The sequence below is a fragment of the Aeromonas sp. R4-3 genome, assembly GCF_040908275.1.
GTDB classification, from domain to species: Bacteria; Pseudomonadota; Gammaproteobacteria; order Enterobacterales; family Aeromonadaceae; genus Aeromonas; species Aeromonas rivipollensis.
This window is the reverse complement of record NZ_JBFODK010000004.1, coordinates 1-56,413: the sequence shown is the minus strand read 5'-3', so window position 1 is coordinate 56,413 and position 56,413 is coordinate 1. Positions and strand designations below refer to the sequence as shown.

Genomic DNA, 56,413 nt, shown 5'->3' with positions numbered 1-56,413 from the left:
AGAGGGGGCCGAGCGGCCCCCGTTGCAGCAACTGCGTGCCACCCCGGCCCCCGAGGCGGCCAGCGACGCAGAGGATGAGGACAAGACCCCCGCCTCGGCCAGCTGGCTCAACTGGCTGCAGGGGCTGGGGCGCTCCAGCGGCGTGCGCAAGGCGCAGGAGCGGCTGGTATGGCTGCTCCACGCGGAAGGGCCCGAGCTCGAGTGCAAGATCCAGAAGCAGAGCACCAAGGGGGAGTGGACCGCCGGGCGCCGGGTCGATCCTGCCCTGCTCTCCACCCAGTATGCCGCCCTGCTCGACGAGGCGGACTGGGCCCTGGTGCGCACCCTGCCACGGGGCATGAGCAAGCTGCCGCGGGACGCCTGGGCCCCTCTGGCCAGCCATCCGCGCCTGTTCAACGCCAAGGGGCAGAAGCTGCAACTGGCCATCAGCGCCCCCTTGCTGCAGGTGGTCGCCACCGAGCAGGGCATGAGCGCCGTCCTGAGCCCGGCCGCCGCAGCGCGAGGGGCGCACATAGTGCCGCTTGCCCAGGATCTGTGGCAGCTCATCCTGACCCCGCAGGCCCTGCTGGACAGACTGCCTGCGCTGGAATCCATCCCGCTGCTGCCAGCGGGCGGGCTCGCCGAGCTGCAACGCACCCTGGACGCCATTCCCGAGCTGCCCTGGCACAGCCAGGTCGAGGGGCTCAGCGGCAATGCCGAGTTGACCCCCTGGCCCGGAGTGCCCTCGGTCCAGCTGGACTGGCAGGATGGTCAGCTGCTGGTCCAGCTGGTGACCCGGGAGGGGGAGCTGCCGCCGTTGCCCCTTGGCAAGGGGGAGGCCATAGTGCGCCAGGGCGTCAGGGACTATCACTACTGGCAACGGGATCTGGCTGCCGAGAAGGCCGAGGCCCAGTTGCTGCGCAACCAGCTGCCCATAGGTCTGCCGGGCAACGAATGGAAGCTGGACGGTGAGCAGGCACTGACCCTGGTCAATGCGCTGCCCGAGCTGGTGGACGCCGGAGTGGTCGTTCACTGGCATCAGGACAGCGCCCGTCTCAAGAGCCTCGACGAGGCGGCCCTGAGCCTGCGCATCGAGCGTCGCCAGGACTGGTTCCAGGTGGAGGGGGCACTGGCACTGGACGAACATCAGATCCTCGACTTGCGCCTTATCCTGCGCCAGCTGACCCCGGGCCAGCGCACCGTTCAGCTCGACGAGAAGACCAGCCTGATGCTGAGCGACAAGCTGGTGGAGCGCCTCACCATGCTGGGGGCCATGCTGGATACCGAGCAGCGCATCAACAACAAGCTGGCCTACCCCCTGGCCCGCTTGCTGTCGGCGGTGACCACGGCCGGGGATGATGCCTGGCACTCCCTGCAGCAGGAGTGGCAGCAGGAGGTGGAGTGTGCCCCCGAGCTCTTGACGGCGCTGCGGGACTATCAGAAGGACGGGGTGCGCTGGATGGCGACCCTGGCCCACCATGGCTTTGGCGCCTGTCTCGCCGATGACATGGGCCTTGGCAAGACGCTGCAGGCGCTCATGGTGCTGCGCATGCGCCAGCACCTCGGCCCCGCCCTGGTGGTAGTGCCCAAGTCCGTGGTCACCAACTGGCAGGAGGAGGTGACCCGGTTTGCCCCCGAGCTGGAGGTGGTGGTGTTCGAGAATCCCGCCGAGCGGGAGACCCTGATCCAGGAGGCCAAGGCGGGCCAGATCATCCTGGTCAACTACGGCATGCTCGGCAGCCTGGCCCAGTCCCTCAAGTCCCGCCGCTGGGCGAGCATGGTGCTGGACGAGGCGCAGCAGATCAAGAATGCCGGCACCCAGCGTGCCAAGCTGCTGTTCCAGCTCGAGGGGGATTTTCGCCTGGCCCTCTCCGGCACCCCCATCGAGAACCACCTGGGGGAGCTGTGGAGCCTGTTCACCTTCATCAACCCGGGTCTGCTCGGCAGCCTCGGCGAGTTCAAGCGCCGCTTCGGCAAGGCGGTCAAGGATCCCCAGCACATGGCGCTGCTGCGGGCGGTGATCAGCCCCTTCATCCTGCGCCGCCTCAAGCAGCAGGTGCTGACCGAGCTGCCGGACAAGACCGAGATCATCCACCATATCAGCCTCTCCCCCGAGGAGCGTCAGCTCTACGAGGCGACCAGGCGCGAGGTGGTGCAGCAGGTGCAAAGCGCCGATGGCCGCGCCCTGATGCACGTGCTGAGCGGCCTGACCCGCTTGCGGCGGCTCTGCTGCTCCCCCGAGCTGGTGATGCCGGAGTGGTCCCAGACCAGCAGCAAGCTGGACGAGGCCATGGCGCTCCTGGAGGAAGCCATCGATGGCGGCCACCGGGTACTGGTGTTCAGCCAGTTCGTCGATCTCTTGAGCCTGCTGCGAGCCCGCATCGAGCTCAAAAAATGGGACTACTGCTACCTGGATGGCGGCTGCTCCGCCAAGTCCCGCCAGGAGTCCATACTGCGTTTTCGTCATGAACCGGTTCCCCTGTTCCTCATCAGCCTCAAGGCGGGGGGCACAGGCCTCAACCTGACTCAGGCCGATACAGTGTTGCACCTGGATCCCTGGTGGAACCCGGCGGTGGAGGATCAGGCGAGCGATCGGGCGCACCGCATGGGCCAGACCCAGCCGGTGACAGTCTATCGACTGGTGTGCGAGCAGACGGTGGAGGAGAAGATAGTGGCGCTGCACGACGAGAAGCGGGCCCTGGCCGATGGCCTGCTGAGCGGCCAGTCCGAGGTGCGTGGCCTGGACGTGGAGAGCCTACGCGCCCTGCTGATGAGCTAGGAGCGGTGCTGCCTGCCTGGGTGCGAGAGGGGGATGGTTCTGGTGACCATCCCCCTTCTCTGTTTCAGGGGCTCCTTGCCCGCGTCTGGGGCCCCTCTCATGGGTATGGTTAAGAGGCGCTAGCCCTGATAGCGATAGAGGTGCAGCCGCTCTATGATGGCCTCGCCGCCAATCTTGCGATCCCGCCGCGCCTGGCGCAGCTTGGGCGGATAGTGGCCGAGGTGAGTGACGCTGGGCGGGTTGTCCGAGCAGAGCAGCAGGGGCAGGCTCGCCTTGAGCTGTTGCTTGCGGGGCTCCCTGTCCTGCCAGAGCAGGTTGATCATGGGGTGGGTCTTGACCGGTCGGCGGATCCGCAACTGCGCATCCGCGGGCAGGCGGCGAATGTCATACACCTCCTGATCCACCATCTTGCTCCACTCCTCGTTGCTGGAGAGCGCCGGCACATAGCGGCGGCTACGCTCCAGCATCTCCAGCACCTGCTCGCGGCTGAGCCGGCTGATGCTCTGCTTGTCGGCCCAGGTGAAACCGAGGGAATGCAGCTCTCCGGTGAGCAGGGTCAGCTTGCGATAGACCTGCAGGGTGATGACCCCGGGCAGTGCGCCGTGCACCAGCTCGAACTTCTCGTCTCGCCCGCCGGCGGCCTGCACCAGGGCCTTGAAGGCGAGCTTGTGGCCGTTGATCTCGTCGAGCAGCGGGTGCAGCAAGGAGGCGCTGGCGGTGGGGAAGCGCAACCAGCCAGGCAGGCGGTGAGTCGCCTTGGTGGAGCAGCCGGGGTGGGCGCTGTGATCCTGAAAGGCCGTCACGGCCGCGGCCAGTGCCGCCTCGCCCGAGAGATAACCCACCTCGATGGCCTCGATGGGATCATGCTCTTCCCCTTGCGGTACGGCGGGCAGGGGATAGACATGGGCCTCCAGCAACTCGAGCTGGCCGAGCTGCCTGGCGAGACGGGCAAGGGCGTCTTCCAACGCGTCCATCTGTTGACGCAGGGCGGCGGTGGGGGTAAAGGTGTCCATCGGCATATCCTGTGTGTTCCCTCAATCCGTTGCCCTAAAGGCGGCGATCAGGGGGCATGATTAAACCACTGTATAAATAACCATACCAGCATGACGGGAAGGCGCCAAGTGCCGCCTTTCAAGCGCGGTGCAAGGGCGGCAGCCGTGGCCGCCTTTCGGGGGTTGCCTGTCTGTATCATCTTGTTAAATAACGATCTTTAAGTGATCCAATGGTTAACAATTGGCGGTGCGGCAGGGGTGGCAGCGTCCTGTCTCGAACTCGGGCTCTGCATAGCTAACGTGGGAAACTGCATAGTTAGAAGCCGATGCGGCAGGAGAAAATGCTGCACGGCTGGGGGAGGGAATATCTGGTCAGGATTTTACATATAAATCAATCAGTTGTATTTTACCCCATGGCGAGATCAGCCATTACTTTTACTAATCTCATGTATCAAAATTCGTCAATTGAGGCACCTCCTCGCCCTGACTAAGCTTTGCGCATCAAATCCGAGCCTTGCGCAGAACTAGAGAGAGGAGCCATATCATGGCCAACATGACTTATACCGAAGCCGGTTACCAGGATTCCAGCGAATCGAATCTGGTTGCTCGCGTCAAGATGACCGTCCTGACCTGGCTGGAACGCAGCCGCAGCCGTCGCCAGCTCTCCGAGCTGCCCGCCTACCTGCTCAAGGACATTGGTCTGAACGAAGCTGACCGCTATCAAGAGACCACCAAGCCGTTCTGGCGTGGTTGATCAGCCGGGCATGGATGCCTCGTTTTTCTTGCTGATCTGAACTGCTCTGCCTGTGTTTTTCGCCCTCAAACGGGCCTGACTTTTCCCCTGTTGCCGCTTCCTGTCATTTCCCCTTGTCTGTTTTTCCTTCTGTTTGCCCCCTGTGGCATGAGTTGTCATCATCCCTCGCCAACTTTGTATCCTTACTGTTTGAATTTGTTTAAAAATTGATTTTAAGCCCGCCTGCCTTGCGTATAATCCGGCCATAGCATTCCAGACAAGAGGGTGAGATGGATGATTCCCCAGCATGACTTTTTGGCCCTGACCCGCCGCCACGAGTGGCAGCTCGAGCCCTTTGCCTTCGACCTGGCCAACGGCACCCGGGTGAGCGTGTGGGACACCGGCGTGCTCTGCCTGGAGCCCATGGGTCAGTTGCCTGGCGGGCGCAAGGACATAGTGCTCTCCTGCGGCATTCACGGTAACGAGACAGCCCCCATCGAGATCTGCAACCAGCTGCTGACCCGGCTGCTCGGCGGGGAGCTTCAGGCCCGCCACCGGGTGCTCTTCCTCTTTGGCAACCCGGCCGCCATGAACCAGGGGGCGCGCGAGGTGGAGGAGAACATGAACCGGCTCTTCTCTGGAGCCCACAGCAAGGGGGAGGGGCTGTGCAACAGGGAGCGCATTCGGGCCATGCGCCTGGAGCAGTATGTGAGCCGCTTCTTTGCCGATCCCGCCCGGCCCCGTTATCACTACGATCTGCACACTGCCATTCGCGGCTCCCGCCACGAGAAGTTTGCGGTCTACCCCTTCCCCCACGAGCGGCCACACTGCAAGGAGCAGGTGCAGTTCCTCGGGGCCTGCGGGGTGCGCACCATACTGCTCTCGAGCGGCCCGACCACCACCTTCAGCTATTACAGCTCGCACCAGCATGGCGCCCATGCCTTCACGGTGGAGCTCGGCAAGGTGCGCCCCTTTGGCGAGAACGACATGACCCGCTTCATCGAGGCGCGTCAGGCGTTGCAGGAGCTGGTGACCCAGGATGAGGTGGTGCTCGAGCCCTGGCGGGCTGATGACTTCACGATTTTTGCCATCGATCGGGTGATCAACAAGCAAACGGCCGCGTTTCGTTTCCTGTTTGCCAGCGACGTGGACAATTTCACCGAATTTCCCCAGGGGTTTGTGCTGGCGGAAGATGGGGATCGGCAGTACAGGGTAGAGAAAGCGCGGGAGGCGGTGGTCTTCCCCAATGCCAACGTGGCCATCGGCCAGCGGACCATGCTGCTGGTGGTGCCGACCCGTCTGTGGGAGTGATCTGAACCCATCTTTTCACGTCAACCCTGCGCCCCAGGCGGCGTGGCCAGGATGGACGTGATCCCGAACTCACCCTGACAGGGAGCCCGAAAGGGCTCCCTTCTTCGTTTCTGCTCGCCGAAAATCTCATCTTCTTTCTGAAATTAAAGAAGTTTCTACTGGTCTTACCTGACTGAATCACCTTGTCCTTTGCTTAACATCTTATTTACATTCTAAGTGTCACCTCATGGTGGTGACGCTGACAACGGCAAGGAGCCAGTTATGACCCATGTCGACATCCCCTTCCTTCGTTACCTCGATGAGGAGGGGCGCCCGGTCGCGACACTGCCGACCTGGCTGGACAAGGCGATGCTGCACACCTTCTACCGCAACATGGTGATGGTGCGCAGTTACGACAAGAAAGCGATAGCACTGCAGCGAACCGGCAAGCTCGGCACCTTTCCCTCCCATCTGGGGGCTGAGGCGGTGGGAATCGGGGTCGGTCTCGCCATGCGGCCAGAGGATGTCTATGTGCCCTACTACAGGGACATGCCCACCCTCTATGTGCGGGGCGTGCCCATGGAGCAGAACCTGCAATATTGGGGCGGGGATGAGCGGGGCAGTGTCTTTTACAAGGCCGATGGCGAGTTGTCGGAAGACTTGCCCATCTGCGTCCCCATCGCCACCCAGATCACCCATGCAGCTGGCATAGCGGCCGCCTTCAAGCTGCGCAACCAGCCCAGGGTTGCCGTGGTGACCATAGGCGATGGCGGCACCTCCAAAGGAGATTTTCTCGAGGGGCTCAACTGCGCCGGTGTCTGGCACCTCCCCATGGTGATGATCATCAACAACAACCAGTGGGCCATCTCGGTGCCGCGCAAGCTGCAGTCGAGCGCGCCTACTCTGGCCCAGAAGGGGATAGGGGCCGGGGTGCGCAGCCTGCAAGTCGACGGCAACGACGTGGTGGCCGTCTATGAGGCGACCCGCGCCGCCATAGAGCGGGCCCGCAGCGGCAAGGGACCGACGCTTATCGAAGCCGTCAGCTACCGGCTCGGGGATCACACCACTGCCGATGACGCGACCCGCTATCGCGAGGCCGCCGAGGTGGAAGCCGCATGGGCCAAGGAGCCGGTCAAGCGGCTACGCCAGTTCATGGCCGATCAGGGCTGGTGGGACGAGCATCAGGAGCAGGCGTTGCTGGCGGAGGCGAGCCGGGAGGTCGAGCGTGCCGTGGCCGCCTATGAAGGCATGGCACCGCAGGCGCCGGAAACCCTGCTCGATTACCAGTTTGCCGAGCTGCCGAGGGAGTACCGTGCCCAGCGTCAGCGCATCATCGCCAAGGGCATGCAGCAGCGCGGCGGGGAGACACACCATGAGTGACATGACACTGCGCGAAGCGATTCACCTGACATTGCATCACGAGATGGGTCTGGGGAGGCTGCATGAGTGAAATAACGCTGCTCGAAGCGATCAATCTGGCGCTGCATCATGAGATGGAGCGAGACCCTGACGTGGTGGTGCTCGGCGAGGATGTGGGGGTCAACGGCGGGGTGTTTCGCGCCACCGTGGGCCTGCGCGACAAGTTCGGCTTCAAGCGGGTGATAGACACCCCGCTCGCCGAGGGGCTGATCGCCGGGGTGGCGGTCGGCATGGCGACCCAGGGGCTCAAGCCAGTGGCCGAATTCCAGTTCCAGGGCTTCATCTTCCCCGGCATGGAGCAGATCATCTGCCAGGCGGCGCGGATGCGAAACCGCACCCGTGGCCGGCTCTCCTGTCCCATCGTCTATCGTTCCCCCTACGGGGCCGGCATCCATTCGCCCGAGCACCATAGCGAGAGCGTCGAAGCCCTGTTTGCCCATATCCCCGGGCTACGGGTCGTGATCCCTTCGAGCCCGAGGCGGGCATATGGCCTGCTGCTGTCGGCCATTCGGGATCCGGATCCGGTGATGTTCTTCGAGCCGGATCGCATCTATCGCTCCATGAAATCAGATGTGGTGGATGACGGCGTCGGCCTGCCGCTGGATGTCTGCTTCACCCTGAGGCCCGGACGGGATCTCACCGTGGTCGCCTGGGGGGCCTGCATCCAGGAGGTGATGAGAGCCGCCGCCCTGCTGGCGGAGCAGGACATCCAGTGCGAAGTGCTGGATCTTGCCACCATCAAACCCCTGGACATGGAGAGCATCCTGACCTCGGTGCGCAAGACCGGGCGTCTGCTGGTGGTGCACGAGGCCTGTGGCAGTTTCGGGGTGGGTGCCGAAATCGTGGCGCGGGTCACCGAGGAGGCGTTGACCTCCCTCAAGGCGCCGCCAAGAAGGCTCACCGGGGTGGATTCCGCCGTCCCCTACTATCGCAACGAGGAGTATTACCTCATCACCGAGCAGGATATCGCGGATGCGGCTCACCAGCTGATGGAGAACAAGTGGCTATGACGTTTCTCAACGGTTGGCGCCCAGGCGCCCGAGCAAGGAAGAGCCATGAAGTCGGTCAACCTTTGGTGATGTTCCCGCGGATGGAGAACTGGTCATGAAATTTTTCAAATTACCGGATCTGGGCGAAGGCTTGGCCGAGGCCGAGATAGTCGAATGGAAGGTCAGTGCCGGCGACACCGTGAGTGTCGATCAGGTGCTGCTGTCGGTGGAAACTGCCAAGGCACTGGTGGATGTGCCCTCGCCAGTGGCGGGGGTGATCGCCAGGCTGTGCGGCCAGGAGGGAGACATACTCCACATCGGCGCTCCCCTGGTGGAGTTTGAGGGGGGGGAGGACGACGGTACAGTGGTGGGCAAGGTCAGCGCCCATCAACAGCATATCGAGGATCACTTCGTGGTGGGTGCCATGGCGCCCGGTGGCGCCCTGGTGCAGGCCATGCCGGCGGTGCGTCTGCTGGCGCAAAAGCTGGGGCTGGACATCGACAGACTCAAGGGCACTGGCAGTGCCGGCATGGTGACCGAGCAGGATGTGCAGAGCGCCTTCGAAGCGTTGCAGAGCAGCGGCAACGAGTTCCTCAAGGGCTCGCGCCGGGCCATGGCCAAGGCGATGGAACACTCCCATCAGACTGTGGTGCCGGTCAGCATCACCGACGAGGTGGACCTGCGTCACTGGCGGGCAGACGAAGACGTGACGGTGCGTCTCATCAAGGCCATCGGGGTGGCGTGTCGTGCCGAGCCCTCCATGAATGCCTGGTTTGACGGGGATACCCTGTCGAGACGGCTGTTCAGGGAGGTCAATGTGGCCATCGCCGTTGACTCCAAACACGGGCTCTATGTACCGGTGATGGAGAACGTGGCCGAGCGGGAGAGGGCGGATATTCGGCACGGGCTTGATCGGATGATCGCCGATGTGAAGGCGCGCGCCGTACCGCGGGAGATGCTGCAGGGGGCGACCATCACCCTCACCAACTTTGGTGCCATCGCAGGTCGCTACGCCAGCCCCATAGTCACGCCACCCCAGGTGGCCATCATAGGGGCGGGCAGGTTGTTCGAGAAAGTGGTCTTCATCCATGGGGAGGCACGACCGGTCCGGGCACTGCCCTTGTCGATGACATTTGACCACCGCGCCTGTACCGGCGGGGAGGCTGCGCGCTTCCTCAAAGCCCTGGTTCAGGCACTGGAAGCGGCGGATGCGTAAGTGATTGCACCCTGCCCCCGGCGGGGTGCAAATTTGGTTGCGTAATCGACAAAGGCACGTATAATCTAAATCAGCTTGAAAGGGCGTTAGTTATGTCAATGAATATGATGTTTTGCATCTTTTCCTGTTGTTCATAAGTTAATCCCGTTTTTGAGCTTTATCCGCTGAAAAGCATAAGTAATTATTTTGAATACAGGTTAAAGATATGTCTAACATGATCACCGGTACCGTTAAGTTTTTCAACGAAACCAAAGGTTTTGGCTTCATCCAGCAAGAAAACGGCCCGGACGTTTTCGTTCACTTCAGCGCTATCAGCGGTAACGGTTTCCGTACCCTGGCTGAAGGTCAGCGCGTACAGTTCTCCGTGACCCAAGGTCAGAAAGGCCCGCAGGCTGAGAACGTAACTGCTCTGTAATTCTTACAGAATTTAAGAAAGCCGTGGTACCTCTGGTGCCACGGCTTTTTGTTTTATGGCATATTCATAAACCACGTTTGCCAATGACCATCATCATGATCCCATCACTCTTGCTGACAGTGGCGCTTGCCAATACCACCGTGCCGGATCCCGCGGCAAACGAGGCCGTGACAGTGTGCCAGCAATTCGTGCAGGTCCGTTTGGGCAAGGCTGAGCAGCCCGAGGAGATCAAGGCGCAGCCTGTCCCGAAGCGGGCGGGGGAGTGGTTGATCGATGGCAAGGTAAAAGGACCCGAAGGTCCTTTGTTGTTTGCTTGTCTGCTGCGGCAGGGAAAGCGCTGGGAATTGCTCAACTTCTCGCTCTGGGCGCCGCAGGAACTCAATTCGGCTTGAGCGCCACCAGCAGGTGTTGAAGATGCTCCAGCATGGTCATGCCGAAGGGGGTCAGATAGCCGCCATCGACGGCACTGATCATGCCTTGTTGATGCAGACGCTGCGCCGCGAGGCACAACTCTTCAGACATGTCGCTGCGTAACTTGATCCCCAGACTCATGTTCGCCGGATCAAAGCATGCCAGTATTTTCAGCTCATTCACAAAATCGTCAGAAACCTGGTCGATCCCACTCATGGATGCACTCCTTACGCTAAAGATGTATGCAAACTAGCATTCCCGGTTTGACTTTAGTGGGCGCTGGCTCAAAGTATTGGGCTTTCTCTGGGCCGGCTTTGCCTGAACGCTGCTTTTTTGGCCGGAAGCGTCATGCCCCGGCTGGTTGGACGAGCAGAGTCTGCGTGCCGGCAAACATGGTAGAATAGTCTCTCTTTTGTCCTCCTGGCCAGGTATGAACCCAGGTCTTCCAGCTCAAGGCGCGTCTCATGATCACTGTCACACTGGTATCTCTGCTGCACACCCTAGGTCCCCGCTTTCCTGTTTATGCACCGTCCTTGTTGCTCCCCTTGCTCGATGAGCATCAGGGGGATCTCTGGCTGCCATCCATCAAGGGGGCCGATGTCACCGCCCTGCGCCAGCATGCCAAGGGGCGCGAGGCCCAGAGTCTGGCTCCTCTGGCGGCGGGGTGGTGCGATTTCGGGGCCGGCGGCCAGGGTGAGACGCCCGAGCTGGACGCGCTGGCGAGTTACGACGAAGAGATGCTGGACAACCTGCTGATGTACTGGCACAGCCCTGGCAAGATAAATAGCCCGATCACCGATAACCTGTTCGAGCTGCGCCGTGGGGTGGTGGATGAAGCCCATGGCTCCAAGCTGGCGGTCGCCTGGGAGCAGCAGCAGCAGAGACGCTTCGAGCAGATCATGGCAGGGGTTTGGGCCGGTCGGGATCAGCTCTGCTTCGTGGAGGTGGAGTCCGCCTACTGGCTGCGCCAGCGTTTCTGCGAGACGGCGGAGATCACCCTGGTGACCCCGGCGCTGGGCTGAGATAACCGAAACAGGAGCGACTGAGCACTCTTGCTGGACAAGGCGCCAGCAAGATGTGAACATGTCGCCCTTTATTGAATGAGAGACTTGACCAATGAGCTATGAACTTAGCGACACCGAGCGCAATGCCGCGCTGCAACTGAACGCCGACTACCGCTTTGATCACTTCATCAGCAAGCTGGTCGAGCACGAAGAGCTGTTTGTTCTGACCGACGAGCACGGCGTCATGATGCTGACCACCGAAGACGAAGACTGCATCCCGGTCTGGCCGCATCCGGAATACGCCAAGGCGTGGGCCGAAGGCGAGTGGGCAGATTGTAAGCCGCAGTCCATCACCCTCAAGGTGTGGCTGGATCGCTGGGTCGACGGCATGGAACAGGACGAGCTCTGCGTGGCCGTGTTCCCGACCCCGGAGCAGGAAGGCATAGTGCTGGATCCGGCCGACGTGGCCGACGCCATCGCGCAAAAGCAGGCCAAGCGCGGCTAAGTCCCGCCCAGGCGCTGCTGCCACAAAAAAGACCCCGCCACAGTGCGGGGTCTTTTGTTTGTGCCGAGCCAGAGCGTGAAGAGGGCTCAGGGCTTTTGATAGCGAGTGTCGATCAGGGTGACGGGAGGGAAGGTCTTGCCCTGCTTGATGGCGGCTGTTGTCTCCGCTTTCAGCTCCTCGTCAATCCAGAGCAGGCCGCCGAAGCTGTAGCCCGAGTTGGCGCCATCCAGGGGCCAGTAGAGCAGATCGCTCTGGGGGGTTGCCGGAATCTTGGGCAGTTTTATCCAGCGCCAGGCGCCTGCCCGGGTATAGGGGACCTGATAGGCGGGGACGAAGCTGGCCAGCTCATAGAGCCGCTGCTGGATTTGGCGTGAGAGCTCGGCCTTCTTGCCGAAGTCGAAGGCCTTGTCGTATTGATCCACCAGGGCCGAGATGGCGTCGTCATCGAGGTTCATGATGTTGTTGGTCTGGGGCTTGTTGGCGTTGACCTTGTGGAAGTGCTCCCAGTAGGCGGGATAGCGGCCACTGCTCCAGGCCATCCAGGCGCTCTGATGCTTCTTCTCCAGCATGGATTTGAAGCCAGCGGAGGCATCCATCAGGTTCAGCTCCAGAGTGAGGCCCGCCTTCTTCGCCTCTTCCCGCAGCAGGGTCAGGCGCTGGGCATGCTCCGCCGTGGTGTAGGTGATGCTGAGGGAGAGGGGCTGACCCCTGTCGTTTTGCAAGATGCCATCCGGCCCCGTCGTGGTGAAGCCCGCCTTGGCGAAGTAGTCCCGTGCGAGCCTGGGATCGAAGGGGCGTGCCTTGATATCGGTGTTGGTGAAGGCCCCCTGGCCCGAGCCGTAGCTGTTGAGACGCTGGTAGTCCCCCCGCAGCAGGGTGGCGATCATCTTGTCGAAGGCGAGGGCATGCTGGATGCCGAGCCGCACATTGAGATCCTTGAGCAGCGGGTCTGCGGTGTTGAGGTAAAGCCCCATGGGGGACTGCGGGGTCTGGTTGTAGAACCAGAGCCGTTCGATATAGCCCTTCTCGAATTCGGCTGTCTTGCTCTTGTCGTGCCACCAGTTGGGCATGACCAGCGGGAAGGTGTCGAGATCGCCACGCAGGAAGTGCTGCCAGGCGATGTTCTGATCCCTGAGCACCTTGATCTCTATCCGGTCCGGGTTGAAGCGGTGCTGGAAGTAGCGCTCCCCGTCACCCCACCAATCCTTGACCCGGTTGAAGGTGACCGACTTGCCCTTCTTCAGCTCGCCAATCTGGTAGGCACCGGTGACCGGCAGCACCTTCCAGTTGTACTCCTTGACCCAGTTGGCCGTGAGCTTGATGGCATGGCTCGGCTCCGGGCTGAACGGCAGGGATTCCAGCAAATCCTCCCGGCTCTTCTCGGTGCCGCTGGTGATGGCGAGGGTGTGATCGTCGAACCTGGTCACCTCGCTTATCTGGGTGCTGTAGTAGTTGTTGTACCAGGGGTCGCTTATCTCCTTGCTGCGCATCATCTTGAGGGTAAAGAGCCAGTCATCGGCGGTGACGGGTTGGCCGTCCGACCAGCGCGCCCTGGGGTTGAGGCGAAAATAGAGGGTCTTGTGATCGGCGCCGAAGGCCCACTGGTTGGCCAGCATGGGGATGGGATTGCCGGTCACCGGATGGGTGGCGAGCAGGGGCAGATTGGTTTCACGAACGTAACCGGCGAAGCTGCCGTTGGAGTCGGGCCCGTACTTGCGCAAGGTGAGCGGGAAGCTCGACATGAAGTCACGGAAGGTGCCGCCCCGTTTGGCCTGTGGATCGGCATAGACGGGGTCTGTGTCGTTGCTCTCCCACTTGAGATCCGCCGGCAGGGTGGCGCTCCAGCTGAAGGCGCTCCAGCAAAGGGGGAGCATCATGGCCGCGACCCGTATGACACGCGGCAAAGTGGGGATGACCGAGGGTGAACTGTGCAGCATGTCCTTGCTCTCCTGATGGTTGGCGTCCTGCCGGGGTCAAGCTGTGAGGCCCGTGAGGGCCTGATCCATCATGGGAAGTTTCCCCATCGAGGTCAATGTTCGGCTTGTGCCTTGAACAGCCTCATTTTTCCGCCCAGCAGATGAACCACGAAGCCGAGCAGCACCAGGCCCGAGCCCAGCCACTGCAGGGTCGTGGGGTGCTCATCGAGCAGCAGGGCGGCCGCCACCATGCCGACGCAGGGCACCAGCAGGGAGAGTGGCGCCACCTGGGCCACCGGATAGCGCATCAGCAGCCGCCCCCAGAGGCCGTAGCCAAGCCAGGTGGCGACCAGCGACAGATAGAGCACGCACAAGAGCCCCTGCCAGCTGAAGTTGAGCAGGCTGGTGGCAATGACATCGGGCCCCTCGAACAGCCAGGAGAGCGCGAAGAAGGGCAGTATGGGCACCAGGCCGCCCCAGGCGATGAGGCTGGGTAATGAGGTCTGATAGCGTAGCCCAATCTGGCGATTGATGACGTTGCCAAGGCCCCAGCAGGCGGCGGCGCACAGGGTCAGCACGAAGCCGAGCAGGGTCAGGTTGCCCTCGCCGTTGGTGGCGATGAGATAGAGGCCGGCACCCGCCAGCGGCAGCGCCACCCAGTGGTGGGGCTGCCAGCGCTCCCCCAGCCAGATCATGGCGAACAGCAGGGTGAACACCACCTGGGATTGCAGCACCAGGGAGGCCATGCCCGCCGGCATGCCGAACTTCATGGCGCAGAACAGGAAGGCAAACTGCCCCAGGCTGATGGCACCGCCATAGGCCAGCAGCCAGCGCCAGGGCATGGCGGGTCTGGGCACCAGCAAGATGGCGGGGAAGACAACGCCGACGAAGCGCAGCGCTCCCAGCAGCAGCGGCGGTATGCCCTCCAGCCCCCATTTGATCGCCACGAAGTTGAGTCCCCAGCAGAGAATGACCAGGGCGGCCAGACACTTGTCCTTGGCTTGCATACAGCGTCCTTGTGTGAGAAGCAGGGCCATGAGATGGCGCCGGAAGGGAACGAGCATACCCTCGATGGGGTGGTCGGCGTCAAGCCGCAAGCGGGGTGGCGTGCGATCGCGCCGGGTGGTTCGGGAGGAGAGGGCGGCATGTCGGGGGAGGACTAAGCTAGTAGGAGAGCGCTCGATGTGACGGGCGAGTATCTATGGCTGACTGGAGGTGTACCATGAGCGACCATACCCTGCTGCCCCATGGTGAGGATCTGCGCCGCGCCGTACGCTGGCTCAGCGAACACCATGAACACGACATCCGGGCCATCGAAGAGGCCTGCGTCCGCTTCGATCTCTCCCCGCTGGATGAAGAGTTCCTTCTCCGCTACTGCCGCGAGCAGGCACCTGAGTCCCAGGCTCGCTAGACGAAGTTGGCCAGGTTGATGCCAAACTCCTTGGGATCGACCGTGCTCTCTATGCTCTCCTGCCCCCCGTTTCTGGCGAGATCCAGCCACTGCACCTCGAGGTAGTGGCGCTGGGTGGCGTGATAGATCACCTTGACCACCGGCTTGAGCGGTTGCTGTTCGTTGCGCTGCATCACGACCGCCAGCCGCTGGTTGGAGAGCTGCACCAGGGTGCCCACCGGATAGACCCCCATGCACTTGATGAACTTGGTGACCAGCTCGGCATCAAAGTGCTGATCGATGCCTTTGAGCAGGATGCGAAACGCCTGGGTCGGTTGCATCCCCTGCTTGTAGACCCTGTCTGCCGTCACCGCATCGTAGACATCGACGATGCCGCTCATGCGGGTATAGAGGGATAGCTGTTCCCCCTTGAGCCGCTGGGGATAGCCGGTGCCATCGAGGCGCTCGTGGTGGTTGGCGGCCACCTCCAGCATGGTGGGGGTGATGCCGGCGGTATTGCTGAGGATGTCGTAGCTGTGCACCACGTGCTGACGCATCACGCCAAACTCCTCGTCGGTCAGCTTGCCCGGCTTGTTGAGCACCTCGTCCGGAGTCATGATCTTGCCCACGTCGTGGAGCAGGCCGCCCAGGGTCAGCTCCTTGAGCACGTTGCGCTCAAGCCCGAGATAACGGCCGAAGTTCGCCAAGAGGATGGCCACGTTCATGGAGTGTTCCATCAGGTAGGCATCCTTGGCCCGGATCCGCGCCAGACAGAGCATGGCGTCGCCATGGGTGAACATGGTGTCCACCATCTCCTCGGCGACCGCCGCCAGCGGGGTGATGTCGATGGGCTCCCCCGCCTTGAGGTGGCGAATGAACTTGCCCTGCAGCTCACGGGCCTCCTGATAGAGACGGCGGATCTTGAGCTCGCGCCCTTCGCCACTGCCTGCGGGACGCGCCGAGCCGGCGCTGTGGGCCGGGCTCGGGGAGACGACCTGCTCTATCCCGGGCAGCTTGCTGCGGGCGAGATCCACCCTCACCGTCAGCACGCCGCGCCGGATCAGCGCATCCACCTGCTGACGGTTGGTCACCAACCCCGTCTGGGCGATTTCCATGGCGCCGGTCTGGCTGGCGATGGCTAGTACGTACATGCCAGGTTGCAACTGGTTGACGGGGATGACGGGATGAGGCTGAGTCGGCTTCATGGGGGCTTCCTGGGATTATTATTATGCGTGGTGTCGGCGCTCTGTCGGCAGTCTATCACTGGCACATCATGGCGTCAGGCGCCATCTGCCTAACTTCTCCCTTAGTGCTGGCGTTGTGAGGTTCGGCCTATATAATGACGCCCCTTGATAACGTTGGATTCCGAGGTTTTGTGCATGCGGCTCGATAAATTTCTTTGCGATTGCTCCGATTTGACCCGTTCCCAGGCGGGCAAGCTGATCCGTCAGGGGGAGGTGATGGTGGACGGTATCCTGGTCAAGCAGCCCGCCTTCCACATCAATGAGCAGAGCCTGATCGAGTTTGATGGCGTGACCTTGACCCTGAATCAGCAGAATCGCTACTTCATGCTGCACAAGCCGGAAGGCTACGTTTGCTCCAACGAGGACCCCGATCACGCCACCGTCTTCCACCTGCTGGATGAGCCCGCCATGGGCAAGCTGCACGTGGTGGGCCGGCTCGATCTCGACACCACAGGCCTGGTGCTGATCACCGACGACGGCAAGTGGTCCCACCGCATCACCTCGCCGCGCCACGAGTGTGCCAAGACCTATCATGTCTGGCTGGCCGACCCCGTGAGCGAGGATGCCATCTCGCTGTTTGAAGATGGCGTCTACCTGCGCAACGAGACCGACAAGACCCGCCCCGCCCAGCTGGAGATCCTGGGGGAGTGCGAGGCGCGCCTCACCATTCACGAGGGCAAGTACCACCAGGTGAAGCGGATGTTTGCCGCCATCGGCAACAAGGTGATAGGGCTGCATCGGGAGCGGATCGGGGCGCTCGGCCTGGACGACCAGCTGGCACCGGGGGAATACCGGGAGCTGACCGCCGAGGAAGTGGCCCAGTTTTAATCGCGCCATCCGACGGCGAACGTTCGCAATGATGTTACCGCGTCCGATTACGCCGCGACGCGGCTAATCGAACCTGCAGAACCAATTGAATTTTGTAGATTCGAATAGCGAAGCCTGTTCGGACGATCCTGAGGATTGGGTGTAGGTTGGCGCGAAGCGGAGCTAAGCCCAACATCAACCCCCGACTTACCCCGCTCCCAATACCATGGCCGTGCCCAGGGTGGCCAGCAGGGCACCGGCCCAGGCGGGCAGGGCAGGGCGCATCCCTGAGTGCCACCACAGCAGGGGCAGCAGTATGACCGGGGTGGTGGAGGAGAGGATGGCCACCATGCCCACGTCCCCCTGGCGCAGGGCAACCAGGATGAGCGTCATCCCGAGCGCCATCGCCAGGAAACCGTTGATGCCTATCATGCCCAGCACCTGGCGGTTGATGGGGTTGTGCGGCATGGCCAGCGGCACCCGCAGCACCCGCAGGGCACAGTGCGCCAGCAGGGCGCTCCCCATGCGGATGCCGGAGGCGCTCACCGCGTCCACGTTGCCAGCCATCATCACAGGTTTGGCGATGATGGCCCCCAGGCTCTGACAAAGAGCCGCGGTCAGGCCGAGGGCGATGCCGACGGCGAGGTGGCCGCGCACCTGCTCCCACTCGTTGTGCTGTTGGGCCTGCTGCGGGTTGCCACGGCGGCCGAACAGGATGGCGAGCATGACCCCGGCTAGCACCAGCAAGGCCCCCACCAGACGCCAGCCACCGAGTTGTTCGCCGAACAGCCAGAGCCCGAGCAGGGCGGAGAAGAGCGCATGGCAGGAGAACAGCAAGCCGCTGCGCCTGGGGCCAAGCCGGTTCATGCAGGCGAACAGGGCGGTGTCACCGACGAAGATGCCGATGAGCCCCGACAACGCCAGCAGTGGCAGGGCGCTCTCGGTGAGTGTCTGCCAGCCCCCCGTGATCAGGCTGGCGCTGGCCAGCATCAGGCTGACCAGAAACATCCGCCAGCGGCTGTAGGCAAAGGCCCCCAGATGGCGCGCCGGTTTGACGGAAATCAGGGCCGCGACGGCCCATAAACTGGCGGCAGCCAGCGCCAGCCACTCATACCCCATAAAGACCCCTGAAACGGTAAAAATCAGCCGGGCTGATGCCAGTATCGAGCGCCATGGCGGCCTGACTGACCTTCATGCGAGGCGAGTCGAGGGGGCCCTCAGGCGATCTTGCGCACCCATGGCTGATAGTTGGGAAAAATCCCCTGAAAAAAATAGCCCGAAAGACTCCATCTGCCGGGCAAGCCCGATACAATACGGGGCGTCTTCGGGGATAACAAGCGCGGCATCATGCATTCGTTTTAAGGCGCGCCGCCGGCCTTCCCCTTCTTGAAATAAAGTGAATTGAACGAGGTTGATGTCATGCTTTACCGTTTCGCCGCCCGGCCAGCCCGTCGCTGGCTCTCTCCCTTGCTGCTCGGACTAATGCTGGCGCCGCCGTTGCAGGCGACCACAGTGGTGCAGCAGCCTGCCCTCTCCGACAGACAGACCCTGGTCAAGGGCAACGGCGCCGAACCCGAGTCCCTCGACCCTGCCCAGATCCGCTCCGGTTTCCCGGGGGAGGTGGTGCTGGTGGACTTGTTCGAGGGGCTGGTCAGCGAGGATGGGCAGGGCAGGATAGTGCCGGCGCAGGCCCAGCGCTGGGAGACGCGCGAGGATGGCCTGGTGTGGCGCTTCTTCCTGCGTCCGCAGCTCAAATGGTCCAACGGCGAGCCGCTCACCGCCCGGGATTTCGTCTACGCCTGGCGGCGTCTTCTGAGCCCGGCGCAGGCCTCGCCCTCCGCCGGTCTCTTGCTGGCGACCGGCATCAACAACGCCCAGTCCATCTATGCCGGTGCCCTCGATCTCGATGCCCTGGGGGTGGAGGCCGAGAGCGATCAGATCCTCAAGGTGACCCTGGAGCGGCCCGTACCCTACTTCCTGCAGCTCATCAGCCAGCGCCCCTTCGTGCCGGTCAACGAGCGGGCCATCACCCTGTTTGGCAAGCAGTGGACCCAGCCTGGCAAGCTGGTCAGCAATGGCCCCTACCGGCTGGTGAACTGGGTGCCGAACGAGCGTATCGAAGCCGAGCGCAACCCCCAGTACTGGGATGATGCCCACACCCGGATCCAGCGGGTGACCTATCTGCCCCTGGCTTCCCAGCACGCGGAGCGGTTGCGCTACGAGGCGGGGGAGATCCAGCTCACCAACAAGGTGGCGCTGGAGTATTACCAGAAGACCATGGAAGAGACCCCGGAGCGGATCTGGGGTCTGCCGTTGCTGGGCACCTACCTCTATACCTTCAACCTGCGCCGCCCCGAGCTGCAGGATGTGCGGGTGCGTCAGGCGCTCTCCATGGCCATAGATCGCCGCCTGCTGACCGAGAAGGTGAGCGGCCAGGGGGAGCGGCCGGCCTGGTCCCTGTTGCCCGGCATGCCGGATTACGAAGAGCTGGGTTCGGCGCTGGCCCTAGAGGACATGCCGACCCGTCTGGCCAGGGCTGCCGCCCTGCTGACGGCGGCGGGCTACAACAGTGCCCACCCCCTCAAGCTGACACTGACCTACAACACCTCGGAGAACCACAAGAAGCTGGCCCTGGCGGTCGCGGCCATGTGGAAGCCGCTGGGGGTGGAGGTCAGCCTCAACAACATGGAGTGGAATGCCTATCAGGTGGCCAAGGACAGCGGCGACTTCATGCTGGCTCGCTCCTTCTTGTTTGGTGACTATGTCGAGCCCTCGTCCATGCTGGGCAGTTTCCGTTGTCAGGATCCCCAGAACGAGAGCGGCTACTGCAACCCGGCCTTCGACGGCCTGTTGCAGCAGGCCGCGGACACCCTGGATGGCGCCGCCCGAAGCGGGCTCTACCGCAAGGCCGAACAGCTGCTGATGGAGGAGATGCCTGTCATCCCCGTCTATCACTACAACCAGATGAGGCTGGTGGACCCCGCCCTGCGCGGCCTGCCGAGCAGCAACCTGAAGGGGGCGATCGCCACCAAGGATCTCTACTTCAGCCAGCCATGAGGAGTGCGCGATGAAGATAGCCATCATTTCCGATCTGCACGGTAGCCTGCCTGCCCTGGAGCAGGTGCTGGCGCAGCTTGCACCCTGGCAGCCGGATCACTATCTGTTGCTGGGGGATCTGCTCAACCACGGCCCGCGCAATCCGGTGCCGGCGGGCTATGATCCTGCCGCCGTGGCGGCGCGGCTCAACCAGCTGGCCCCCCGGATCATGGCGGTGCGGGGCAACTGCGATTCCGAAGTGGATCAGATGCTGCTGCACTTCCCCATCACGGCCCCCTACAACCAGCTGCTGGTGGACGGGCGGCGCTGGTTCGTCAGCCATGGACATCTCTATGATCCCGAGGCGGTGCCCCTGCCGGCGGGCAGCCTCTTCATCAGCGGCCATACCCACCTGCCCGTATTGCGACGAGAAGCGCGGCAAGAAGGGGAACTGGTGTTGGTGAACCCGGGTTCCATCTGCTTTCCGAGGGGAGAATGGGCGGCCAGCTATGGCCGTTATGAGGATGGCGTCATGAGCATTCATGCCTGCCGCGATGGAGCAAGGCTGATGGAACTGGTGCTCTGACGGCAGGGTATCAAGAGAAGGAAGGAGAGAGAATTAGGCCTTGATCCCCAGGGAGCGGGTACCGGAGCGGGTATTGCCCTTGGCGTCATAGGTCAGGGAGTTGCTGTCTCGCAACTTGCTGAGAAAGCTCGCCAGGCGGCGATTGGAGATGATGCTGAGCTCGAGCAGCCGACCGTTGAGGTTGTTCTGCTCCTGACAGGCTTCCAGCTTGGCTTGCAGGGCCTGCAACTGGGTCGGGAAGGCGCCGAGTTGTTGCTGCAGATCGGGCAGCTCGGCCAATCTCTTGTCCAGGGTCTCGATGGCCTCAAGCAGTTGCTGCTTGCGCTCGGCCAGCGCCGGCAAGGCCAGGGCCCGGTGTGCCTTGAGCAGGTCAAATTCTTCTGCCAGCAAACCTTGCATCTGGGAGAGGTTGTCGTCCTGGGCGTGCAGCAGCGAAGGCAGTTCCATCATCCCAGCCGTTTGTCCAGATCCGCTTCGAAGCTGAACATCTTCCTGGCCACGGCTTCGCTGTTGACCTTGTATTCACCACTGGCCACGGCCTTCTTCAGGCTTTCGACGCGGCTCTCGTTACCGGTGGAGGCGGTGTTGAGGGACTTCTGCATCTGTTGCAATTGCTGCGCCTCACTGGTCAAGGAGACAGAGTCGGTCTTGACGGTCGCCGCGCGATTGCTTTCGGCAGAGGTCGCGGACTTGGTGGCTACACCTTGACTGGTCCCACTGTTTTGCAACCGGCTGTTTGCCAAGTTGTTGATATTGTTGATAGCCATACGGTTTACCTTCGTCTGCTTTGCTGTTCGCTTACCTGTTTATCGGTGACGGCGGTCAGAACTTTAGAAAAAAATTGCTGCATTAATAAAGCAGTCAGAATGTGACCACCACAGAGCCGACGGCACTCACCTGGCCCTGCACCGCTCTGCCCGAACGAATGTTAACGAGCCTGATCATGTCTCCGAAGCTGCCATCTTGCAAGGCTCGGGCCATGGTTTTGATCTGCATGCTGCTGTTTTCCGCACTCAGGGTGACCTGGTCCCCCTTGCAGACCACGCAGACCTGGGTGAGCCTGATGGGCTGGCCCGGCTTGAGTTCACGCTTGCTGCGCACCCCGATAAGGGAGGCCGGGTCGGTGAGATAGTCACCGCGGATCAGGGTCTGATCCTGGTAGGCCAGGGTCAGCATGGACTCGCTCAGTATGTCCCCTTTGGCTACGGGAGCCGCGACGGTGACATAGGGTTTCTGGATGCTGACCCGCACCGGGAGATAGAGATCCCAGGGTTTGTCTCCCTCGCATTTGAGGTAAACGGTGGTGTTGCGGCGGATCTCCATCTTGGCCGGAAGGGAGATAGTCAGCCCCTCTTCGCAGTGGTTCAGGGGGAGGCGCTCATCTATGGTGCCGGCGGTCACCTCGGCCTGGGCATCGAGGGGAACATCCAGCTGGTCGAGGACGAACGTCTGTGCCTGCTCCTGCAGATAGTCGGTCACCTCGGATGCCATGGCGTGAGAGAGGCTGCAAAACGGCAGTAAGATGAGGAAAAGTCTATTAATCATTTTTGCTTACCGGTCGATAAGTTGTTCACGTACACCATCGCAGTTAACTATGCTTGCTGCAGATTTCGGTTGTCGAGACATCGATAGTCTGATGCAAGCCAATGTGCATGCACACACAACATGCACGATCAGTGCCAAGCGTTTTTTTAGGGAGTGTTTATGGCGAGTATTCTGGACTCGGTCAACCAACGGACCCAGCTGGTGGGACAAAACCGGTTGGAGCTGCTGCTGTTTCGTCTCAACGGACGTCAAAGATTTGGCATCAACGTATTCAAGGTACGTGAGGTGCTGCAGTGCCCTCCCTTGACCGTCATGCCCAAGCTCAACTCCTGCATTCGCGGTGTGGCGCACATTCGCGGCCAGACCATCTCGGTGATCGATCTCAGCATGGCGATGGGCAAGCGCCCCATCCAGGACATCTCCAAGTGCTTCATCATCATCTCCGAGTACAACAGATCCGTTCAGGGGTTCCTGGTCCATTCGGTCGAGCGCATCATCAACATGAACTGGGAGTCCATACTGCCGCCCCCCAAGGGCGCCGGTCGCATCAACTACATGACGGCGGTGACCGAGGTGGATGGCGAGCTGGTGGAGATCCTGGATGTGGAGCGCATTCTCAACGAGATCTCGCCGGTCTCCACCGAGGTGAGTGCCGAGCTGGTGGAAGCCAGCGTGGAGCGCAATCCCCACGGCCGTCCTGTGCTGGTCGCCGACGACTCTTCGGTGGCGCGCAAGCAGGTACAGCGGGCGCTGGAGGCCATAGGGGTGCAGTGCGTGCTGGCCAAGGATGGACGGGAGGCCCTCAACATGCTGCTGGAGATGGCCAAGCAGGGCCCGATCCTCGATCAGATTGCCCTGGTCATCTCCGACATCGAGATGCCGGAGATGGATGGCTACACCTTCACCGCCGAGATCCGCAACAATCCCAACCTCAAGGATTTGCATGTTATCCTGCACACATCCCTCAGTGGGGTGTTCAATCAGGCTATGGTGCAGAAAGTTGGCGCGAACAACTTCATTGCCAAATTCCAGCCTGATGAATTGGCCAAGGCCGTACAAGGCGCTCTCTAATAAAGAAGAACAACTGCATGAAGACACTTTCGGACGACTTATACAGGCAATTCAGCAATTTTCTGGCGCAGCAGAGCGGCATAGTGCTGGGTGACAACAAACAGTATCTGGTCAAGAGCCGTCTGTCGCCCTTGATGACTCAGTTTGGTATCGAGAGTCTGTCTGAACTGGTGACCCGGGCTATGAACGTGCGTGAACGGGAGCTCAAGATGGCCGTGGTCGATGCCATGACCACCAATGAAACCCTGTGGTTTCGCGATACCTACCCGTTCCAGCTGCTGAGTGACAAGATTTTCCCCGAGCTCGGCAAGAGTGGTCGTCCCATCAAGATCTGGTCTGCGGCCTCCTCCTCCGGGCAGGAGCCTTACTCCATCGCCATGACGGCGCTGGAGCAGCAGGTCAAACGTCCCGGCACCTTGCCGGGCGGGGTGCAGATAGTGGGGACCGACATCTCCAGCACCATGCTCAACCAGTGCAAGGAAGGGGTCTACGACAGCCTGGCACTGGCTCGCGGCCTGTCACCCGAGCGCAAGCGGCTGTTCTTTGAGCCCTGTGGCGACAACAAGATGCGGGTATCGGAGCGTGTCAGAAAATTGACCAGCTTCCGGCCCCTGAACCTGCTGGAGAGCTACAGCCTGCTCGGCAAGTTTGACATCATCTTCTGCCGCAACGTGCTCATCTACTTTGCGCCTGAGGTGAAGTCCAAGATCCTCAACCAGTTTGCCAGCAGCCTCAATCCTGGTGGCTATCTGATGCTGGGGGCCTCGGAGTCCCTGGCGGGCCTCACCGACAAGTTCGAGATGATCCGCTGCAACCCCGGCATCGTCTACAAGGTCAAATAACTCCCCCCTCGTCCCTCTTTGGCACACCTCTTGCTAAACATTCGTGAAGCAGGAGGTGCGCTATGGCAATTTCATTCGACAAGGCATTCGGTGTTCACCAGTACACGCTGAGCGTTCGCGCCAAGCGTGCGGAGGTGTTATCGAGCAACATCGCCAACGCGGATACGCCGGGCTTCAAGGCCCGTGACATCAACTTCTCCCAGGCGTTGCAGGATGCCCAGAGCCAACAAGGGTTCGGGCTGTCCACCACCAGCGAGAAGCATTTCGCCTTGCAGATGGATGCCCCCGGGTCGACCCAGTATCGCAACCCCCTGCAACCGGATACAGGTGACGGCAATACGGTGGATGTGCAGCAGGAGCGCAGCGAGTTTCTGCGCAACAGCCTCGAGTACCAGGCTTCCCTCGAATTCATGAATGGCAAGATAAGCGGCCTGCTTAAGGCGTTGAAAGGAGATCAGTAATGAGTTTGTTCAAGGTCTTTGACATTGCAGGCTCTGCCATGAGCGCGCAGTCCGTCCGCCTCAATACGGTGGCCAGCAACATGGCCAACGCCGACAGCGTCAGCTCCAGCGTGGAAAAAACTTACCATGCCAGGCGGCCAGTCTTTGCCGCCCAGCTGGATCAGGCCATGTCAGACAAGCAGGCCTCGGTAGGGGTGGATGTGAAGGGCATAGTCGAGAGCGATGCGCCGCTGCTCAAGGAGTACAACCCGAACCACCCCATGGCGGATAAGGATGGCTTCATCTTCAAGCCCAACGTCAACATGGTGGAGGAGATGGCGGACATGATAGCCGCCTCCCGCAGTTACCAGACCAACGTCCAGGTGGCGGATGCGGCCAAGAAGATGCTGCAGCAGACGCTCGGCCTCGGCAAGTCCTGATAGAGGTGAACCCGGATGAGAGAGATCAGTGACGGTCTGCATGACCGCGACCATGGGTTCGACCTGTACGGCACCCGGCAAACCCGGACAGAGGGGGAATCATAAGTGGCAGATACCTATGACAGCCTGCTGGGGGTCAACCGGACGTCGTCCGCCCAGACCAATAACACCAACACCCCGACCCAGAAGAAGGAGCTGGATCAGGAGTCCTTCCTGAAGCTGCTGACCATGCAGCTCTCCTACCAGGATCCGTTCAAGCCGGTGGACAACGCCCAGATGCTCTCCCAGATGACCTCGATGTCGACGTCCCAGGGGATCAGCAGCCTCTCCACCCAGATGGAGAGCCTCAACAGCCTGATGACCTCCAGCCAGGCGCTGCAGGCCTCGGCCCTGGTGGGTCAGAACGTGCTCATACCCTCCAACACCGGTTATCTGGAGAAGGGGAGCACCCTTTCCGGCGTCATCGCCACCGGGGACGGTGGCAGCAACGTCAAGGTGACGGTGAAGGACGAAAGCGGTCAGGTGATCAAGGAGTTCTCCATCGAAGGAGACCAGAAGGGGAATGTGGCCTTCGAGTGGGATGGCAAGGACAAGGACGGCAACCTGGCCAAGAGCGGCAAGTATTCGATAGAGGCGCACGCCACCGTCAATGGCAAGTCCGAGAGCGTGCCGGCCCTGACCTATGCCAAGGTGGAGAGCGTCACCCTGGGCACCAGCACCAACCCCAGCACCCTCAAGCTCAAGGGACTGGGTGGCATCTATCTGACCGACGTATTGGAAATTGGCGGGACGACCGGCAAGTCGACTGCGACACCGACGCCGACCCCTAACGCAGTGATCTAAGGAGAAAGACATGTCATTCAACAATGCCCTCAGCGGCATCAATGCGGCTCAAAAAGACCTGAACGTCACCGCGAACAACATTGCCAACGTCAATACTACCGGCTTCAAGGAGTCCCGCGCCGAGTTCGCCGACGTCTACGCCAACTCCATCTTCGTCAACGCCAAGACCCAGGTCGGCAACGGGGTGGCGACGGGGGCTGTGGCGCAGCAGTTCCATCAGGGGGCGCTGCAATTCACCAACAACGCGCTGGATCTCGCCATCCAGGGCAACGGCTTCTTCGTGACTTCCGATGGCCTGACCAACCTGGATCGCAGCTACACCCGCTCCGGCGCCTTCAAGCTCAACGAAAGCAGCTACATGGTCAGCAACTCCGGCGGTTACCTGCAGGGGTACGAGATCAACTCTGATGGCACTCCCAAGGCGGTGAGCATCAACGCGACCAAGCCCATCCAGATCCCGGACAAGGCCGGTGAGCCGGTCCAGACCTCGCAGATAGAGGCCAGCTTCAACCTGCCGTCCACCGCCTCGCCGCTGGCGGCGGGCAATGGCGCCGCCGATGCCTCCAAGTTCGACCCCAAGGATTCGAGCACCTACTCCTCCTCCACCTCTGTGGTGGTCTACGACTCCCTGGGGGAGCCGCACACCATCACCCAGTACTTCGTCAAGGAAGCTGATCCCGCGAACCTGACCCAGCCTGCGAGCCCGACGGCCTGGCGCATGTATATGTATGAAGGGGACAAGCCCATCGACGTCGTGGGTGGTGCCGCCACCACCATGGCCACCGGCCTGAGCCAGGCCCCCCTGAGCGCCCGCGTCACCTTCGATGCCTCCGGCAAGATGCAGACCCCCACCACGCCGGCCATCATCAAGACAGAGCCGCTGGGCACCCCGGGCGCCGGCATCATCAACAATGGCGCCGATGGCACCCAGGAGATCGAGCTCAAGCTCGGTACAGTGACTCAGTACGCCTCGCCGTTCGAGGTCAACAAATTGACCCAGGACGGCTCCACCGTCGGCCGGCTGACCAAGGTTGAAATCACCGCAGACGGCATAGTCTCGGCGACCTACAGCAACGCCACCACCGTCAAGGTGGCCATGGTGGCCATGGCCAAGTTCGCCAACTCCCAGGGGCTGACCCAGGTGGGGGACACCTCCTGGCGCCAGTCCCTGCTCTCCGGTGATGCCCTGCCGGGCACCCCGAACTCCGGCACCTTCGGCTCCATCAAGTCGTCGGCCCTGGAGCAGTCCAACGTGGATCTGACCACTGAGCTGGTGGACCTCATCACCGCCCAGCGCAACTTCCAGGCGAACTCCCGTTCGCTGGAAGTGAACAGCTCACTGCAGCAGAACATACTGCAGATCCGCTAAGGTTTTTCGCGGTTGCAAGGGGCGCTCATGCGCCCCTTGTCGTTTCCGGCGCGGCGTTTTTTCCTCCGCTGTTTCGCCCTTCCCATATCTCTTGGCACTCAATTTGCAGTTGTCCTGCGAGAGTCATCTGTTTGACGGAGGATCCCATGGATCACCTGCTTTATATCGCCATGTCCGGGGCCAAGGAGAACATGAACAGCCTGGCTGTGCGTGGCAACAACCTGGCCAACGCCAACACCATAGGCTTCAAGTCTGACTTCGAGCAGGCGCGCAGCATGCAGGCGTTTGGCGAAGGACTGCCCACGCGGGTGTTCGCCATGACCGAGCGGCCGGGTCAGAATCTGCAGCACGGCCTGCTGCAGACCACGGGGCGGGATCTTGACGTCGCCGTCGACGGCCAGGGCTGGATTGCGGTGCAGGATCCCAATGGGGCAGAGGCCTATACCCGCATGGGCAATCTGCAGCTCAATGCCACCGGCAATCTGCAGACCTCCACCGGGCTCAACGTGGTGGATGACGCCGGTCAGCCCATAGTGCTGCCACTGCCCATGGAGAAGATCGAGATCAACCGGGATGGCACCATCAGCGGCCGTCCCGAGGGTGCCGCCGCCAACCTGCCGGAGGATTTCCAGCGCATCAAGCTGGTCAATCCGCCGAGCGATGCGGTGGAGAAGGGCCAGGATGGCCTGTTTCGTCGCAAGGATGGCCAGAAGGAGGCAGCCTCTGCCGAGGTGGGCCTGATCGCCGGCTCCCTCGAGGGAAGCAACGTCAACGTGGTCGACGAGATGACCAACCTTATTCGCTTGCAACGTCAGTTCGAAACTCAGGTCAAGATCATGAAGACCGCCGAGGAGAATGACGAGGCACAAACCCAGCTGCTGCGTATCAGCTAATCAAGGAGCATGACATGAACTCTGCACTCTGGATTCGCACATCAAAAGATGACATGACCCTGCACCCTAGATCCGCTAATTAAGGAAGATGAAATGAATCCTGCACTCTGGATCAGCAAGACCGGCCTCGATGCCCAGCAGACCAACATTTCGGTCACCTCGAACAACCTGGCGAACGCCAGCACAGTGGGCTACAAGAAGGCCCGCGCCATCTTCGAGGATCTGCTCTATCAGAACATCAACCAGCCGGGTGGTCGCTCCTCGGCGGATACCGAGCTGCCCTCCGGCCTGATGCTGGGGGCGGGGGCCAAGGTGGTCGCCACCCAGAAAAACCACAGCCAGGGCAACGTCCAGACCACGGACAACTCCCTGGATCTGATGATAAGCGGCCGCGGCTACTTCGAAATCCAGCTGCCGGACGGCAGCGCGGCCTACACCCGCAACGGCCAGTTCACCCTCAATGACGAGGGCACCATAGTGACCCCGGGCAACGGCTACCCGCTGCAGCCGGAGATCCAGATCCCCGAGAATGCCCAGAGCGTGACAGTGGGGGAGGATGGTCAGGTGTCCGTCCAGCTCAAGGGGGATGGTCAGTCCCAGGTGGTGGGCCAGATCAACACCACCGACTTCGTCAACCCGACCGGCCTGCAACCCATGGGGGAGAACTTGTTCCTCGAGACCCAGTCGAGCGGCGCCCCCATCCAGGGCACGGCCGGCGCGGACGGCCTGGGGGTCGTCAAGCAGGGGATGCTGGAGACCTCCAACGTCAACGTGACCGAGGAGCTGGTGAACCTCATTCAGGCCCAGCGCGTCTATGAGATGAACTCCAAGGTCATCTCGGCAGTAGACTCGATGATGTCCTTCCTGACCCAGCGCACCTAATCCTGAAACATAAGCGGAGGCCCATGATGAAAGCCCTATGGATGCTGGGCCTGCTGACACTGGCAGGCTGTACCAGCACCCCCAATACCGCCAGACCCGACGACCCCGAATTCGCCCCCGTGTATGGCGAGTCGGAGCCGGTGTCGGTACGCCCGACCGGGGCCATCTTCCAGCCCGAACAGGTCAACGGCATCTACTCGGACATCAAGGCCCATAGAGTGGGTGACATCATCACCATAGAGCTGGCGGAATCGACCTCGGCGTCGAAGAAGGCCAATACCCAGAGCGGCAAGAACAACAAGATGGAGCTGGAACCCGTCACTCTGGGCGGGGTGCCGGTGACGGCAGGCGCCTATGATCTGTCGGCTTCCATCGGCCAGAGCAGCGCGTTCAAGGGCCAGGCCAAGGCGGATCAGAGCAACAGCCTGCAGGGCAACATCTCGGTCAGCGTGATCAAGGTATTGCCGAACGGCAACCTGCTGGTGCGCGGCGAGAAGTGGATCATGCTCAACAACGGCAACGAATACATCCGCATCACCGGTCTGGTGCGCCCAGAGGACGTGAGTTCGGAGAACAGCGTCTCGTCCCAGCGGGTAGCCAATGCGCGCATCCATTACGGCGGCACCGGCGATCTGGCCAACACCCAGGAACAGGGGTGGCTGACCAGCTTCTTCAACGGTCCCTGGTGGCCCATTTAATACTCGGGCTCCGGATCGTCAGTGGCGACCCGAAGCCGGAATGGTTTAGTTAGGAGATGTCATGAACCGACTCCGTTTGCTCGGCCTGCTGTGCTGTATCTTGCCGCTTGGGCTGGCGCACGCCTCCCGCATCAAGGATCTCAGCTCGGTGGAAGGGGTGCGCAGCAACCAGTTGATCGGCTACGGTCTGGTGGTGGGCCTGCCCGGCACGGGCGAGAAGAACAACGCCTTCACCGAGCAGACCTTCAGGACCATGCTCAACAACTTCGGCATCAAGGTGCCGGACAACATCAAGCCCAAGATCAAGGACGTGGCGCCCGTGGCCATTCACGCCGATCTGCCCCCCTTCTCCAAGCCGGGCCAGACCATAGACGTCACCGTCTCCGCCATCGGCGAGGCGAAGAGTCTGCGGGGCGGCACCCTGCTCCAGACCTTCCTCAAGGGGCTGGACGGCCGCGTCTATGCGGTGGCCCAGGGCAGCCTGGTGGTCGGTGGTCTCGGGGCCGAGGGGGCGGATGGCTCCAAGGTGGTGGTCAATACCCCGACAGTGGGGCGCATCGCCAACGGGGCGACAGTGGAGCGTGAAGTGCCGAACTCCTTCTCCCAGGGGGACACCATCACCTTCAACCTGAACCGGCCCGACTTCACCACGGCCCGCCGGGTAGCCGACGTGGTCAACGATCTGGTGGGTCCCAACACGGCCCAGGCCCTGGACGCCACCTCCATCAAGGTGTTTGCCCCGCGGGATCCGAGCCAGCGGGTCTCCTACCTCGCGACCATCGAAAACCTGGAAGTGGATCCGGCCACCGAGTCCGCCAAGATCATCGTCAACTCGCGCACCGGCACCATAGTCATCGGCAGCGAGGTCAAGCTGCGGCCCGCCGCCATCAGCCATGGGGGCCTGACGGTCACCATCGCCGAGAACCAGCAGGTCTCCCAGCCCAATCCGCTGGCGGGGGGCGAGACGGCGGTCACCAACAACTCCACCATCAACGTGCAGCAGGATCCGGGGCGTATGTTCAAGCTCGACACGGGGGCGACCCTGGACGATCTGGTGCGGGCGGTGAATCAGGTGGGGATAGCCCCGGGGGATCTGATGGCTATCCTGGAGGCCCTTCAGCAGGCGGGCGCCATTCAGGGACAGCTGGTCATCTTGTAACAGGCTGTCCCGGCGAGTCTCTGGGTTGGCGGCGCAGCAGCCAGCCCAGAGAGCCAACAGGTAATACAGTCATTTCTTGAGCGGCAAGAGGTTGCCACGGGCGGCAAAGAGGAAGGTTATGGCAGAGTTCGACACCCAGAGTGGTATCAATCTTGGCATGGTGCAGGACGTTCAGAACCTGGACAAGCTGCGCCAGATGAGCCACAGCAAGGAAGGGAAGCAAGAGGCACTGATGGCGGCGGCCCGCCAGTTCGAGTCCATCTTCACCCAGACCCTGTTCAAGGGGATGCGCCAGGCCAACTCGGTGTTGACCCAGGACAACCCGATGAACAGCAGCTACACCCAGTTCTACGAGGGGATGCTGGACGAGCAGCGGGTCTCCGATATGTCGAGCAAGGGGGGTCTTGGCATCGCCGAGATGGTGGCCAAGCAGTTCTCTCCCGAGAAGACCTTCACCCATAACGACGGCCGGGTTCTCAAGCTGCCCCAGCGCACCGAGCGGGTCTACAAACCCTATGAAGCCCCCAGCGCCTCCAACGATCTGATCGCAGCCTCCAAAGTTGGCAAAGATTTTGCTGATAACGAGATGAGGAGCGAGATGAAGGGTGAGCTGAATGGGGCCGAGTCTCCGTTGAACCTGCCCAGACGCCCCCATCGCACCGTGCCTCCCATGGGCAGCAGCCCGCGGGCCTCGGCCCTGGATGAGAGCGCCAAGGTGTTCGACAGTCCGGAGGAGTTCGTCGAGCGTCTGATGCCGCTGGCCAAGAAGGCGGCGGACAAGCTGGGACTGAGCCCGGCGGTACTGGTGGCCCAGGCCGCCCTTGAGAGCGGCTGGGGCAAGCGGGTGATCAAGGATGGGGAAGGGCAGATGAGCCACAACCTGTTCGGCATCAAGGCCGATCCCCGTTGGGAGGGGCCCAAGGCCGTGGTGAGCACCCTGGAGTACGAGCAAGGGGTGGCGTCGCGCCAGAAGGCGGCGTTTCGCTCCTACGAGTCGTTTGAAGAGAGCTTCAACGACTATGTGGACTTCCTGACCTCGGGGACCCGCTACAAGGGGGCGCTGGCCAAGGTGGACAGCCCGGATCGCTACTTCGAAGCGCTGCAGCAGGCCGGTTATGCCACCGATCCCCAGTACGCCAGCAAACTTAAACAAGTGTTGCGCAGTGATGCCATCGCCGGCTACTCGATGCCCGGCAACGTTGCGACCAGGAACACAGAGATGGAGCTGTAAGCTATGGCAAGCGATCTGCTTGGAATCGGGACTTCGGGTGTATTGGCCCAGCAGCGACTGCTGCAGACCACCAGTAACAACATAGTGAACGTCAACAGCCAGGGCTATGTACGTGAACGCACCCTGATCTACACCAATTCCGTCGGATTGGGCACGGGCGACATGGTGAGCGAGCGGGTCATCAACGCCTACGCCCAGGCTGAGGTGCGCCGCGATACCTCCGCCTACCATGCCGCAGGCTCGCGCTACGATCAGCTGTTCCAGCTCGACAGCCTGCTGGGGGATGCCAGCAACAGCGTGGGCACCACCATCACCTCCTACTTCAAGGCCTTCCACACCGCCAACGAATCGCCGGCGGAAGTGGGCGGGCGCAAGACCACCCTGAGCGAGCTCAGCGGCATGGTTGATCGCTTCCACACCCTCTCCGCCCAGCTCGACAAACAGAGCGACACCATCAACTCCACCATAGGGGACGAGACGGACAGGGTGAACAGCCTGCTCAACAGCATCAACGATCTGAACCAGGCCATAGTCCGCACCCAGGGCTCGCCGGAGGAGAACCTGATGCTGTTCGATCAGCGTGACGAGGCTATCCGCCAGCTATCCGAGAAGATGGAAGTCCGCACAGTGACCCAGCCCAACGGCAGCATGCTGGTCAACATGAGCACGGGGCACTCCCTGGTGCTGGACGGCGGCGTGGCCCAGTTCAAGGTGGTGCCGGGCAGCCCGGACTCCCGGGATGCGAGGCTGCAACTCACCCTGGGGGCCAACCAGGCCAACATCAATGACAAGGATCTGGGGGGCGCCATCGGCGGCCTCTTCACGGCGCGCAACGATCTGGAGCCCGCCAAGCGGGAGCTGGGGCAACTGGCGGCCGCCATGGCCGATGCCATGAACCAGCAGAACCGCCTCGGCATGGATCTGGACAACGAGCTGGGGGGGGATCTCTTCTCCCTCAAGGGGAGCCAGGGGCTCCCCTATGCCGGCAACCAGGGCAACGGGGCGGCCAGCGTCAACTTCGTGCCCGGCAAGGGCTCAGAGGTGACCACCTTCGATTACGAAGTGCAGTTCAACAGCGCCACCGGTTATGAGGTCTTCTCCATCGACGGCTCAGGCCAGCGGACCTCGGTGGCGACTGGCACCACCCCCCCCGCCAAGTTCGAGGTGGCGGGGCACGGCATCGAGATCGACCTGTCCGGCACCCCGGTCGGGGGCGACAAGATAGTGCTGCAACCCACCAAGCACGCCGCCGCCGGCATGGATCAGGCCGCCACCAGGCCGGAAGACATTGCCCTGGCATCCCCCATCAAGGCGGACAAGAATTCCCAGAACCTGGGCTCGGGCGAGATCAAGGTGAACAGCGTCTACAACACAGGCACGGGGTCGGGCTTTGGCACCAACAGCCTGGACCCGAACGCTCCCCAGGTCATCAAGATCGACGGCAGCGGCAACTACGAGGTCTATGACAAGAACAACAACCTGCTCGGGGTGGCCCCTGCCTCCAGCAAGGGGCAGAACCTGATGTCCGCCCTCGAGATGCCGCTGGGGACGCCCATAGTGCCGGCCCTGACCCCGGGCTACGACTTCAGCATCACCGGCAAGGTGGAGGCAAACGACAGCTTCACCCTGAGCTACAACAAGGATGGCTTTGCCGACAACGGCAACGGGCTGGCGCTGGCGGAGCTGCAGAACAAGGAGCTGGTGCGCAAGAACAACAACGCCGCCACCAGCAACGACAAGATGACCTTCAACGACGCCTACAGCGCCCTGGTGACCGGGGTGGGCAACAAGGCCAGCCAGGCCAAGACGCTGCTGCAGGCCAATGAGGCCAAGCTGACCCAGAGCACCGCCATCTTCGAGAGTGTCTCCGGGGTCAACCTGGAGGAGGAAGCGGCCAACCTCATCCGCTTCCAGCAGTCCTATGCGGCCTCGGCCCAGATAGTCAATACCGCCAAGACCATCTTCGATACCCTGTTGTCTTCCGTGAGGTAAGTCATGCGCATCACCACCAACATGATCTATGACCGCAACCTTGCCTCCATGGGTAAGGTCAGCGAGCGTCAGAATACCGCCTATGAGCAGCTGATCTCGGGGGACAAATTCTCCCGGGCGGGGGAGGACCCCGCCGGCATGAGCCAGAAGCTGGCGCTGACCAAGGAGATCGATCTCTTCAAGCAGTACGGTGTCAACGGCAGCCTGCTGGAGAACAGCCTGGGCCACGAGGAGACTGTGCTCACCTCCCTCAACAACGCCATGCTGAGCGCCCAGACCCTGATCCAGAAGGCGAACAGCTCGGCCATGGGTTCGGAGGAGCGCAACGCCATCGCGAGCGAGCTGGAGGGGCTGCAAAAGCAGATGTTCGATCTGATGAACAGCAAGAACTCCCAGGGGGAGTTCATCTTCGGCGGCAACCAGAGCAAGACCCAGCCCTTCGTGAAAGATGCGAGCGGCAACTATGTGTTCCAGGGGGACACCGGGCAGCGCAGCATCCAGGTCTCCTCCACTGTGCAGATCCCGGCCAATGACTCCGGCTTCGATCTGTTCGAGATGGTGGCGACCCGGCGCACCGCCAGTGGTACCAGCGCCAACATCAAGGTGGGGGTGGGGGATCAGGGGAACTTCGAGAGCTTCTATCGCAACAACTACGATTCGTCTCTTGCCAGCAACCAGTTCACAGTGAGCACTCAGGTGGGACCGCCGGACAGGTACGAGATCCGGGACAGCGGCGGTGGCCTGATCCAGGACGGGGACTACAGCGCGGGCAACAAGATAGCCTTCAACGGGCTGGAGCTGACCCTGGACCTGCCGGCAGGGGGGGCGGATCAGACCTTAGTGCTGGACAAGCCGAAGAACGACAGCGTGCTCAACGGCATGTCCGATTTCCTCACCGCCCTGCGCGACCCCAGCCTCTCGGCTGACGGCTTCCAGCTGGCGGTGGCGGATGCCACCACCCACATGAACAACGCCAGGACTAAGATAGACAGAGGGCTCGGCGAGCTGGGTGGCCGGATGAACAGCTTGGAGCAGGTGATGGGGTCGAACGACGGCCTCAGTACCCTGAACCAGCAGGCGCGGGCCAAGGTCTCCGAGGCGGACATGTACGAGGTGATTGCGGCGCTCTCCAAGGAGGACGCGGCCATGAGCGCCTCCCAGCTCGCCTTCGGCAAGATAAGCAAGCTGACCCTGTTCGATTACATCCGCTGATGGCTGGCTCCCCCGGGCAGGGGGAGTCCGCTCTACCTACTGCCCCTTTTCCCCTCCAATTTGTAACAACCCGTTGCCAGCAGCCCAATGGCCTTGACTCGGGGAGGCCCCGGACAGATGATGCCGCCCGCACCACCCAGGTGGCGCGCATTTTTCGCAGCATCTCGTTAGGCGAGGCTCCTGCATAAACACAGGCCACTGATCTCACGACGTCCAGAGACGCCCAAGATCAGGACAGTTTTCATCGGATTAAGGTGTCAACCCAAGTGGCTTCCGGCGTGCCGGATACGTTATGCAGTGCTAAAGCTGGTACGTGGGGATGAAGACACGCCGGACGGCGTCATTTCCTGCCTGTTACTCGTCAATCAAATTGCTGTTTTCTTGTCGACAGCGACCGGTGCGAGCCGGTTGCCTTCAGGCCCTGCCTGAAATCACATGAGGATATCTGTGATGAAGAAAACACACACCCTGCTCAACCGTCATCAACTGCTCGATCTCGCCGCCCTGCAGGGCTGGCTAGACCACAACCTGGACCCGGTGCAGCGTGCCGATCAACTGCTGACCCTGCGCCCGGAAGAGCTCAACTGCGTCTTCGATACCCTGCCTGCGCCGCGAGGAGCCGCCCTGCTCGCCTCCCTGTCGGCGGAGAGCGCAGGCCAACTGCTGCTGCGCCTGCATGGCAGCATAGTGGGCGTGCTGCAGGAGGCCATTCCCCGGCGCGATATGGTGGCCATCTTGCGCAAGTTGGGCTCTCAGGATCGCACCAGGCTGCTGGCCCGCTTCCCGACCCAGGCGCAGGCCATCTACGCCTCCCTGCTGGACTGGCCGAGCGAGTCGGTCGGTGCCAACATGCGCCACGAGTACCTGGCAGTCGACCAGGGGACCACGGTGGAGAGCGCCAAGCGGCTGATCCACGACGCCTGGGACAAGGCCCAGCTGTTTCAGCACCTCTATGTGGTCGACGGCGAGCGGCGCCTGCTCGGCAGCGTCTCCCTCAAGTCCCTGCTGATCGCCGATCCCCTGCGGCCGGTGAGCGAGCTGATGGAGCGGGAGGCGGTGCGGATCAATGCTCGGGCGGATCAGGAGCTGGCCGCCCGTCTGCTGATCGATCGCGACATCTCGACCCTGCCGGTGGAGGATCAGGGGCGTCTGGTGGGGGTCTTCCACGTGGATGACGCCGCCGACATCCTGGAGCTCGAATCCACCGAGGATGCGGAGTTGCAGGGGGGCTCATCCCCCCTGGATACCCCCTATCTGCAGGCCACTCCCTGGCAGCTTTGGCGCAAGCGGGTGGGCTGGCTGCTCATCCTGTTCGTGGCGGAGGCCTATACGGGCACAGTGCTGCGGGCCTTCGAGGAGCAACTGGAGGCGGCTATCGCCCTGGCCTTCTTTATCCCGCTGCTCATCGGCACCGGCGGCAACAGCGGCACCCAGATCACCACCACCATAGTGCGGGCCATGGCGGTGGGGGAGGTGAGTCTGCGCAATCTCGGCACAGTGCTGAAGAAGGAGCTCTCCACCGGTCTGCTCATCTCGGTGGCCATCGCCATCGCGGCCTGGGTGCGGGCCTGGAGCCTGGGAGTGGGCCCCGAGATCGGCATGGTGGTCACCCTCACCATCATCGCCATAGTGCTCTGGAGCGCGACGGTCGCCTCCATCATCCCCATGGTGCTGCGTCGGCTGCGCATCGATCCGGCCGTGGTGTCGGCCCCCTTCATCTCGACCCTGGTGGATGGCACCGGCCTCATCATCTATTTCGAAATCGCCAAGTGGCTGCTGCCCGAGCTGCAGTGACAACGACAGAAAGCAAAAAGGCAGCCATCGGCTGCCTTTTTTCGTTTGAGGTGAACGATCACCCGAGCTGGAACAGCAGGGGCCAGCCCTGCTCCTGGCAATAGCGGTGCTCCTTCTCCAGGTTCTGGATCAGCAGGCGGTTCTCCTCGCACCAGTCGGTTGGCAGGGTGACCACCAGCTGATCCCCGGCGGCCTGCACCCGCCACTCTGGCAGCAGGTTGTCCTGGCGCCTGTGGTGGGCCGCCACCGCGAGGCGCAGTATGCGGATGCAGCGCAGCACCGTCTGCTCGTCGTGGTTGGGCAGGGCGGGCAGCTCGGAGAGCTTGAGCCCCTTGCGCTGGAAGCGCACCAGGGCCGCCAGCAGGGCCTGATCGTCCTGGTTGAAGCCGGGCAGATCCGTGTTCTGCAGAATGTAGGCGGAGTGGCGATGGATGCCGCTGTAGTTGATGGCCAGACCAATCTCATGCAGCCGCGCCGCCCAGCCTAGGATGGCGCGATAGGGCTCGATGGGCATCTCCCAGGGATCGCTCAGGGCATCAAACAGGGCCAGCACGCTCTGCTCCACCCGGGTGGCCTGGCGCTTGTCGATGTGATAGTGAGAGCTGAGGGCCAGGGCGGTGCGCTCGCGAATGTCGTGGTGCTGCAGCCGCTCCTCGAACTCATAGAGCAGCCCCTCGCGCAGGGCGCCGTCGGAGTACTCCATCCGATCGATGGGCAATGAGGTGAAGAGCCCGAGCAGTATGGCCACTGCGGCGGCAAAGACCCCCTGGCGCTCCTCGGTGAGGCCGGCGAGTTTGAGCTGGTCGACCCGTTTGTGCCTGAGCATCTCTTCTTTCAGCCGCTCCAGTCCCGCTAGCGTGATGGCGCCATCGGTCCACTCTTCCCCCTGCAAGACGTCGCGCACTGTGCGAATGGAGCCCGAGCTGCCGAGGCAGCTCTGCCAGCCCAGCTTGCGGTACTGGTTGATGATGGGGGCGAGCTGGTGCTGCGCCTCCAGCACTGCGCTGTTGAAGGCCTTCTCGCTCAGCTTGCCATTGGCAAAGAAACTCTGGGTGAAGCTGACGCAGCCCATCTTGCGGCTGGTGAGGGCCTTGTGTTCGAAGCCCTCGCCTATGATGAGTTCGGTGCTGCCGCCGCCGATATCCACCACCAGCACCTGGCCTTCGATGTGCTGGGTATGGGCGACCCCCTGATAGATGAGGCGCGCCTCTTCCTGGCCGCTGATGATCTCGATGGGATGGTTCAAAACCTCGGCCGCCTCGCGCACGAAGTCGCGGGCGTTGCTGGCGCGGCGCAGGGTGTAGGTGCCGGCGATGCGGATCTGATCCGGCTTGATGTTGGTCAGCCGCTCGGCGAACAGGGCGAGACAGTCGAGCCCCCGGGCCATGGCTTCCGCCGACATGCGGCGCTGTTCATCCATCCCTTCGGCGAGGCGAACCCGCTCCTTGATGCGATCGACGATCTGCATCCGCCCCTCGTTGAGGCGGGCGATGACCATGTGGAAGCTGTTCGACCCCAGATCGACAGCGGCGTACAGACTATTGTCCATTGTTTGACTCGATACGTTTGAGATAGTCGTAAATCGCAACCTGGGAGCGAATCTTGCGGCGGTTGCCCCGCTTCACGTATTCGTTCTTCTGGTCCGCATCGATGACGCGCGCCTTGCAGGTGTCGCTCAGCTGCAGTTCGAGGATGTCCAGGATGCGTTGTTTCAGCCGATCGTCGTAGATGGGGGTGCCCACCTCGATGCGGCCGTCGATGTTGCGGCTCATCCAGTCGGCGCTGGAGATGAACAGCTGGGGGTTGCCCTTGTTGTGGAACACCATCACCCTGGGATGCTCGAGGAAGCGGTCTATGATGCTGATGACCTGGATGTTGTCACTGAGGCCCGGCACCCCGGGACGCAGGGCGCACATGCCGCGGATGATCATCTGGATGGGCACCCCCGCCTGACCGGCGGCATAGAGGCGGTTGATGAGGTCTCTGTCCACCAGGTTGTTGATCTTGAGCGTGATGCCGCTGGGCTGGCCCGCCTTGGCGTTGGCCAGCTCGCTGTCGATGAGACGGTAGAGCTGGCGGCGGCTGTTGATGGGGGAGACCAGCAGGTGGTTGAATTTGTAGCGTTTATAGGGGTACTCGATGTATTCGAACACCCCCTCCACCTCGGCTGTGATGTCCGGGTGGCGGGTCAGCAGGGAGAAGTCGGTGTAGATCTTGGCGGTCTTCTCGTTGAAGTTGCCGGTGCCGATATGGGCGTAGCGCACCGCTTCCCCATGCTCGTGCCGGGTGATGAGGCAGAGCTTGGAGTGGATCTTGAGGCTCGGCACCCCGAACACCACCTTGACCCCCGCATCGGTCAAAATGTTGGCCCAGTCGATGTTGGCCGCCTCGTCGAAGCGGGCGCGCAGCTCCACCACCACTGTCACCTTCTTGCCGTTGTTGGCGGCGTCGATGAGGGAGTGGATGATCCGCGACTTCTTGGCGACCCGGTAGATATTGATGCGAATGGCGCTCACCGCCGGATCGAACGCCGCCTGGCGCACCAGCTCGGTGAAGTGGTGGAACTTGTGATAGGGGTAGTAGAGCAGTATGTCCTGCTTGGTGATGGCGTCGAAGGCGTTGACGAAACCGTCGAAATCGCGGCAATCGAGGGCCGGCAGCTTGGGGTTTTCCAGATAGTCCCGGCCCACGTTGGGGAAGCCGATGAAATCCTTGAAGTTGTGATAGCGCCCACCCGGCATGATGGCGTCGTAGGAGCTGATCTGCAGCTTGAGTTTCAGGAAGCTAATCATGGCGGCGGGCATCTCCCGCTCGTAGACGAAGCGCACCGGCATGGCGGTGAGGCGCTGCTTGAGGCCATCACTCATCTTGTCCACCAGGCTGAGGTCCAGCTGGTCTGAGAGATCGTATTCGGCATCCCGGGTCAGCTTGACCGCATAGGCCGCTATCTCGTCGTAGTCGAAGAAGCCCTTGAAGATCTCGTCGAGACAGAAGCGGATGACGTTGTCTAGGATGATGATCTGCTTCTTGCGGCGGGTCCCCTCCGGCGGCAGCTGGAAGAAGCGGGGCAGATCGTCGGTCGGCACCTCCACCAGGGCGTACTGGATCACCTGGCCGTTCTTCTTCATCTCGATGGCGAGATAGGTGTGCTCGTCTTTGAGGAACTTGACCGGGTTGACCTCCTTGTTGAGGAGGATGGGGATGATGTGGCGCAGCACCTTCTCCCTGAAGAAGACCCGCAGCCACTGCTGGATCGACTCGGAGAGCTGGTTCTCGTTGACCAGGAAGATGTTGTGGCGGGCCAGGGCGATCAGCAACTCCTTGTAGGTGTTGTCAAACGCCTCGCCGAGCGCCATCACCTTCTGCTGGATGGCGCGCAGCAACACCTTGGCCTCGTCATCGCCACCGTGCACCTCGTTGATGAGGATGCGGCGCTTGACGTCCGAGACCCGTACCTTGAAGAACTCATCCTGGTTGGAGGAGAAGATCCCCAGAAAACGGACCCGCTCGATGAGGGGGACCGTCTTGTCCATTGCCTCTTGCAACACCCGTTCATTGAATGAGAGCCAGCTAAGCTCTTTCTCTTCATACTGCTTGTCGGTGCTCATCTGGTGCCTCTGTACTCAGGTTGCGTCTGCGCGGAAGTTATGGCGTCAAACCATGACAAATTTATGACAACCCGCGTTATTCGGTCAGATTGTGATCGATGTCGACCACCAGATCGTCGGAGAGGGACTCCAGCGCCGTGATCAGATCGTCGAGTTCGAGCTGGGGCGGCAGGGCCACCAGGGCATGGGCATAGAAGAGCGGAGCCCCGGAGTGGGGGGCCGGCTCGCACCCCGTGGTGAGGTCGGCGACGTTGATGTTGAGCTGACGCAATATGCTGGCCACCTCGTGGACTATGCCGGGCCTGTCGTTGCCGGTGACGCTCAGCATCAGCTGATGGGCGGGCTCGGGGCTGAGCTGGCCTTCGGCGAAGCTCACGGTGAGACCCGGCAGCATCACCAGCGCCTCGCACAGGCTGCGGTAGTGTTCGTCCGGCACGGCGACGTGCAGGATGCCGGCAAACTGCCCCGCCAGTTCGCTCATGGAGCTGGCCAGCCAGTTGCCCTGCTGCCGGGTGATGGTGTCGGCCAGGCTCTCGACTATGCCGGGCTTGTCTGCGCCGATCACGGTGACGACCAATTGCTTTTGCATCCTGCTCTCCTTGAATGGGACTGCCTGGGGTCGGTTGACGTCTGGCTGCGACTCTGTGCGCCGAAACGTCCATAGGCTCTAGCATTGTGCCTGCTGCGACAGGCCATATGAAGCCCGCCCCACGCAAATTTAGTGAAAAAACGCGAATGCCGGAGCGGCGGTGATTTCAGCTCTGCCTGCCGGGGTTCCCCCGTGGTAGAGTGTTGCCCCTTCGTGTTTGATGAACTGGATATGTCTTGTGAACGGGGTATGTGTTTATGAATAGCCTTGTCGTATCGGGATCCGTGTTGTTGGTGCTGCTCCTGCTGGTGATCCTCTGGCGCAGGAGCAAGAGGGGCAAGGCCGAGCCCTACGAGCTGCAGGAGACCCTGTTCAGCCCGGCTGAGCGCGCCTTCCTCGGGGTGCTGGACTTGGCGGTCGGCGACCAGGCCCGGGTCTTTGCCAAGGTCAGGGTGGCGGATGTGCTGACCCCCCAGGCGCGCCTGGGCAAGGGCAAGTGGCAGCAGGCGTTCGACATGATCAGCGCCAAGCGCTTTGACTATCTGCTCTGCCACCCGACGGATCTCTCCTTCCTCTGCGCCGTCGAACTCGATGACAGTGCCCATCGCCACCAGAAACGCAAGGTGCGGGATCTCTTGCTGAAGTCCGCCTGTGACAGTGCCGGCCTGCCGCTGCTGCAGATCCCGGCCAGCAGCCATTATCAGGTCGAGGAGCTGCGCGAGCTGTTGCTGCCCCTGCTGGTCAAGACGAGCCTCCCGGTGGAGGATCTGTTGCCGGGAGAGCGCCGCGAGCCGACCTTCAACCCCTTGCTGCTCGATGGTGTGGACTTGAGTGCCTCCCACCACGGGGGGCGCATGCCCAGGGCGCCACAGGCCGAGCCGCCCCAGCTTGACGAGCAGGAGCCGGTGCTGATGGACAACCCCTTCATCGGCCCGGACGAGGAAGAGGAGGACGCCTCCGCCTCGGCGCCCCACTGCCCCCGTTGCGCGGCGCCCCTGGTTGCCCGGGAAGCGAAAAAGGGTCCCCATGCCGGCCGCCTGTTCCTGGCCTGCAGCCGTTTCCCCGAGTGCCGTTACGCCGCCCCCCAGGAGCAGGCCAGGCACTGATCCCCTCTCTGGCGCCGGCTGCGGTCGGCGCCTTGCACCTCCTGCACCGTTTTCCACCCCGTCCCTGGGCACCTGGCCGACAGAGGCTGTCTGAGTGTGATCCCCATCCCGGTCGGATCGCGCTGATCGCGACAAGTTTTGACAAACCGCCAGAATTTTGGCACTTTGTGCCCTCTGCAACACAGTGCATAGCTCAATATCATAAGCACTTAAAAAACAATAACTTGGCGTCAGGTGTGTAAGGAAGATAAATTATGATGGCTATGGGGGTGTTGATCGTTGATGCCGATGAACAGCGGCGTCAGCAACTGGGAACCGTGCTCTCCTTCATGGGGATCCCCTGGCAGGAGGTGGTGGAAGCCGATCTCGATGTGGCCATCGAATCCTCCGGTCCGCTGCAAGGGATACTGACGGGCAAGCTGCTGGAGCGCTCCCTCGGCGAGCTGCTGGCCGCCTTCCCCCGCATCCCCTTCCTCTCCCTGATGCAGGCGGATCACCCCAACAGCAACTTCATCGGCGGCAGCGACGAGCCCTATACCTATGAGTCCCTGACGCGCCACCTGCACTTCTGTCAGGCCTTCATCTCCCTCCATCCCCGCCAGCAGGTGCACGACAAGGGCCAGACCCTGTTGCGACTGCTGGTGGGCAAGGGGCGGGGGATCCAGGAGGTGCGCCGCCTCATAGGCCAGGTGGCACAGACAGATGCCAACGTGCTGATCCTGGGGGAATCCGGGACCGGCAAGGAGGTGGTGGCCCGCGCCATCCACGAGCTCTCTGCCCGAAGCTCGGGCCCCTTCGTACCCATCAACTGCGGCGCCATTCCGGCGGAGCTCCTGGAGAGCGAGCTGTTTGGCCACGAGAAGGGGGCCTTCACCGGCGCCATCGCAGCCCGTCGCGGCCGCTTCGAGCTGGCCCAGGGGGGCACCTTGTTCCTCGACGAGATTGGCGACATGCCGCTGCCGATGCAGGTCAAGCTGCTGCGGGTGCTGCAGGAGCGACTGTTCGACAGGGTCGGGGGCGGCAAGCCCATCCAGGCCGATGTGCGCATCATAGCGGCTACCCACAGGGATCTGGAGGCGATGATCCGCACCCAGGGTTTCCGTGAGGATCTCTACTATCGCCTCAACGTCTTCCCCATAGAGACGCCGCCCCTGCGCGAGCGCTGCGACGACATCCCCTTGCTGCTGCAGGAGCTGCTCAACCGCCATGCGGAACAGCACAGGGGGATCATCCGCCTGACCCAGCGGGCCATGGAATCCCTGATGCAGTACCCCTGGCCTGGCAACGTGCGGGAGCTGTCGAACCTCATCGAGCGGTTGTTGATCCTCTACCCGAACCAGATCATCGACGTGGCGGACTTGCCCGGTCGCTACCGTCTGCTGCCAAGCGAGCCCAGGGACGAGCGGCTCACCGAGATGGACGAGCGGGATGCCCTGGCCGCCGTGTTCCAGACACCTCCTGTGCTGGATCCCGGCCTTGCCGCGCCGCTGCCCATGCAGCTACCCCAGGAGGGGCTCAATCTCAAGGAGATGCTGGCGGATCTCGAGGTGGAGCTGATCCGTCAGGCCCTGGAGTCCCAGGACGGGGTGGTGGCCCGGGCCGCCGACCTGCTGAGCATGCGCCGCACCACCCTGGTTGAGAAGATGAAAAAATACGGCATGAGCAAGGACAACTGAGGTCAATGCTTTGACGGCCAGATTCAAGGTATTGATATATAACCAGTAATTTACTGGCATGGAAATTGAATAAGCTGACCCAATCGCCAGTTTGAGGTCAGCTTTATGACAATCTCGCAGCAGGACAATCCGCTCCAGTCACACGAAGTGAGTCAGCTTTATGCCATCTTCACGGCACTGCCGACCGGCGTGCTGCTGCTCGATGGGGAGGGGCGGATCACCCGCGCCAACCCGGCCGCCCTGACCCTGCTGGGGGAGCCGCTGGAGGGACAGGCCTGGCGCCAGATCATCGCCCGCTGTTTCCAGCCCAGGGAAGATGATGGCCACGAGATCTCCCTGCGCGATGGGCGCCGGGTGCAACTCTCCACCCAGCCGCTGCCGGATCAGCCCGGCCAGCTGGTGTTCATCACGGATCTCACCGAGACGCGCCAGTTGCAGGACAGGGTCAACCACATGAAACGGTTGTCTGCCCTGGGCAACATGGCGGCCTCCCTGGCACACCAGATCCGCACCCCCCTCTCCGCCGCCATGCTCTATGCGGCCAACCTCGCGAATCGCACCCTGAAACCGGAATCCCGCACCCAGTTCCAGCAAAAATTGATGGCCCGATTGCAGGATCTCGAGAAGCAGATCAACGACATACTGCTGTTTGCCCGCAACGGCGACAACCAGGTGGTGGCCCCGGTCTCGGTACAGGGGCTGCTGGCTGAGGTGCAGGCAGGTGCCGAGGCCTTCTGCCAGCAGCAGGGCTGCGCGCTGCACATGGAGGCGCCTGAGCCGGATCTCTGCCTGCTCGCCAACAGCAGCGCCCTGGCCGGTGCCATCAACAACCTGATCGCCAACGCCAGGCAGGCCGGGGCCGATTCGCTCTTGGTGAGCGCGGTGCGCAGCGGCAACCGGGTGGAGATGCGCGTCCTCGACAATGGCAAGGGGATGCCTGCCCAGTTGCTCAGCCAGATCTTCGAACCCTTCTTCACTACCCGCTCCCAGGGCACAGGCCTCGGGCTTGCCGTGGTGCAATCAGTGGTGCGTGCCCATCAGGGGGAGGTCAGCGTGGCCTCGGTCCCCGGAGAAGGGACCTGTTTTACCCTGTCGTTCCCCCTGCATCAGCAAGCGGTGCAGCTTGGAGGTGTAGCATGAATCCCATCTTGTCCCTGTGGTGCAAGGCCTGCGGGCCGGTTGTTGGAGGTGTGGCATGACCCAGGCCCGTATTCTGGTGGTGGAAGACGATAACGGTCTGCGCGAGGCGCTGGTGGATACCCTGCTGCTCGGCGGCTACGAGTGCCGCGAGGTGGACAGCGGCGAGCGTGCCCTGCTGGCGCTCTCCCGCCAGCGCTTTGACATGGTGATCTCGGACATCCAGATGGGAGGCATGGACGGCCTCACCCTGCTGGCCAACATCCGCCAGCAATATCCCCAGGTGCCGGTGCTCCTGATGACCGCCTACGCCAACATCGACGGTGCCGTGCGCGCCATGCGGGAAGGGGCCATCGACTACCTCGCCAAGCCGTTTTCGCCCGAGGTGCTGCTCAACCAGGTCAGCCGCTATGTGCCGGCCCAGAAAGTGGAGAAGCGGGCCGTGGTGTACGGCGATCCCAAGACCGCCGAGCTGTTCCAGCTGGCGACCCGGGTCGCCAGGAGCGAGGCCACCGTCATGGTGACAGGCCCGAGCGGGACGGGCAAAGAGGTGCTGGCCCGCTACATCCACGACAATTCCAGCCGGGCCGAGCAGGCCTTCGTCGCCATCAACTGCGCCGCCATCCCGGAGAACATGCTGGAGGCGACCCTGTTCGGCTACGAGAAGGGGGCCTTCACCGGCGCCGTGCAGGGGTGCCCGGGCAAGTTCGAGCAGGCCCAGGGGGGCACCCTGCTGCTCGACGAGATCACCGAGATGGATCTGGGGCTGCAGGCCAAGCTGCTGCGGGTGCTGCAGGAGAAAGAGGTGGAGCGGCTCGGCAGCCGCAAGATGATCCCCCTCGACGTGCGGGTCATCGCCACCAGCAACCGGGATCTGAAAAAAGCGGTGCAGGACGGGCTGTTTCGCGAGGATCTCTACTACCGTCTCAACGTCTTCCCCCTGCGCTGGACCTCCCTCTGGGAGCGGCCCGGCGACATACTGCCGCTGGCGGAGCACCTGCTGACGCTCCATGCCAGTCAGCAGGGGCTGCCGACGCCGCAGCTGGCCGATGAGGCGCGCGAGCGCCTGCTGGCCCACCCCTGGCCCGGCAACGTACGCGAGCTGGACAACGTGGTGCAGCGGGCCCTGATCCTCTGCCCCGAGGGGCTCATCGGCTGCGAGCATCTGATCCTGGAGGAGACGGACGAGGAGCTGGTGCGTCCCCTCGAGCGTCTGTCGGGAGAGGGGCTGGGGGGCGAGCTCAAGCAGCAGGAGCACCAGATCATCCTGGACACCTTGCAGGAGTGCAACGGCAGCCGCAAGGAGGTGGCCGACAAGCTCGGCATCAGCCCGCGCACCCTGCGCTACAAGCTGGCCCAGATGCGTGACGCCGGCATAGAGCTGCCCGCCTAGCACCATTGCCGGTGTCATGGCCTTGCTGGCCCGGCTCGATTATCATGGGGCCCTCGGCATCATGAGCCTGGGCCCCGTTGTGACTGCACACAAGAGCCTGATCGCAGACAAGGGGGAGCAGCGCCTTTACAAGGGACTCCTATGATCTCTCATCGCAAACTGGAAACCGTGCTCAATCACCTGCTCGAGCCTCATGCCATCAAGGACTACTGTCCCAACGGGCTGCAGGTGGAGGGGCGCGAGCGCATTCGCCGGGTGGTCACCGGCGTCACCGCCAGCCAGGCCCTGATCGATGCGGCCGTGGCCCTGGATGCCGATGCCATCCTGGTCCATCACGGCTACTTCTGGAGCGGGGAACCGCCCCAGATCACCGGCATGAAGCAGCGCCGTCTCAAGACCCTGCTGACCCACGACATCAACCTCTTCGCCTACCACCTGCCGCTGGACGTGCACCCCGAGGTGGGCAACAACGCCCAGCTCGCCAAGCTGCTCGGCATCAAGGTGCGCCGCGGCCTGGAGCCCTGGAACAGCAAGAGCGTGGCCATGGTCGGCAAGCTGGAAACCCCCATGAGCGGGCCTGACTTTGCCAGGCTGATTGCCGATCGCCTCGGCCGCGAGCCACTCCACTGCGGCGACAGCGGCCCCGAGCTCATCAGCTCGGTTGCCTGGTGCACCGGCGGTGGCCAGAGCTACATCAATCAGGCTGCCGAGCAGGGCATAGATGCCTTCATCTCGGGGGAAGCCTCGGAGCAGACCATCCACACGGCCCGTGAGATGGGGATGCACTTCTACGCCGCCGGTCACCACGCCACCGAGCGTTACGGCGTCAAGGCGCTGGGGGAGTGGCTTGCCACCGTACATGGCCTGGAGGTGACCTTTATCGATATCGACAATCCGGTGTAGGTTCGATTAGCCGTGCAGCGGCGTAATCGGACGTGATGACAGCAATTGCGCTGGTCGATAGAAATGACAAGGGAGGCCTAAGCCTCCCTTGTTACATTTTGCATGCAGCGAGTAGCGATTACTCGCTGGCATAGCCCGCGGGACCGAGCAGGACGTCATCCAAGAGGGCTGCGCCCTCCTGCATCTTGAGCCGTCCCTCGCAGAACCACTGCACCACCAGGGGGTAGATGCTGTGCTCCTGGACCTGGACCCGGGCGGCCACCTCGTCGGCACTGTCCCCTTCGAAGATGGGAACGCGGGCCTGCAGGATCACCGGGCCGCCGTCCAGCTCTTCGGTGACAAAGTGGACGCTGGCACCGTGCTCGCTGTCCCCCGCCTCGATGGCGCGCTGGTGGGTATGCAGGCCCTGGTATTTCGGCAGCAACGAGGGGTGGATGTTGATCATCCTTCCTGCGAAGTGACGCACAAGGTCGGCACTCAGGATCCGCATAAAGCCCGCCAGTACCACCAGATCCGGCTGATAGTCCGCCATCAGCGCCAGCAGGGCGGCGTCATACTCGGCCCGGCTGGCAAACTGCTGCTGGGCCAGGATGGCGGTGGCCACCCCGGCTTCCCTGGCGCGTACCAGCCCGTAGGCATCGGCCTTGTTGCTGATGACTCCGACCACATCACCGGCAATCTTGCCGCTGGCGCAGTGGTCGAGAAGGGTCTGCAGGTTGCTGCCGTTGCCGGAGATCAGCACCAGGATCCGTTTCATAGGGGAGGTCATTTTATGATGACTTGTTCTTCGCCATCGGCCGCCTTGGCGATATGGCCTATGTGCCAGGCATTCTCGCCTTCGGCCTTGAGCAGGGCCAGCGCCTTGTCCAGCTGATCCGCCGGCAGGGCAATGATCATGCCGACGCCGCAGTTGAAGGTGCGGTACATCTCGTGGCGGGTGACGTTGCCGGCCTGCTGCAGCCAGCTGAACACCGCCGGCCACTGCCAGCTCTGCTCGTCGATGACCGCCTGGGTATTGGCGGGCAGCACGCGGGGGATGTTCTCCCAGAAGCCGCCACCTGTGATGTGGGACAGGGCGTGGATCTCGCACTCCTTGATGAGCTTGAGTACCGGTTTGACGTAGATGCGGGTCGGCTCCAGCAGGGCGTTGGCCAGGGTGGTCTCACCCAGCGGCTGATGCACGTCGGCCTGGGAGACCTCCAGGATCTTGCGCACCAGGGAGAAACCGTTGGAGTGGGGGCCGCTCGCGGCCAGGGCGATCAGGGCATCCCCTTCGCCGACCTTGCTGCCGTCGATGATCTCGCTCTTCTCCACCACACCGACACAGAAACCGGCGATGTCGTAGTCTTCCCCTTCATACATGCCTGGCATCTCGGCGGTCTCGCCGCCCACCAGGGCGCAACCGGACTGCTCGCAGCCTGCACCTATGCCGGTGACCACGGCGGCGGCGGTGTCCACATCCAGCTTGCCGGTGGCATAGTAGTCGAGGAAGAACAGGGGTTCGGCGCCTTGCACGATGAGGTCATTGACGCACATGGCCACCAGATCGATGCCCACAGTGTCGTGCTTCTTCAGGTCGATGGCCAGACGCAGCTTGGTGCCCACACCGTCGGTACCGGATACCAGTACCGGCTCCTTGTAGCCAGCAGGGATTTGACACAGGGCCCCAAAGCCGCCAAGACCACCAAGGACTTCAGGACGACGAGTGCGCTTTGACACGCCCTTGATACGTTCAACCAGTGCATTGCCGGCATCGATATCTACGCCAGCATCCTTGTAGCTCAGTGAGGTTTTGTCAGTCACGCGTATTCCCCGTCATATAGAGAAGTGGAGGGTAAAATTCGGGGCGTATTCTACCAGTGGGCGGGTAAAAGCAGAAAGAAAATCGTTTGCGCGTTTTTACGTGGAAAAGCTCTACAAGCCGTGGCTTTTGTTGTATGATTCCGCGATTTTTTGGCGCCGGTTCGAGGAGATAATAATGAAAGTCGTTGAAGTCAAACACCCCCTGGTCAAGCACAAGATCGGCCTGATGCGCGAAGGCGACATCAGCACCAAGCGTTTCCGTGAACTGGCCAAGGAAGTGGGCAGTCTGTTGACCTACGAAGCGACCTCTGACTTCGAAACCGAGAAAGTTACCATCGATGGTTGGAACGGGCCAGTGGAAGTTGACCAGATCAAGGGCAAGAAGGTCACAGTCGTGCCTATCCTGCGCGCCGGTCTTGGCATGATGGATGGCGTGCTCGAGCACATGCCGAGTGCCCGTGTCAGCGTGGTCGGTATCTACCGCGATGAAGAGACCCTGCAGCCGGTTCCCTATTTCGAGAAGATCGTCAGCAACATCGAAGAGCGTCTGGCCCTGGTCATCGACCCCATGCTGGCCACCGGCGGCTCCATGATAGCCACCATAGACCTGCTGAAGAAGAAAGGCTGCCAGTCCATCAAGGTGCTGGTGCTGGTTGCCGCCCCGGAAGGGATCAAGGCGCTGGAAGCCGCTCACCCCGACGTGGAGCTGTTCTGCGCCTCCATCGACCAGGGGCTGAACGAGAAGGGCTACATAGTCCCGGGTCTGGGGGATGCCGGTGACAAGATCTTCGGCACCAAGTAACCCCTGACGTCATAGCCGCTCTCTCTGAGCGCAAACGGAGCCGGCACCTTGCCGGCTCCGTCGTTTATCCCGCCCTTCGGCTTGCTGCCATGCGCGCCTTGCCGCTACCATAAGCAGCATCCCCCATTTCGAGAATCTTCTTTATGCTGAAACGCTTAGCGACTCTCCTCTGCTGTCTGCCACTCATGGTGTCGGCTGCCCAGGTGACCGATCTCTACCAGGGCAAGGCGCCTACCAGCGGCGACATGACGGCCGCCCAGTCCCAGGCTCTGGGGGAGGTGCTCGTCAAGGTGACCGGCAGGCGCGACATCCTCACCCAGCCCGAGGTGGTCAAGGCGCTGGCGACTCCCGGTGACTATGTGCAGCACTACGGCTATCAGGATGTGGGGCCGGTCAAGTTTCTCAAGGCCGATTTCAACGTGGCCAAGGTCAATGCCCTGGTAGGCCAGAGCAAGTTCCCCCTGCTCGGTCCCGTCCGCCCGCAAATGGCGATCTGGCTGGTAATAGATGAAGGGGAGCGCCGCATTCTGCCGGATCAGTCCAGCGACGGCTGGTCCGCCGCCCTGCGCGGTCAGGCCCAGGCCATGGGGTTGCCGGTCAGCATCCCGCTGATGGATCTCGATGACAACATGGCGGTCAGCGCCACCGATGTCTGGGGTCGTTTCGCCGACCCCATCCTCAAGGCGAGCGAGCGCTATGGCGCCGAGATGGTGGTGCTGGGCAAGCTGACGCCGGAAGGGGAGAAGTGGAGCATCGACTGGGGGCTCTATGGCGCCAAGCCGGGGGCTTCGGGCGGCGCAGAGCTGACCGAGCTGACCAAGGGGGCCGGCTCAGGTACCCAGGCCGAGGTGGCGCAGGGCATGGCCGATGCGCTGGCGGGCTGGCTGGTACAGCAGTACGGCACTCGCCTGTCCGGGGTCGTCTCCAGCCAGACCCTGGTGGTGGAAGGGTTGTCCGGCATCGACGGCATGATCCAGATACAGAAGATGTTGCAGGGCATGGCGAGCGTCACCAAGGTGGCGATCGGCAAGCTGGAGGGGGACAAGGTCACCTTCAACCTGTCGCTTCAGGGGGACAAGGCCGAGCTGGTAAGGGGTCTGCAACTGGAGAGTCGCCTGCACCAGGTCGAAGACAATGAGAGCGGTCTGCGTTACCAATGGTCGCAGCCCTGATCCCAGGGGAAGTTCCAGACCGCCCGGCATGACCCGGGCGGTTCTCTATCTGCCGCTCTGGTGATACACTTGCCCGCAAATATCACAGTCAAAGCCCAACGAGTGAAGCAACCGGCCCAACTGTCTTTAGCCGTACAATTACCGGATGATGAAACCTTCGTCAGTTTCTATCCCGGCAACAACGCCCATCTGATCACCGCCCTCAAGAATGCGGCCATCGGTCAGGGCGCTCCTTTCCTCTATTTCTGGGGAGCCAAGGGCTCCGGACGCTCCCACCTGCTGCACGCCACCTGCGCCGAGGTCAATGCCCGCGACGCTGCCGCCGCCTATCTCTCCCTGGATCAGTTCGAACAGCTGGATCCCAGCATGCTCGACGCCCTCGAAAGCCTGCCCCTGGTCTGTCTCGACAGCCTGGAAGCCATCGCCGGCAATGGGCTCTGGGAGCGGGCCCTGTTCGATTTTTACAATCGCTGGCGGGAGAAGGGAGAGGGGACCCTGGTGGTTACCGGCTGCAGCGCGCCGCGCAAGCTGGGGCTGCAACTGCCGGATCTCGCCTCTCGCCTCGACTGGGGAGTGAGTTTCCATCTCGACGAGCTCGATGACGAAGGCAAGCTCAGTGCCCTGCAGCTGCGTGCCGAGCTGCGGGGCTTCAAACTGCCCATAGATGTGGGCCGCTTCCTGCTCAACCGCTTGTCCCGCGACATGCGCACCCTGCTCACCACTCTCAATCAGCTCGACAACGCCTCCTTTCGCGCCAAGCGCAAGCTCACCATCCCCTTTGTCAAAGAGATACTCGAGCTCTAATGCTGTCGATTGCGTGTCTGACCGACGTTTAAATGGCAGATAAAAAGAAACCCCGGCACCAGGCCGGGGTTTTTGTTCGAGCGAGGTGGCTCGCGTCATGGGGTGATTAGTGGAACTGATCTTCTTCGGTGGAGCCGGTCAGTGCAGTGACGGACGACTGCCCGCCCTGAATGACGGTGGTCACCTTGTCGAAGTAACCGGTACCGACTTCCTGCTGGTGCGCCACGAAGGTGTAACCACGCTCGGCAGCGGCAAATTCCGGCTGCTGTACCATCTCGACGTAGTGCTTCATCCCTTCGCCACGGGCGTACTGGTAGGCCAGCTCGTACATGTGGAACCACATGTTGTGGATGCCCGCGAGGGTGATGAACTGGTACTTGTAGCCCATGTCGGACAGCTCCTGCTGGAAGCGGGCTATGGTGGCATCGTCCAGGTTCTTCTTCCAGTTGAAGCTGGGAGAGCAGTTGTAGGCCAGGATCTTGTCCGGGTACTGGGCCTTGATGGCTTCGGCAAACTGACGTGCCTCGTCCAAGTCCGGCTTGGCGGTTTCACACCACACCATGTCGGCGTAAGGGGCGTAGGCCAGGCCGCGGGAGATGGCCTGCTCGATACCGGCCTGCACCTTGTAGAAGCCCTCGGCGGTACGCTCCCCGGTCAGGAAGCCGGCATCGTAGGGATCGGCGTCCGTGGTCAGCAGGTCGGCGGCGTTGGCGTCGGTACGGGCGATCACCAGGGTAGTGGTGCCACAGACGTCGGCGGCCAGACGGGCGGCGATCAGTTTTTGCACCGCTTCCTGGCTCGGCACCAGCACCTTGCCACCCATGTGGCCGCACTTCTTGACCGAGGCCAGCTGATCTTCGAAGTGCACGCCGGCGGCGCCCGCTTCAATCATGCCTTTCATCAGCTCGAAGGCGTTCAGCACGCCGCCGAAACCGGCTTCGGCGTCCGCCACTATCGGCAGGAAGTAGTCGATGAAACCGGCATCCTGCGGGCCCACCTTGTTGGCCCACTGGATCTGGTCGGCACGGGCGAAGGAGTTGTTGATGCGCTCCACCACGGACGGGACAGAGTTGGCCGGGTAGAGAGACTGATCCGGGTACATGGTGGAGGACAAGTTGTTGTCCGCCGCCACCTGCCAGCCGGAGAGGTAGATGGCCTCTATGCCCGCCTTGGCCTGCTGTACCGCCTGGCCGCCGGTCAGGGCGCCGAGGCAGTTGACGTAACCCTTCTTGGCGCCGCCGTGGATCAGCTCCCACAGCTTGTCGGCGCCGCGCTGGGCCAGGGTGTGTGCCGGCTGCAGGCTGCCACGCAGGTTCACCACGTCTTCGGCGCTGTAGCCGCGTTTGATCCCTTTCCAGCGGGGGTTTTCTGCCCAGTCTTTCTCGATAGCCTGGATCTGTTGCTCACGGGTCAGTGCCATATCAGTTCCCTCTTTCATTGATTTCACGTTTCCATTGATTTGTTATGGACGAGTCCCTTTCGGGGCCCGGATTCAGAGCCGCTCGTAACCGGGCAGCGTCAGAAAATCGATCAGGGTGTCGGCGCAGGTGATCTGCTCCATCAGCTCGCTCGCCTCGGCAAAGCGACCTGCCTGCCAGCGGGCATCGCCCAGCTCGGCTTTGACCACCTGCTGCTCCTCGGCCAGCATCTGGCGGAACAGCGCCTTGGTCACCACCTGGCCGTTCGACAGGCTCTTGCCGTGGCGGATCCACTGCCAGATGGAGGTGCGGGAGATCTCGGCGGTGGCCGCATCTTCCATCAGGCCGTAGATGGGCACGCAGCCGTTGCCGTTGATCCAGGCCTCCAGATATTGCAGGGCGACCCGAATATTGGTGCGCATGCCCGCCTCGGTGCGCTCGCCCTCGCAGGGGGCCAGCAGCTCGGCGGCGGTGATGGGGGCATCCTGCTCGCGCAGTACGCCTATCTGGTTCTTGGCGCCTGCCGGGATGGCGACGTTGAACACTCCCATGGCGGTATCGGCGAGGCCGGGGTGGGCGACCCAGGTGCCGTCGTGGCCGTTGTTGGCTTCACGCTCCTTGTCCGCTTTCACCTTGGCAAAGACCTCGGCGTTCACTGCCGGATCCTTGGCCGGAATGAATGCGGCCATGCCACCCATGGCCAGGGCGCCGCGCTTGTGGCAGGTCTTGATCAGCAGCCGTGAATAAGCCGACAGGAAGGGCTTGTCCATGGTCACCACCTGGCGATCCGGCAGGACGCGATCAGGGTGGTTCTTCAAGGTCTTGATGTAGCTGAAGATGTAGTCCCAGCGGCCGCAGTTGAGGGCGACTATGTGATCCTTCATCTGATAGAGCAGCTCGTCCATCTCGAACACCGCCGGCAGGGTCTCGATGAGGACCGTGGCCTTGATGGTGCCGCGGGGCAGGCCGAACTTGTCTTCGGTCCAGGCGAACACCTCGCTCCACCAGCGTCCTTCCAGATTGCTCTGCAGCTTGGGCAGGTAGAAGTAGGGGCCCGAGCCCTTGGCCAGCAGCGCCTTGTGGTTGTGCAGGAAGTAGAGGGCGAAGTCGAACAGGCCGCCAGGGATGGCATCGCCATCGAAGGTGACGTGTTTTTCCGGCAGGTGCAGGCCGCGCACCCGGCAGATAAGCACTGCGGGATCGGGATTGAGGGTGTAAGCCTTGCCTTCCGGACTGGTGTAAGAGACGGTGCCGTTGACCGCATCGCGCAGGTTGATCTGACCCTCGATCACCTTGTTCCAGGCGGGGGCCAGTGAATCCTCGAAGTCCGCCATAAAGACTTTTACGTTGGCGTTGAGGGCGTTGATGACCATCTTGCGCTCGACCGGTCCGGTGATCTCCACACGGCGGTCTTGCAGATCGGCGGGAATGCCGCGCACTGTCCAGCTGCCTTCGCGGATGTGGGCGGTTTCGGGCAGGAAGTCCGGCAACTCGCCGCCATCGATGCGGGCCTGGCGAGCCACCCGTTGTTTCAGCAGTTCATTGCGCTGAGGAGCGAAGCGTTCCACCAGTTCGGACACCAGGGCCACCGCATCCGGCGTCAGGATCTGCGCGTAATCGGGAAGCATCTCGCCTTGGATGCGCAGACGGGTGCTGCTGATGGTCTGGGCCGGTGCCGACATAGGTTTCACTCCTTTGAAAGTTACATTTTGAACTTACTAACTACGACTAACGTCTATATCCGTTTCTCTTAAACTCCCCGTAACAGCGGGGTAACACGACTCATAAGGTGCAAAATAATGCTTGGTTCGTCAACTTGATTTTTAAAACAGGTGTTTTTGGTTGGTATTTAAGTTGATGTTTTTAAAGTGTTTATGTGATTAGCATAAAAGCTCTACGCAGATGGTTATGCTCTCGGCTGGCAAGGCCGTCAGGGGGGATGAAAGAGCCAGGTGCGGCACATCAAAAATGTAATTAATTACGTAATAAAATTACCAATGCAAAAACAAATCCCGACCTTACTCCAGGCTTTGCGAAAACAGCTGTATGAAATGCCTGCTGCCAACACAGTCGGCATCTGGCATGTGAAGCCGTTGAGCGGTGAACTGCTGTTTAAAACCAAATGATCAAATCTTGCGAAGCGGGTACAGGGGAGGGCAGGTGGTGGAAATGACGAGCAATAACGTAGGTTTGTATCAAGGAGCAGGAGCAGGGGGGAGGGAGATGACGGGGAACGAAGTAGTGAATAACACCAATCCCTGGATGTTTATCAGCATTTTATGGTTATTTTCGTTGACGGCTTTTTAGCCGGGTCGGGACGGGGTGCCGGACAGCAAAACCGGCCTTTCGTCCTCAGGGTTGGAGAGGGACTGGGCCAGATCCGCCTCAGTAGTCATCATCCGGCGCGGCGAGATCGATCACGTCCAGATGCACAGTGCCGCCGAGGCCGGTGTCGGTGGATTCGGGATCGGAATGGGGTGAGGAGAGAAGGGGCTGATCGGGCTGTGTGTCGACTGCTTGGTTCATGGGTGCTTGCCTCAATGGATTGCAAGCCGGTTGGTGATTCCCTCACCCTGACGCCACCTCCCTGTCTGATGGCCGGCGGAAAAGTTGCGTATCCTAGCGGGACTTTATGAAAGCTTCAAGTGGTTCTGTATAAAATTTATGCCGGCACGGCCTCTGTGCAAGCCACAGGGGTGAGATAAGAAGAGGGCGTGCAGGGGATGGGCAGAAAACAGGCAAAAAAATAGCCCAGTCGTTTGACTGGGCTATTTCTCGGGGAAAATGGTCGGTGTGAGAGGATTCGAACCTCCGACCCTCTACACCCCATGCAGATGCGCTACCTGGCTGCGCTACACACCGACGGAGTCAGCTCGGCTG

At 62.0% G+C, this 56,413-nt stretch carries 53 protein-coding genes, 1 tRNA gene and 1 riboswitch (1 of these 55 cut by a window edge); of the genes, 36 read left to right on the top strand and 18 right to left on the bottom strand.

The window, feature by feature from the left end; genetic code table 11:
* Positions 1-2,758 carry the 3' portion of a DEAD/DEAH box helicase gene (locus tag AB5Y91_RS01270; protein ID WP_368168880.1) on the top strand. Its footprint begins 1,085 nt before the window's first position, so the window shows 2,758 of its 3,843 coding nt (coding positions 1,086-3,843); its start codon lies beyond the left edge, outside the window; it ends in the stop codon at positions 2,756-2,758.
* 119 nt (positions 2,759-2,877) lie between these two features.
* Here the strand turns inward: AB5Y91_RS01270 and AB5Y91_RS01265 are convergent, their stop codons facing one another.
* Positions 2,878-3,771 carry a DNA replication terminus site-binding protein gene (locus tag AB5Y91_RS01265; protein ID WP_368168879.1) on the bottom strand — a complete coding sequence of 298 codons (894 nt, stop codon included), beginning with the start codon at positions 3,769-3,771 and terminating at the stop codon, positions 2,878-2,880.
* Between the two features lie 523 nt (positions 3,772-4,294).
* Between AB5Y91_RS01265 and AB5Y91_RS01260 the strand changes: the two genes are divergently transcribed.
* The 7 genes from AB5Y91_RS01260 to AB5Y91_RS01230 all read left to right on the top strand — a co-directional run bounded on the left by AB5Y91_RS01260 (position 4,295) and on the right by AB5Y91_RS01230 (position 10,204).
* Positions 4,295-4,504 (top strand): DUF1127 domain-containing protein, encoded by a 210-nt coding sequence (locus AB5Y91_RS01260; RefSeq protein WP_005331430.1) that lies wholly within the window; start codon positions 4,295-4,297, stop codon positions 4,502-4,504.
* A 273-nt stretch (positions 4,505-4,777) separates the two neighbouring features.
* A complete protein-coding gene (gene astE, locus AB5Y91_RS01255) occupies positions 4,778-5,794 on the top strand; it encodes a succinylglutamate desuccinylase (protein WP_368168878.1) in 1,017 nt (338 codons plus the stop codon).
* 261 nt (positions 5,795-6,055) lie between these two features.
* On the top strand, positions 6,056-7,153 hold the full coding sequence (pdhA, locus tag AB5Y91_RS01250; protein ID WP_171276446.1) for a pyruvate dehydrogenase (acetyl-transferring) E1 component subunit alpha: 1,098 nt from the start codon (positions 6,056-6,058) through the stop codon (positions 7,151-7,153).
* A gap of 62 nt (positions 7,154-7,215) precedes the next feature.
* A complete protein-coding gene (locus AB5Y91_RS01245) occupies positions 7,216-8,202 on the top strand; it encodes an alpha-ketoacid dehydrogenase subunit beta (RefSeq protein WP_368168877.1) in 987 nt (328 codons plus the stop codon).
* Between the two features lie 94 nt (positions 8,203-8,296).
* Complete coding sequence (locus AB5Y91_RS01240) at positions 8,297-9,397, top strand: dihydrolipoamide acetyltransferase family protein (RefSeq protein ID WP_368168876.1); 1,101 nt, start codon at positions 8,297-8,299, stop codon at positions 9,395-9,397.
* Between the two features lie 205 nt (positions 9,398-9,602).
* The gene (locus AB5Y91_RS01235; protein ID WP_005331438.1) at positions 9,603-9,812 is read left to right on the top strand and encodes a cold-shock protein; all 210 of its coding nucleotides are present in this window, start codon (positions 9,603-9,605) and stop codon (positions 9,810-9,812) included.
* Between the two features lie 95 nt (positions 9,813-9,907).
* Entirely contained in the window at positions 9,908-10,204 is a 297-nt protein-coding gene (locus AB5Y91_RS01230; protein WP_167402303.1) for a hypothetical protein, read from the top strand.
* Here the strand turns inward: AB5Y91_RS01230 and AB5Y91_RS01225 are convergent.
* Positions 10,191-10,439, bottom strand: coding sequence for a TIGR02647 family protein (locus AB5Y91_RS01225; protein WP_025327553.1), 249 nt, complete (start codon positions 10,437-10,439; stop codon positions 10,191-10,193). The two genes, AB5Y91_RS01230 and AB5Y91_RS01225, sit on opposite strands and share 14 nt — an antisense overlap.
* Before the next feature lie 248 nt (positions 10,440-10,687).
* Between AB5Y91_RS01225 and AB5Y91_RS01220 the strand changes: the two genes are divergently transcribed.
* Both AB5Y91_RS01220 and AB5Y91_RS01215 read left to right on the top strand, forming a co-directional pair.
* Positions 10,688-11,245, top strand: a complete 558-nt coding sequence (locus tag AB5Y91_RS01220) for a hypothetical protein (RefSeq protein ID WP_041206055.1) — start codon at positions 10,688-10,690, stop codon at positions 11,243-11,245.
* Between the two features lie 94 nt (positions 11,246-11,339).
* A complete protein-coding gene (locus tag AB5Y91_RS01215; RefSeq protein ID WP_005331447.1) occupies positions 11,340-11,732 on the top strand; it encodes a DUF2750 domain-containing protein in 393 nt (130 codons plus the stop codon).
* 86 nt (positions 11,733-11,818) lie between these two features.
* Here AB5Y91_RS01215 and AB5Y91_RS01210 read toward each other — a convergent pair whose 3' ends face one another.
* Positions 11,819-13,669 carry an extracellular solute-binding protein gene (locus AB5Y91_RS01210; RefSeq protein ID WP_368168875.1) on the bottom strand — a complete coding sequence of 617 codons (1,851 nt, stop codon included), beginning with the start codon at positions 13,667-13,669 and terminating at the stop codon, positions 11,819-11,821.
* A 92-nt stretch (positions 13,670-13,761) separates the two neighbouring features.
* A complete protein-coding gene (locus AB5Y91_RS01205) occupies positions 13,762-14,655 on the bottom strand; it encodes an EamA family transporter (RefSeq protein ID WP_005331452.1) in 894 nt (297 codons plus the stop codon).
* A 215-nt stretch (positions 14,656-14,870) separates the two neighbouring features.
* Between AB5Y91_RS01205 and AB5Y91_RS01200 the strand changes: the two genes are divergently transcribed.
* Positions 14,871-15,059, top strand: coding sequence for a hypothetical protein (locus AB5Y91_RS01200; RefSeq protein WP_005331455.1), 189 nt, complete (start codon positions 14,871-14,873; stop codon positions 15,057-15,059).
* Here the strand turns inward: AB5Y91_RS01200 and AB5Y91_RS01195 are convergent.
* On the bottom strand, positions 15,056-16,243 hold the full coding sequence (locus tag AB5Y91_RS01195) for an HD-GYP domain-containing protein (RefSeq protein ID WP_368168874.1): 1,188 nt from the start codon (positions 16,241-16,243) through the stop codon (positions 15,056-15,058). The two genes, AB5Y91_RS01200 and AB5Y91_RS01195, sit on opposite strands and share 4 nt — an antisense overlap.
* 174 nt (positions 16,244-16,417) lie before the next feature.
* On the opposite strand from AB5Y91_RS01195, the gene rsuA reads away from it, so the two are divergent.
* Entirely contained in the window at positions 16,418-17,110 is a 693-nt protein-coding gene (gene rsuA, locus AB5Y91_RS01190) for a 16S rRNA pseudouridine(516) synthase RsuA (RefSeq protein ID WP_368168873.1), read from the top strand.
* Between the two features lie 186 nt (positions 17,111-17,296).
* On the opposite strand, the gene AB5Y91_RS01185 is transcribed toward rsuA, so the two are convergent.
* Positions 17,297-18,208 (bottom strand): DMT family transporter, encoded by a 912-nt coding sequence (locus AB5Y91_RS01185; RefSeq protein ID WP_163153919.1) that lies wholly within the window; start codon positions 18,206-18,208, stop codon positions 17,297-17,299.
* A gap of 300 nt (positions 18,209-18,508) precedes the next feature.
* On the opposite strand from AB5Y91_RS01185, the gene AB5Y91_RS01180 reads away from it, so the two are divergent.
* Positions 18,509-20,146, top strand: a complete 1,638-nt coding sequence (locus AB5Y91_RS01180; RefSeq protein WP_368168872.1) for a peptide ABC transporter substrate-binding protein — start codon at positions 18,509-18,511, stop codon at positions 20,144-20,146.
* Between the two features lie 10 nt (positions 20,147-20,156).
* Positions 20,157-20,711 (top strand): phosphodiesterase, encoded by a 555-nt coding sequence (yfcE, locus tag AB5Y91_RS01175; protein WP_163135158.1) that lies wholly within the window; start codon positions 20,157-20,159, stop codon positions 20,709-20,711.
* A 33-nt stretch (positions 20,712-20,744) separates the two neighbouring features.
* Here yfcE and AB5Y91_RS01170 read toward each other — a convergent pair whose 3' ends face one another.
* The 3 genes from AB5Y91_RS01170 to flgA all read right to left on the bottom strand — a co-directional run bounded on the left by AB5Y91_RS01170 (position 20,745) and on the right by flgA (position 22,178).
* Positions 20,745-21,161 (bottom strand): flagella synthesis protein FlgN, encoded by a 417-nt coding sequence (locus tag AB5Y91_RS01170; protein WP_163135156.1) that lies wholly within the window; start codon positions 21,159-21,161, stop codon positions 20,745-20,747.
* Positions 21,158-21,478 (bottom strand): flagellar biosynthesis anti-sigma factor FlgM, encoded by a 321-nt coding sequence (gene flgM / locus AB5Y91_RS01165; protein WP_163135153.1) that lies wholly within the window; start codon positions 21,476-21,478, stop codon positions 21,158-21,160. The genes AB5Y91_RS01170 and flgM overlap by 4 nt, the downstream gene beginning before the upstream one ends.
* 94 nt (positions 21,479-21,572) lie before the next feature.
* Complete coding sequence (gene flgA, locus AB5Y91_RS01160; RefSeq protein WP_316044153.1) at positions 21,573-22,178, bottom strand: flagellar basal body P-ring formation chaperone FlgA; 606 nt, start codon at positions 22,176-22,178, stop codon at positions 21,573-21,575.
* A 237-nt stretch (positions 22,179-22,415) separates the two neighbouring features.
* Here flgA and AB5Y91_RS01155 point away from each other — a divergent pair, with 237 nt between their 5' ends.
* From AB5Y91_RS01155 to mgtE, 14 genes are all read left to right on the top strand, one after another.
* Positions 22,416-23,327, top strand: coding sequence for a chemotaxis protein CheV (locus AB5Y91_RS01155; protein WP_025327540.1), 912 nt, complete (start codon positions 22,416-22,418; stop codon positions 23,325-23,327).
* Positions 23,328-23,344: 17 nt separating this feature from the next.
* A complete protein-coding gene (locus AB5Y91_RS01150; protein ID WP_005329773.1) occupies positions 23,345-24,169 on the top strand; it encodes a protein-glutamate O-methyltransferase CheR in 825 nt (274 codons plus the stop codon).
* Positions 24,170-24,231: 62 nt separating this feature from the next.
* A complete protein-coding gene (flgB, locus tag AB5Y91_RS01145) occupies positions 24,232-24,630 on the top strand; it encodes a flagellar basal body rod protein FlgB (protein WP_005329774.1) in 399 nt (132 codons plus the stop codon).
* Positions 24,630-25,049, top strand: coding sequence for a flagellar basal body rod protein FlgC (gene flgC, locus AB5Y91_RS01140; protein WP_005329775.1), 420 nt, complete (start codon positions 24,630-24,632; stop codon positions 25,047-25,049). The genes flgB and flgC overlap by 1 nt, the downstream gene beginning before the upstream one ends.
* A 105-nt stretch (positions 25,050-25,154) precedes the next feature.
* Positions 25,155-25,892, top strand: a complete 738-nt coding sequence (locus AB5Y91_RS01135) for a flagellar hook assembly protein FlgD (RefSeq protein WP_163153917.1) — start codon at positions 25,155-25,157, stop codon at positions 25,890-25,892.
* Between the two features lie 10 nt (positions 25,893-25,902).
* Complete coding sequence (flgE, locus tag AB5Y91_RS01130; RefSeq protein WP_106886358.1) at positions 25,903-27,261, top strand: flagellar hook protein FlgE; 1,359 nt, start codon at positions 25,903-25,905, stop codon at positions 27,259-27,261.
* A gap of 146 nt (positions 27,262-27,407) precedes the next feature.
* Positions 27,408-28,154 carry a flagellar basal-body rod protein FlgF gene (flgF, locus tag AB5Y91_RS01125; protein WP_111910120.1) on the top strand — a complete coding sequence of 249 codons (747 nt, stop codon included), beginning with the start codon at positions 27,408-27,410 and terminating at the stop codon, positions 28,152-28,154.
* Positions 28,155-28,247: 93 nt separating this feature from the next.
* Positions 28,248-29,036 carry a flagellar basal-body rod protein FlgG gene (gene flgG, locus AB5Y91_RS01120; protein ID WP_033131136.1) on the top strand — a complete coding sequence of 263 codons (789 nt, stop codon included), beginning with the start codon at positions 28,248-28,250 and terminating at the stop codon, positions 29,034-29,036.
* Positions 29,037-29,062: 26 nt separating this feature from the next.
* The gene (flgH, locus tag AB5Y91_RS01115; RefSeq protein ID WP_111910119.1) at positions 29,063-29,734 is read left to right on the top strand and encodes a flagellar basal body L-ring protein FlgH; all 672 of its coding nucleotides are present in this window, start codon (positions 29,063-29,065) and stop codon (positions 29,732-29,734) included.
* A 61-nt stretch (positions 29,735-29,795) separates the two neighbouring features.
* Positions 29,796-30,893, top strand: a complete 1,098-nt coding sequence (locus AB5Y91_RS01110; RefSeq protein ID WP_234569703.1) for a flagellar basal body P-ring protein FlgI — start codon at positions 29,796-29,798, stop codon at positions 30,891-30,893.
* Between the two features lie 118 nt (positions 30,894-31,011).
* Positions 31,012-32,124: a flagellar assembly peptidoglycan hydrolase FlgJ gene (flgJ, locus tag AB5Y91_RS01105; protein WP_368168871.1), complete on the top strand. Its 1,113-nt coding sequence runs from the start codon at positions 31,012-31,014 to the stop codon at positions 32,122-32,124.
* Positions 32,125-32,127: 3 nt separating this feature from the next.
* Positions 32,128-34,116 (top strand): flagellar basal body rod C-terminal domain-containing protein, encoded by a 1,989-nt coding sequence (locus AB5Y91_RS01100; RefSeq protein WP_368168870.1) that lies wholly within the window; start codon positions 32,128-32,130, stop codon positions 34,114-34,116.
* Positions 34,117-34,119: 3 nt separating this feature from the next.
* Positions 34,120-35,328, top strand: a complete 1,209-nt coding sequence (flgL, locus tag AB5Y91_RS01095) for a flagellar hook-associated protein FlgL (RefSeq protein WP_163149759.1) — start codon at positions 34,120-34,122, stop codon at positions 35,326-35,328.
* A gap of 156 nt (positions 35,329-35,484) precedes the next feature.
* Positions 35,485-35,654: riboswitch (M-box (ykoK) riboswitch) on the top strand.
* A gap of 124 nt (positions 35,655-35,778) precedes the next feature.
* Complete coding sequence (gene mgtE / locus AB5Y91_RS01090) at positions 35,779-37,122, top strand: magnesium transporter (RefSeq protein ID WP_106886363.1); 1,344 nt, start codon at positions 35,779-35,781, stop codon at positions 37,120-37,122.
* 58 nt (positions 37,123-37,180) lie between these two features.
* Here mgtE and ppx read toward each other — a convergent pair whose 3' ends face one another.
* The 3 genes from ppx to AB5Y91_RS01075 all read right to left on the bottom strand — a co-directional run bounded on the left by ppx (position 37,181) and on the right by AB5Y91_RS01075 (position 41,319).
* A complete protein-coding gene (ppx, locus tag AB5Y91_RS01085) occupies positions 37,181-38,671 on the bottom strand; it encodes an exopolyphosphatase (RefSeq protein ID WP_025327529.1) in 1,491 nt (496 codons plus the stop codon).
* Entirely contained in the window at positions 38,661-40,730 is a 2,070-nt protein-coding gene (ppk1, locus tag AB5Y91_RS01080; RefSeq protein WP_111910114.1) for a polyphosphate kinase 1, read from the bottom strand. Before ppk1 ends, ppx begins: the two co-directional genes overlap by 11 nt.
* A 76-nt stretch (positions 40,731-40,806) precedes the next feature.
* Positions 40,807-41,319: a glycine cleavage system protein R gene (locus AB5Y91_RS01075; RefSeq protein ID WP_368168869.1), complete on the bottom strand. Its 513-nt coding sequence runs from the start codon at positions 41,317-41,319 to the stop codon at positions 40,807-40,809.
* A 257-nt stretch (positions 41,320-41,576) separates the two neighbouring features.
* On the opposite strand from AB5Y91_RS01075, the gene AB5Y91_RS01070 reads away from it, so the two are divergent.
* The 5 genes from AB5Y91_RS01070 (at position 41,577) to AB5Y91_RS01050 (ending at position 47,534) form a co-directional block, all read left to right on the top strand.
* Positions 41,577-42,425 (top strand): DUF2726 domain-containing protein, encoded by an 849-nt coding sequence (locus tag AB5Y91_RS01070; RefSeq protein ID WP_303807863.1) that lies wholly within the window; start codon positions 41,577-41,579, stop codon positions 42,423-42,425.
* Positions 42,426-42,679: 254 nt separating this feature from the next.
* Complete coding sequence (locus AB5Y91_RS01065; protein ID WP_262110826.1) at positions 42,680-44,101, top strand: sigma-54 dependent transcriptional regulator; 1,422 nt, start codon at positions 42,680-42,682, stop codon at positions 44,099-44,101.
* 105 nt (positions 44,102-44,206) lie between these two features.
* Complete coding sequence (locus tag AB5Y91_RS01060; RefSeq protein WP_106886368.1) at positions 44,207-45,241, top strand: PAS domain-containing sensor histidine kinase; 1,035 nt, start codon at positions 44,207-44,209, stop codon at positions 45,239-45,241.
* Positions 45,242-45,296: 55 nt separating this feature from the next.
* Positions 45,297-46,631, top strand: a complete 1,335-nt coding sequence (locus AB5Y91_RS01055) for a sigma-54-dependent transcriptional regulator (RefSeq protein WP_368168868.1) — start codon at positions 45,297-45,299, stop codon at positions 46,629-46,631.
* Between the two features lie 141 nt (positions 46,632-46,772).
* Positions 46,773-47,534: a Nif3-like dinuclear metal center hexameric protein gene (locus AB5Y91_RS01050; RefSeq protein WP_368168867.1), complete on the top strand. Its 762-nt coding sequence runs from the start codon at positions 46,773-46,775 to the stop codon at positions 47,532-47,534.
* 118 nt (positions 47,535-47,652) lie between these two features.
* Here the strand turns inward: AB5Y91_RS01050 and purN are convergent, their stop codons facing one another.
* Both purN and purM read right to left on the bottom strand, forming a co-directional pair.
* Positions 47,653-48,291, bottom strand: coding sequence for a phosphoribosylglycinamide formyltransferase (gene purN, locus AB5Y91_RS01045; RefSeq protein WP_368168866.1), 639 nt, complete (start codon positions 48,289-48,291; stop codon positions 47,653-47,655).
* 8 nt (positions 48,292-48,299) lie between these two features.
* Complete coding sequence (gene purM, locus AB5Y91_RS01040) at positions 48,300-49,337, bottom strand: phosphoribosylformylglycinamidine cyclo-ligase (protein ID WP_106886372.1); 1,038 nt, start codon at positions 49,335-49,337, stop codon at positions 48,300-48,302.
* A 175-nt stretch (positions 49,338-49,512) separates the two neighbouring features.
* Between purM and upp the strand changes: the two genes are divergently transcribed.
* The 3 genes from upp (at position 49,513) to hda (ending at position 52,115) form a co-directional block, all read left to right on the top strand.
* Complete coding sequence (gene upp, locus AB5Y91_RS01035) at positions 49,513-50,139, top strand: uracil phosphoribosyltransferase (protein WP_005302745.1); 627 nt, start codon at positions 49,513-49,515, stop codon at positions 50,137-50,139.
* A 143-nt stretch (positions 50,140-50,282) separates the two neighbouring features.
* Positions 50,283-51,311, top strand: coding sequence for a DUF2066 domain-containing protein (locus AB5Y91_RS01030; protein ID WP_368168865.1), 1,029 nt, complete (start codon positions 50,283-50,285; stop codon positions 51,309-51,311).
* Positions 51,312-51,413: 102 nt separating this feature from the next.
* Entirely contained in the window at positions 51,414-52,115 is a 702-nt protein-coding gene (hda, locus tag AB5Y91_RS01025) for a DnaA inactivator Hda (protein ID WP_162520047.1), read from the top strand.
* Positions 52,116-52,221: 106 nt separating this feature from the next.
* On the opposite strand, the gene aceA is transcribed toward hda, so the two are convergent.
* The 4 genes from aceA to AB5Y91_RS01005 form a co-directional block, all read right to left on the bottom strand.
* Entirely contained in the window at positions 52,222-53,535 is a 1,314-nt protein-coding gene (gene aceA / locus AB5Y91_RS01020; RefSeq protein WP_111910109.1) for an isocitrate lyase, read from the bottom strand.
* A gap of 72 nt (positions 53,536-53,607) precedes the next feature.
* A complete protein-coding gene (gene aceB, locus AB5Y91_RS01015) occupies positions 53,608-55,215 on the bottom strand; it encodes a malate synthase A (protein WP_368168864.1) in 1,608 nt (535 codons plus the stop codon).
* Positions 55,216-55,918: 703 nt separating this feature from the next.
* The gene (locus AB5Y91_RS01010; RefSeq protein WP_163135121.1) at positions 55,919-56,059 is read right to left on the bottom strand and encodes a hypothetical protein; all 141 of its coding nucleotides are present in this window, start codon (positions 56,057-56,059) and stop codon (positions 55,919-55,921) included.
* A gap of 259 nt (positions 56,060-56,318) precedes the next feature.
* Positions 56,319-56,395 (bottom strand) — tRNA-Pro (locus tag AB5Y91_RS01005).
* Between the last annotated feature and the right edge of the window lie 18 nt (positions 56,396-56,413).

Coding starts and splice junctions, on each gene's coding strand:
- AB5Y91_RS01265 (WP_368168879.1), bottom strand. CDS start 3,771: ATGGACACCTTTACCCCCACCGCCGCCCTGCGTCAACAGATGGACGCG.
- AB5Y91_RS01260 (WP_005331430.1), top strand. CDS start 4,295: ATGGCCAACATGACTTATACCGAAGCCGGTTACCAGGATTCCAGCGAA.
- astE (WP_368168878.1), top strand. CDS start 4,778: ATGATTCCCCAGCATGACTTTTTGGCCCTGACCCGCCGCCACGAGTGG.
- pdhA (WP_171276446.1), top strand. CDS start 6,056: ATGACCCATGTCGACATCCCCTTCCTTCGTTACCTCGATGAGGAGGGG.
- AB5Y91_RS01245 (WP_368168877.1), top strand. CDS start 7,216: ATGAGTGAAATAACGCTGCTCGAAGCGATCAATCTGGCGCTGCATCAT.
- AB5Y91_RS01240 (WP_368168876.1), top strand. CDS start 8,297: ATGAAATTTTTCAAATTACCGGATCTGGGCGAAGGCTTGGCCGAGGCC.
- AB5Y91_RS01235 (WP_005331438.1), top strand. CDS start 9,603: ATGTCTAACATGATCACCGGTACCGTTAAGTTTTTCAACGAAACCAAA.
- AB5Y91_RS01230 (WP_167402303.1), top strand. CDS start 9,908: ATGATCCCATCACTCTTGCTGACAGTGGCGCTTGCCAATACCACCGTG.
- AB5Y91_RS01225 (WP_025327553.1), bottom strand. CDS start 10,439: ATGAGTGGGATCGACCAGGTTTCTGACGATTTTGTGAATGAGCTGAAA.
- AB5Y91_RS01220 (WP_041206055.1), top strand. CDS start 10,688: ATGATCACTGTCACACTGGTATCTCTGCTGCACACCCTAGGTCCCCGC.
- AB5Y91_RS01215 (WP_005331447.1), top strand. CDS start 11,340: ATGAGCTATGAACTTAGCGACACCGAGCGCAATGCCGCGCTGCAACTG.
- AB5Y91_RS01210 (WP_368168875.1), bottom strand. CDS start 13,669: ATGCTGCACAGTTCACCCTCGGTCATCCCCACTTTGCCGCGTGTCATA.
- AB5Y91_RS01205 (WP_005331452.1), bottom strand. CDS start 14,655: ATGCAAGCCAAGGACAAGTGTCTGGCCGCCCTGGTCATTCTCTGCTGG.
- AB5Y91_RS01200 (WP_005331455.1), top strand. CDS start 14,871: ATGAGCGACCATACCCTGCTGCCCCATGGTGAGGATCTGCGCCGCGCC.
- AB5Y91_RS01195 (WP_368168874.1), bottom strand. CDS start 16,243: ATGAAGCCGACTCAGCCTCATCCCGTCATCCCCGTCAACCAGTTGCAA.
- rsuA (WP_368168873.1), top strand. CDS start 16,418: ATGCGGCTCGATAAATTTCTTTGCGATTGCTCCGATTTGACCCGTTCC.
- AB5Y91_RS01185 (WP_163153919.1), bottom strand. CDS start 18,208: ATGGGGTATGAGTGGCTGGCGCTGGCTGCCGCCAGTTTATGGGCCGTC.
- AB5Y91_RS01180 (WP_368168872.1), top strand. CDS start 18,509: ATGCTTTACCGTTTCGCCGCCCGGCCAGCCCGTCGCTGGCTCTCTCCC.
- yfcE (WP_163135158.1), top strand. CDS start 20,157: ATGAAGATAGCCATCATTTCCGATCTGCACGGTAGCCTGCCTGCCCTG.
- AB5Y91_RS01170 (WP_163135156.1), bottom strand. CDS start 21,161: ATGATGGAACTGCCTTCGCTGCTGCACGCCCAGGACGACAACCTCTCC.
- flgM (WP_163135153.1), bottom strand. CDS start 21,478: ATGGCTATCAACAATATCAACAACTTGGCAAACAGCCGGTTGCAAAAC.
- AB5Y91_RS01155 (WP_025327540.1), top strand. CDS start 22,416: ATGGCGAGTATTCTGGACTCGGTCAACCAACGGACCCAGCTGGTGGGA.
- AB5Y91_RS01150 (WP_005329773.1), top strand. CDS start 23,345: ATGAAGACACTTTCGGACGACTTATACAGGCAATTCAGCAATTTTCTG.
- flgB (WP_005329774.1), top strand. CDS start 24,232: ATGGCAATTTCATTCGACAAGGCATTCGGTGTTCACCAGTACACGCTG.
- flgC (WP_005329775.1), top strand. CDS start 24,630: ATGAGTTTGTTCAAGGTCTTTGACATTGCAGGCTCTGCCATGAGCGCG.
- flgE (WP_106886358.1), top strand. CDS start 25,903: ATGTCATTCAACAATGCCCTCAGCGGCATCAATGCGGCTCAAAAAGAC.
- flgF (WP_111910120.1), top strand. CDS start 27,408: ATGGATCACCTGCTTTATATCGCCATGTCCGGGGCCAAGGAGAACATG.
- flgG (WP_033131136.1), top strand. CDS start 28,248: ATGAATCCTGCACTCTGGATCAGCAAGACCGGCCTCGATGCCCAGCAG.
- flgH (WP_111910119.1), top strand. CDS start 29,063: ATGAAAGCCCTATGGATGCTGGGCCTGCTGACACTGGCAGGCTGTACC.
- AB5Y91_RS01110 (WP_234569703.1), top strand. CDS start 29,796: ATGAACCGACTCCGTTTGCTCGGCCTGCTGTGCTGTATCTTGCCGCTT.
- flgJ (WP_368168871.1), top strand. CDS start 31,012: ATGGCAGAGTTCGACACCCAGAGTGGTATCAATCTTGGCATGGTGCAG.
- AB5Y91_RS01100 (WP_368168870.1), top strand. CDS start 32,128: ATGGCAAGCGATCTGCTTGGAATCGGGACTTCGGGTGTATTGGCCCAG.
- flgL (WP_163149759.1), top strand. CDS start 34,120: ATGCGCATCACCACCAACATGATCTATGACCGCAACCTTGCCTCCATG.
- mgtE (WP_106886363.1), top strand. CDS start 35,779: ATGAAGAAAACACACACCCTGCTCAACCGTCATCAACTGCTCGATCTC.
- ppx (WP_025327529.1), bottom strand. CDS start 38,671: ATGGACAATAGTCTGTACGCCGCTGTCGATCTGGGGTCGAACAGCTTC.
- ppk1 (WP_111910114.1), bottom strand. CDS start 40,730: ATGAGCACCGACAAGCAGTATGAAGAGAAAGAGCTTAGCTGGCTCTCA.
- AB5Y91_RS01075 (WP_368168869.1), bottom strand. CDS start 41,319: ATGCAAAAGCAATTGGTCGTCACCGTGATCGGCGCAGACAAGCCCGGC.
- AB5Y91_RS01070 (WP_303807863.1), top strand. CDS start 41,577: ATGAATAGCCTTGTCGTATCGGGATCCGTGTTGTTGGTGCTGCTCCTG.
- AB5Y91_RS01065 (WP_262110826.1), top strand. CDS start 42,680: ATGATGGCTATGGGGGTGTTGATCGTTGATGCCGATGAACAGCGGCGT.
- AB5Y91_RS01060 (WP_106886368.1), top strand. CDS start 44,207: ATGACAATCTCGCAGCAGGACAATCCGCTCCAGTCACACGAAGTGAGT.
- AB5Y91_RS01055 (WP_368168868.1), top strand. CDS start 45,297: ATGACCCAGGCCCGTATTCTGGTGGTGGAAGACGATAACGGTCTGCGC.
- AB5Y91_RS01050 (WP_368168867.1), top strand. CDS start 46,773: ATGATCTCTCATCGCAAACTGGAAACCGTGCTCAATCACCTGCTCGAG.
- purN (WP_368168866.1), bottom strand. CDS start 48,291: ATGAAACGGATCCTGGTGCTGATCTCCGGCAACGGCAGCAACCTGCAG.
- upp (WP_005302745.1), top strand. CDS start 49,513: ATGAAAGTCGTTGAAGTCAAACACCCCCTGGTCAAGCACAAGATCGGC.
- AB5Y91_RS01030 (WP_368168865.1), top strand. CDS start 50,283: ATGCTGAAACGCTTAGCGACTCTCCTCTGCTGTCTGCCACTCATGGTG.
- aceA (WP_111910109.1), bottom strand. CDS start 53,535: ATGGCACTGACCCGTGAGCAACAGATCCAGGCTATCGAGAAAGACTGG.
- aceB (WP_368168864.1), bottom strand. CDS start 55,215: ATGTCGGCACCGGCCCAGACCATCAGCAGCACCCGTCTGCGCATCCAA.
- AB5Y91_RS01010 (WP_163135121.1), bottom strand. CDS start 56,059: ATGAACCAAGCAGTCGACACACAGCCCGATCAGCCCCTTCTCTCCTCA.